The sequence below is a fragment of the Mesorhizobium sp. M1D.F.Ca.ET.231.01.1.1 genome, assembly GCF_003999155.2.
Classification (GTDB): Bacteria; Pseudomonadota; Alphaproteobacteria; order Rhizobiales; family Rhizobiaceae; genus Mesorhizobium.
This window is the reverse complement of record NZ_RZOZ02000010.1, coordinates 172,441-230,111: the sequence shown is the minus strand read 5'-3', so window position 1 is coordinate 230,111 and position 57,671 is coordinate 172,441. Positions and strand designations below refer to the sequence as shown.

The following is a 57,671-nucleotide window of genomic DNA, read 5'->3' as shown; positions in this document are numbered from 1 at the left end:
AGTGAGCTGGGCCACCTCCTTATAGTGATCGATTGCCCATCGACGCTCTTCTGGTATCGGCGAGGCTACGTTGTTGCCCGGGCCGCCGCCATGGGCCGGCAGCATTGCAGCCAGGGCCATGTCGTAATCCTTAAGCATCTGTGCGATATCTTCCCGGCGCTGCTTGCTCAGTGTCGGGGGAAACACGTGCGGGCTGGCCGCGCCGATCTCGATTGCGTCATAGCCGATCTTCTTGACACGCTTTATGGTCTCTTCGAGCGTGTAGGCTGGCAGCCAGGTGGGATTGCTCGCATAGGGCCATGTATGCATGGCGAGCTTGATCGTCATTTGATGTCCTCCATCTCGGAGCCGCCCGCGCGTACCGTGCAGGCCGATGCTTCGCTTATTCTTGAATGCTAGGCCGCCTGCCGCGGCACCTTTTCCCAGGCGCCGCTTTCACCCGAGGCGAGGATTGCCTCTGCTATGCGCTCGATCTGCACGCCATCTTCGAAGTTCGGCGCGGCCGGCTTCTTTTCTGCGATGGCCTTGAGAAAGTTGTACCACTCGATCGACTTGATATCGATGTAGCCCTGGCCCATGCCGGCGACCGGCCAAAGCAGATCGCCATAAGGCTGGTTGGGTCCCGAATAGATAGTGCGGAAACCAAAGGCATCCTTGGGGTCATCGGCAAACGCAACCCGCAACTCATTGAGACGCTGGTAGTCGAACGCGATCGTGCCGCGCGTGCCAGCGATTTCGAAGCCGAGCTGGTTATGGTGGCCATAGGCATTACGGGTGACTTCGATCGTGCCGAAGACGCCGTTGGTGAACTTGATCATCGTCAGCGCATGATCATCGACATCCACCTTGCCCATTTCCTTGGAAGCCTCGCCCCGCTGGCCGAAGAAATGACCCGCCGGCAGGGGGCGCTCCTGCACAAAGGTCTTCACGATCGAGTTGACCTCGTCAACTTCGCCAACAAGCAGCCTGGCCGCGTCGATGACATGAGTGCCAATGTCACCAAGCGTACCTGACCCCGCCTTTGCCTTGTTGAATCGCCAGGAGAGCGGTGCCTTGGGATCCGCGCCCCAGTCCTGAAGATAATAGCCGCGGAACGTCAGCAATTTGCCGATGCGGCCCTCGTCAATCAGCCGCTTGGCCATCTGGAGGGCGGGAGTGTGCCGGTAATTGTAGGAGACCATCGTCACAACGCCGGTCTTCTTGGCAGCCGCCAACATTTCTTCTGCCTCGGCCACACTCATCGCCATCGGCTTCTCGCACATGACGTGCTTGCCGGCCTTGGCTGCCGCGATGGCGATTGCGGCATGGGTATCATTCGGCGTGCAGATATCAACGATGTCGATGTCGGGGCGCTCCACGACCGCGCGCCAGTTGGTGCTGTACTCGGAAAATCCGTAATTTTTGGCGGCGTCCTTGGCGAGCTTTTCCTCGACGTCGACGATCACCCGGCGCTCGATCTCCACCGGCGCTCCGAACAGCATCGGCACCACCGCCGTGGCGATGGAATGCGCCTTTCCCATGAACCCCGTGCCGATCAACGCAACGTTTAGCTTTTCCAATACCAGTCCCCTGTCTTTCCGGGCGCGATCGCCTGCAGCGATCGGATTTTTTCAGCGACACGTCCTCGGGCGATGTTGGCCAGCGAGAGCCGTGTAAACGTATACATCACACAGACAGGGCTATGTCAACGATTACATTTGCTGCAATGCACGCATGGAAGCAGGCGCTGCGCGCTTCGCAAGCGGTGAGCGGAAAGGCCCTATCCGAGGCAACCAAGCCCGGAAGATTTTTTCAAACCGTGGCGACAGGCGTGAGCGGCGAGCCGAACGAACCAGGCATCCTGAGCGGCGGAGCGGTCAGTAGGAACCGGGACCGGCCATGTGCCTTGAGCCAGGCGTTCAGCGGTGAAAGAAGCCACAGCTCGCCCAGGTGAATGCCAAGTTCGACGATGCAACGACGATGAAGCGGCAATGCCGGGAACCGCTCGCTGCCATCTGCGCTGCTCGTCTGGAAGCCTTCGACGGCAAAGTTGTCGGCAATCAGCGCTGAAATCCCACTTGCGTCTATCCACTTGAGCAGGCGCTCGTCCGAGCCATCCAGCACACAGTGGGATTCGTGGAGCAGTTGAACGTCCAGATTGTCCTTGCGATCGACCACCGCCGTGCTCCATCCGGTGTGAATGCAAAGCATGTCACCCTTCTCAACCGTGACCTTGTCCTGGTCCAGGATCTGCATCAGATCATCATAGCCGACGAATTTGCGATCTGCTCCGAACCGGGAAAAGAGGTCCACCATCACACCGCGGCCCTGCACGCAGGTTTCGGCCATGTTCTCGATGCCGAGTCGACGGGCCCCAGCACCGCCTTTGGCATCCGGCCCCACGATATCGTGACCGCCTCGATATCCGTTGTAGTAAATAACCTCTGCGACACCATCGGCGTCGGCATCGAACTCGTAGCCGATATGTCCAAGCGCATCCCATTGCGTCGAATATTGCGTGTAGAGCGTTACGGCGTCATCGCTGCCGATGTCGTTCCAATCGGGATTGTCGCAGCAGAACGGGAAGTTTACGAAAGGCCGTCCGTCCTTCTTGGCGATCGTGCGCGTGGGAGGAAGCCTGTTTGAAACAAGCAGGTTCCCCCCTGGCAGATCAAGTGGAACGCTGAGGCAAAACGCCCGGCCTTCAATCACTTCCTTGGCTGCGTTGCGCCGGCACTCGGGTGTGATGAGGTTCAGCCGACCAACCTGGTCGTCTTCGCCAAAGTCACCCCAGTTGGCGTTCTGGGGGCGCACTTTCCAACGTCTTGACATAACCAGATCCTCCAAATCGCCGATCAACGACAATGACACCCGAACACCGGTCCAGTCCCTCGACCAAGCGCCGTCGGCATCAATGCTTTCTAACGTGACGCCCACCTTGGCAGTGACGGCAGGTTCCTCCGTTCCGCAAACTGGCGCGTAACGGGATGCACCAGTTGACATATCAGGCGTAGCTGACTTTGATCCGCCGCTTTTTGACCAGCGACAGCCGGGCTGCATCCAGCATTACCGCAGCGTCGTAGGCATCTTCGAGAGTCGACAGCGGCTGTCGCCCCTTTGCGAAGCACTCGTTCACGAAATAGCTCTGCACCTGCACGAAACTGTCCCAGTAGGTCGCGTCATCCCAAAAAGGCAAGACGGGCTCACCGAACTTTGTGACATCCCAAGGGACAACTCCACTGCCCTCCATGCCGATGACCTTGAAGTAGCAAGACCATGGCTCGCGACTGCGATCATCCGCAGCGAAGCTGCCCCAGAGATTTGCGATTTTACCATCCGGATACTCTGCTGTGATCATAAGCTGATCGTGTGCGGTGGGATCTTTGAAATGCACGCTTGTCCCCGTTGCATAGACGTGCTCGGGGCGGCCAAGAAAATAGAGCATGCAGTAGGCATGGTGCACCATCAGCTCGCGCATCGTCAGATCGGGCGCGCCGATGGAGGCATCATGCCGCTTGTTGTAAATCGTCCAGTAGTTGACGATCTTGCCGAGCCGGCCACTATGAATGTGGGCGTGTAGGCGGCGCATGGTCTCGGCATAGACATAGTTATGGGATGGCATGCAGACGCGGCTATTGGCGCTTGCGATCTCGGCGAGTTGGCGGATCTGTGAGGGCTTTTCGCAAAGCGGCTTTTCCAACAGGACATGCTTGCCTGCGATGAGTGCGCGCTTGGCGAACTCGAAATGGGAAGCCGTGCTTGTGGCAATAAGCACGGCGTCGATAGCCTTGTCCGCCAGCAACTCATCGAGGCTGGGGTAGACGAAGCCGCCGAAACGGCTGCAGAACTCGTTGGCCCGTGAGGACGAGCGGTTCCACCCACCGGCGAATATGTCGGGACCAATCTGCTTCAATGCCTGGACATGCAGCTCCGCGACGCGCCCGAGTCCTATGATGCCCATTTTCATCTGCGGTCCCCCCTAGCTTGGCTGGTGCTTTGTGACCGAACCTCATACCGGTCACACCGGTATTTCGATCGGGCGCCCTTCCAGCCGAGACTGCGTGGCGGCATCGGCAATCAGCTGGGCTCTCAAGCCGTCGTGCACATCCGGCCTCGGCTTTCGGCCTGCAAGGAGCGCCTCGACGAAGTGCTGGAGTTCGGCAAGGTATGCAGCATCGAATCGCTCAAGGAAGAACGCTTGCGCCTTCGCGACGGTGAAGCCCCTGCTGGTGGCGCTTTCGATCGAATTTTCCAGCAGGTTGGCCGCGCGCAGCATGCCCTTGGAGCCATGCACCTCCAGCCGTTTGTCATATCCGTAGGTCGCTCTGCGTGAATTGCTGATCTGACAGATCTTGCCAGAAGCCGTTGTGAGTATGACCGCGGCCGTATCGACGTCGCCGACGTCTTTTATCGCAGGATCCACCAAAGTTGATCCGACAGCAAACACCTTTGTCGGTTCTTCTGCGAGCACGAACCGGGCCATGTCGAGGTCATGGATCATCATGTCGCGGAACAGACCACCTGATGCCTTCAAATAAGATACTGGCGGTGGGCCGGGATCACGAGAAATTATGGAAACTGTCTCGACATCTCCGATTTCGCCGTCGGCAACGCGGCGTTGGAGCGCGCCAAAATGCGGGTCGAAGCGCTGGTTGAAGGCGGTCATGAACGGAACGCCGGCATCTTCGACCATCTTGATGCAGATGCGAACCTTCCCCGAGGAAAGATCTACTGCTTTTTCGCAGAAGATTGCCTTACGACCGCCAACTGCCGAGCGGATCATATCGTAATGCGTGTCGGTTGATGTCGCTATGACAACGGCATCGATGTCGGAAGCGGAAACAATGTCCGCTACCTTCCTCACCTCTGCCCCAAAACGTTCGCCGCTGGAGCGCGCTGCTTCGGGCGAAACATCCGCGACTGCGACAAGCCTGGCGTCCGCTATGCGCTGAATGGATTTTGCATGGACCTGGCCAATTCTTCCGCAGCCCAGAATTCCAAACCGCACCATTGAGCAAGCCTCCCATGCCCGCAGGCCGCCGAGCCAGGGTGTCGACTCCCAAGCGCTGGCGATCGTCGCGACCGGGCCGCCCCATGTCGCCCGCTTCTGCAATGTTAACGTTTGCGTCCATTATGTCAACGTTATCATTTCGGTAACCCGCAAGACTCTGGATGGGTCGTTGACGTCATCCCTCGACCGCATTCAAATACGTGCCGCTAAGGAGATTCCCGCCGTGGCGCAAACGCGCGTCGTCGCTATCAACGTATTTGGATGTCGCCAATTTGCGGGCGTCATTTAAGAATCCACAAATAGGCCGGAAATGTCGAAACCACCTACAGTTCACGATGTCGCGCGGCTTTCGGGCGTTTCTACCGCAACGGTATCTCGGTACTTTGGAGGCAAAGCCAGCGCCTTGGCTCCAGAAACACTCGAAAACGTCCGCAAGGCTGCGGAAACGCTCGGGTACACGCCATCCGAGATTGGACGATCGCTCAGGCTTGCGCGAAGTCGCGTTGTCGTCATGGTGGTTCCAGATGCCACCAACACGTTCACGACTGACGTTGCTGCATCCGTAGAGCAGGCGTTGAAGAAATTCGAACTGTCCATGGTACTGGCCAACTCCGCTGAAGATCCCGATCAGCAGGATCGCCTGCTGACGGACGCCCATGGGCTTCGGGCCAGGGCCATTATCTTGCAAGGCGCGATAGACACGCCTCAGCTTCGTACAATGGCTGCGCGTCAGGAAAACATTATTTTTGTAAACCGCCGTCCACCCCTGGGCATGGTTGCGCCTTACGTTGGGGTCGACAACTACGCTGCTGGCCTCTCGGTTGGCCGATACTTCATCGAGCAAGGCTATGCAAACTGCGGGGTTATCTCTGGACCCCAGCACTATTCCGGCAGCAGCGAGCGCCTGGACGGTTTCCTGGCCGGCCTGGGGAAGAGGAAGCCGGCGTTCCAGCTTGAAAGCCCGTTCACGATGGAGGGTGGTTACCAATGTGGCCAGAAGCTCCTCAGCGGCCGCCGCCGGCGTTATGCAGTATTTTGCGGTAACGACATGATCGCCTACGGCTTACACCGCGCGGCGCTGGAGCACGGCCTCGATATACCGCGAGATCTCGTCATTTTTGGTTTTGACGACAACAGGATGAACGACTGGCTGGCTCCTTGGTTGTCCACCGTGCAAGTGTCGGCCGCCGACTTTGGACCGGCGATCGCCAATCTGATCGGCTCGCCCTCGCCGCAGGATAAAGGCGCAAGTCTCATTTTGCCATTTCAGCTGAAGCTTCGAGCATCGGCTTGAGGCACGGATACCCCTCCGCCACGAGGACCGCTAGCTCGTTGGAACCCGTCTTGGGCGCAGGCCTCACCGACGCCGTGCATCAAGCTACTGTTTGCGCGACAGGTCCGGCGACCTCAAAGCCATGCAACTCAGTGCCGTGGCGACGTCGCGCGCAGCCCGCGAAAGGCGGCGCGCGACGTCACTACCGATCAGGTTGGCTAGCCGCAGACGTCCCATTAGACGCAACGGGATCGGCTGCCGCGTTCCTTCATTCCAAGTTTTAGTTCTTGCTCAGGTACTTCTCTACGTTGGCGGGGTTCACGAGCTCGAAAGGAATCCACACCGGCGATGGGACCTTCTCGCCCTTGGCAAGTTTGATAGCCGCATCCACCGAACCCGCACCCTGGCCGATAGCATCCTGGAAGACGCTGACGTCGAGATCACCACTTTGCATATAGTGCATGGCTTCCTGGGTGGCATCGATGCCGCCGACAACGACGTCCTTCATATCCCAGCCGGCAGCCTTCATGGAATTGATCGCGCCGAGAGCCATTTCGTCGTTGTTGGCGATAACTGCCGCCGGCTTGTAGCCAGCCGTAATCCAATTGCTCATCAAGTCCTGAGCCTTGACCGGATCCCAGTTCGCGGTCTGCTCGTCGATGACCTTCATGAAGTTGCAATCGGGCGTGGCAATAACATCGTGAATGGCCTTGGTGCGCATAACTGCGGCGTGCTGGGCCAAAAGACCTTGAATGATAAGAATTCCTGCGTCCTGCGTCTTTCCCTGTTCCTTCAGGGTACGGCAAATCTCTTTTGTCTCAATCGTTCCTGCCTCGATCTCGGCAGATCCGATAAACGCCGCCTTGGGACCAAGGACCTGAAGATCATCGGGGGTGTTGTTGACATAGACCAGAGGAATGCCCGCATCGGCTGCCATCTTTGTAATCGTCGGCGAAACGGAACTCTCAACCACGTTCACAATAATGGCGTCCACCTTCGCCGCGATGAAATTCTGAATTTGCGACAGCTGCTTGTTCACATCCGCTTCGGCAAACTCGATCTGCAGCGACTGATTGGTCTTGGCTGCCTCGCTCTTCATTCCCTCTACCATCACGGCCAGAAACGAGTCCGTGTGAGAAATGGCCACGCCAATGTCGCCAGCCAATGCGGGCGTCGCGCCGAGGACCATCGCCGCAGCTCCGATAATCAATTTCTTCATGTTTCTCTCTCCCCTTCGCGGGGTGTCCGGTGGCACCCAAGGTAAATCCGGATGTCCCCAAAATGGGGACGTTACATGCCGTGAGGACCAGGGTCCGCCGAGGCCAGCGGCCACCGAGGTGCCCATAAGGAGACATGTTAACGTATACAACACGGAGATGTGATCGATGTCAACGATTACATATCGCCAAACGAACACCCGCCTTTTGGATCCTCCCAGAGGATCGTCCCGTCAGGCTGTGAAAGAATTCTGCGGGGTGACGGCGCCACCCGGCGGAGGCCCGCCACGCACGCAAGGCACCTCCTACAGGGAAACGGCTAGGCAGGCGTATTTCAATTCCAGGAATTCCGCCATGCCGTGATGCGAGCCCTCGCGGGAATTGCCGCTTTCCTTGATTCCACCGAAAGGAGCCAGTTCGGTCGAGATCAAGCCGGTGTTGACGCCGACCATGCCATATTCCAGTCGCTCCATCACTCGGAAGATTCGAGACGCGTCGCGTGAATAGAAATAGGCGGCAAGACCGGTTTCGGCAGCGTTGGCAGCTTCAATCACTTCATCTTCGTGCTCGAAGCTGAACACCGCTGCCACTGGCCCGAAGGTCTCTTCTCGAGCCACTGCCATCACATCGGTCATACCGGTCAGCACGGTCGGCTCAAAGAATGTCCGGCCGCGCGCATGTCGCTTGCCGCCAAGCTTCACCACTGCACCCTGGGCCACAGCATCGGCAATGTGGCACTCAACCTTCAGTACAGCCTCCTCGGTGATGAGAGGCCCTTGAGTGACGCCCTTGTCGAAGCCATCGCCGACGATGAGTTCTTTGACCCCGTCGACAAGTCGTTCCACGAACGCATCGTGTATGCCCGACTGTACATAGATCCGATTTGTGCAGACACAGGTCTGACCCATGTTGCGGAATTTCGACTGGATTGCGCCGGTGACCGCCGCATCGAGGTCGGCGTCGTCGAAGACGATGAAGGGAGCATTCCCGCCAAGCTCCAAGGCAACTTTCTTCAACGTCCCTGTCGACTGACGAGCCAACAGCTTGCCGATCTCGGTCGAGCCGGTGAAACCGACCACGCGCACTTTGGGATGCGAGGTAAGGACGCCACCTATGGCGACGGCGTCACCAGTGATGACATTGAAGACGCCGGCCGGAAACCCGGCACGGCTGGCAAGCTCGGCAAGCGCAAGGGCTGTCAGCGGCGTTTCGGGCGCTGGCTTCACCACCACCGGACAGCCAGCGGCCAGAGCTGGCGCGACCTTTCGGGTGATCATGGCCGCCGGGAAGTTCCACGGGGTTATTGCGGCGACCACACCGATCGGCTGGCGCAACACGAACAGCCTCGCATCGACACGATGAGACGACAATATCTCGCCTGCGACGCGTTTAGCTTCTTCGGCGTAGAATTCGACATAAGATGCCGCATAGTCGATCTCACCCAGAGCTTCGTCCAAGGGCTTGCCCTGCTCACCGGTAAGGATGGCGGCAAGATCGGCGCGGTTGGCAATGATGAGGTCGTACCAGCGGTTCAGGATTTTGCCACGCTCCTTGCCTGTGAGCCCGGCCCAAGGGCGAAATGCGGCTGCCGCCGCCTCAACGGCAGCGGCTGCTTCCTCCGCGCCGAAATTCGGCACCAGGCCAATCATTTCCCCCGTTGCCGGGTTGAAGACTGGAAGTTCTCCGGTACCGACAAACTGTCCGTTCAAAAACGCCTGGGACTTCAGCAGGTCCTTATTCAATCGGTCCAACATAGGCGTCCTACACGTTGGCTACAGCCAGCGCTCGCTCCAGCCTGGCAAGCCCCTCCTCCAGTACGGCGTCGGAGACGTTGAGCGGCACCAGGATGCGGATGGTGTTGCCGTGCACGCCGCAGGAAAGCAAAACCAGCCCATCAGCAATCGCTGCCTGGACCACTCGCTTGGTGGCATCCGCGTTCGGCTCGCTGCCGCCTCGCGACTTGACGATATCGAAGGCCACCATCGCGCCCGGCCCGCGCAGACCGGCGATCGCCACTGTGTCATTGCGCTGGGCGGCGCGGCTTACAGCCGCCTTGATCTTTGCCCCGACCACATTGGCGCGCTCGACCAGCTTCTCCTCAAAGATCACGTCGAGGACGGCGAGCGCTGCCGCGCAGGCAACGGGGCTACCAGCATAGGTGCCCCCCAACCCACCGGCCTCGGCTGCGTCCATGATAGCAGCCTTGCCCACCACGGCCGACAGCGGAAAGCCTCCGGCCAGCGACTTCGCCACGGTGATCAGGTCCGGTTCGATGGTGGTGTTTTCGATGCCGAACATCTTGCCCGTGCGCGCAAAGCCTGTCTGAACCTCATCGGCTATCAGCACGATGCCGTGCTGATCGCAAATCCTGCGCAGCTCTTCGAGAAGCTCGTTCGGGGCAGGATGGAAACCGCCTTCGCCCTGTACCGGCTCGATGATAATGGCGGCAACCTCACTGGGTTCGATATCGGCGCGGAAGAGAAACTCCAAAGCACGCAACGTCTCTGCAACAGACACGCCGTGCTCTGGTGCTGGAAAGGGCACATGGTAAACGCCTGCGACACCGGGCCCGAACTTTTTGCGATAGGGCGCCACCTTGCCGGTCAGCGACATCGCAAGCATCGTGCGGCCGTGGAATGCTCCCGTGAAGGCAATGACACCTGAACGGCCGGTATGCGCCTTGGCGATCTTGATGGCGTTCTCGACCGCCTCTGCCCCGGTGGAGAACAGGATGGTCTTGGCATCGCCATGGAAAGGCGCAAGCTCATTGAGCCGCTCAGCAAGTTCGATATAGGGTTCGTAGGGCAGCACCTGAAAAGCGGTATGGGTATATTTGTCGAGTTGCTCGCGAACCGCGGCAAGAACTTTGGGGTGCCGGTGGCCGGTATTTAGGACAGCGATGCCCCCGGCGAAATCGATATAGCGCCTGCCTTCAACGTCCCAAACCTCTGAGCCCTCGGCGCGATCGGCAAAAATTGGAAATGCGTTTCCAACACCGCGTGGCACGGCTGACAATCGCCTTTGCTGCAGCGAAGTGTTGCTCGTCATCTGGCACTCCTGGGAATGAAAATCTCGGCGAAGATTACGACGCCGCGCAGGTTGCCAGGTATCTGATTATCTTGCCCAGAGCGGTGCTATTTTGTACCCATGTGGGTGCCAAGATTGCCGGCCGAACGTCAATCGAATTAAGGTTTGGATCTGATTGCCATGCGCCCCATCCATCGACCAGCAACGCGCCTTCCGCCGCTTGCAATGGTAAGGGCCTTCGAGGCGGCGGCGCGCACCGGCAGCATGCGCAAGGCAGGGCAGGACATCGGATTGAGCCACACCGTGATCAGCCGGCACGTCAAGAACCTTGAGGCATGGCTCGGGACGAAACTCGTTCTGGCTGGCCCACGAGGGATTTCGCTTACTCACGACGGGCAACAATTCGAAAGCGCCGTATCGCAGGCTTTCAATCTGATCTGTGGTGCAGCGGATAATCTGCGCGCCGCCACTCGGAAAGGCACTCTGCGTATCTGGTGCATGCCGGGCCTCGCCACCAGATGGCTTACGCCGCGGCTCTCACAGATAGAGAGCTTGATGCCACAGGTCGAAATCGTGCTGCGCGCCTCGGACAAGGCGCCGAACCTTGAACAATCGGAGGCGGATGTCATGATCGGTTTTGGCGATCTCGACGAGCTTCCCTCAGATGCTGTCGCGATTGCCCATCCCAGGATGTTCCCGGTAGCCAGCCCTATCTGGGTGGCAGACAATCCGGGCGTGCGCTCGCCGGGAGATCTTTCCCGCGTACCCTTGATCCATGAGGAAGACCGGCAGCAATGGCTGGCATGGTTCAAGGCAATCGGGCACGATCCCGGCCATCTCCTTGCAGGTCCCAGGCTCTGGAACGCCAATCTTGGACTTGACGCTGCCCTCGCTGGTCAGGGCGTTGCCTTGGCGACGCCATTGAACGCCGGCGCTGACATTGCTGCCGGGCGCCTGGTGGAACTTTTCGCAACCGATGTCAGGCTCGGCGGCTATTACATTCGAGCGTTGCCTAAGCGCTGGCGCGAGCGAAACTTATCTGCCTTCCGGACTTGGATCGAGACCAACCTGAAGGAGAGCTTGCCCGAGGTCTGATTGCGCCTCCTAGGCGGTGTTGCTGGTCAGGTCGGGATGCTGCGCCCCATCATCGTCGCCCGAAGTCTGCTCGGCAGCGTGCGGAAATGGTCCTTGAAGCTCTTGGTGAAATGCGACGAGGAGAGGTATCCACAGGCCACGGCGATATCGAGGATCGGCATATTGGTTGTTTCGAGAAGCTGCTTTGCTTTCTCTAGCCGGATCGACATGTAGTATCTACGTGGCGTGGTGTTCAGGTGCTTTTCGAAGAGGCGCTCGACTTGGCGTCGCGACAGCGATGCCCTGCGGGCCATTTCGTCGAGCGGGAGCGGATCTTCGGTGTTTTTCTCCATCAGATTGACCACTTGGAGCAGCTTGACCGCTGCCCCCGTGAACCTCAGGCCTAAAGGTATCGACTGGCAACTTTCTCCGCTTCGCCATCTGTCGGCGATCAAGCGCTCGCAGATCCGGTGTGCGAGATCGCTTCCGAACCGATTCTCCACGATCTCTGCTGCAAGATCGAACGCAGCGAACTCGCCCGCGCACGTTGTGATGTTCCCATCACGTACAAACAAGGCGTCCTCCGCGGTCTCGTCCTGGAACGTCTCCGACAGCGCAGCCAGCTTGGTCCAGTGGATGGTGCGTCGGACTCCGTCGCGAAGAACCCCCGCTTCCGCCAACAGCCAAGCCGCCGTACCTATGGCATAGATTGCCACGTTGCTGCGGGCTTGCCTGCGCAAGAATGCGATCAGTCGCCGCGAAGATTGACCTTCGATGTGATCGCCGCCAAAAAGCACAAGGGCGGATTTCCGCTCATCTTCGCAGCTGTCAAGGTTCGCGCCTACTTCGACGGCTATCCCGCTCGAGCTCGCAACGGGGCTGCCTCTGAGGCCAAAGGTTTGCCATTCGAAAAGCCTGTCGTGCGTCACCGCATTGGCGCAGCGCAGGGGGTCGACGAAGGAAGACAGACTAAGATGCGAGAAGCCGGGCAGTAGAAGCAGACGCAACCTTATCGTGTCTTTGCAGGTTGCGCCGACCTCACCTGTTCCGCGAGAGCGAAAGCGCGCGGCGACTGGAGCATGAGGTGCTTGGTCCGCGCGCGCCTCGCAATCGTCAAGAACGTTCATCGCCGGAAGACCATGTTATGCCAGACCGCTGCGCTTATGTCTGCTGATGGTGATTGTAACGCTTCTTCAGCGATGCAGCTGCGGAGAATAACGCTCGAAGCGGGTTGCCTACAGGCGAAGGCGCGTGTTGTCGGGATCGTAAAAAGGCCGCGCCTGGCAGATGGCTCTGTGGCGAATGCCCGCGAGCTCGACTTCGAAGCACCCCTCAGAAAGCCACGGCTTCCAGTCGGGGCCAGGCAAGTCCACATAACCTTGAGCCACCGAGCTGCCGAGTGAATACCCATAGGCGGCGGAGGTTGTCCTTCCCACGATCTTGCCATCACGCAAGATTGGCTCGTCATGCAAAAGAATGGGTCCGGCATCTTCCAGGCGCAGGAACACCACGCGCCGCTTGACCCCTTTGGCCTTCTGCCTTTCCAGCGCGGCACGACCGATGAAGTCGCTGTCCTTCCTGAAAGACACCGCGAAACCAAGACCTGCTTCCAATGGCGTGTCGCCGGGCGTCACGTCATGGCCGAAATGGCGATAGCCTTTCTCACTGCGCAGCGAATCCAGCGCATGATAGCCAGCCAGGCGAAGACCCACATGCTCCCCCTCCTTGACCAGTAAGTCGAAGACTGGCCCAGCAAACTCCGTTGGCAGGTAGATCTCCCACCCGAGCTCGCCGACGTAAGTCACCCGCAGGGCGTATGCTTTCGCATAGCCGATTTCGATTTCCTGCGCGGTGCCGAACGGGAACGCCTCATTAGAGAAATCGGCGCTTGACACCGCCTCAAGAAGCTGGCGCGAACGTGGGCCCATGACTGACAGAACTGCAAAGCCTGATGTCACATCGGTAACTGTAACACGAGCTTCTTCCCGCAGATTGCGCTTCACCCAGTTCATGTCCTGGGCCTGGCTCGCGGCAGCTGTCACCATCATGTACCGATCTTTGGAAAGCCGGGTGAATGTGACGTCTGCAACGATGCCGCCGCGCGAATTCAGCATTTGCGTATAGACGATCTTGTTGGTGGCGACCGCCATGTCGTTGGCGCAGATCCGCTGGAGCTCGCCTTCCGCATCTGGTCCTTCTATGAAGGTCTTGCCGAATGAAGACAGATCAAACAGTGCCACCGCTTCGCGCGCCGCGCGGTGTTCTTCGCCGACGACTTCAAACCAATTCTGCCTTCCATAGGAATAAACGTATTCGGCAGGGCTGCCCTCAGGGGCAAACCAGTTGGCCCTCTCCCAGCCTGCCGCCGTCCCAAACACCGCGTTCCGAGCCTTGAGCCGCGCAAACAGCGGCGTCTCACGAACCGGCCGCGCCGTCTCGAACTGACGGTGCGGCCAGTGCATGGCATACAAGAGCCCAAGGCTTTCGGAAATGCGCTCGTGCAGATACTTGCGGTTGCCCTGGAAGGTGTGAAAGCGCGCGATGTCTACCTCGGACAGGTCGATTGTAGGCTCGCCGGCGACGATCCATTCCGAGAGCGCTTTGCCGACGCCGGCTGCGCTGAGAATACCTTGCGAGTTGAAGCCTGCGGCGACATAAAACCCCCTGACTTCCGGCGCTTCACCGAGGATGAACTTGTTGTCGGGAGTGAAGCTCTCGGGTCCATTCATGAAGTGACGGATGCCGACGGATTGCAGGAGTGGAACCACTTCCATTGCCTTTGACATGGGCAATTCGAACTGTGCCCAATCCTCGGGCAGCTCACCGAACTCGAACCTGTCGGGCAGGCTCGCCATCGGCAGCGATTTCGCGAGCGGCTCGAAGGCGCCGACCAAGAGCTTTCCGGCGTCCTCCTTGATGTAGAGATAGCCATCGGTATCGCGCAAAACGGGCAGATCCCTTGGTATCGCCGCATCAGCTTGCGTGGTCACGTACATATGCTCGGCCGCGTAGAGCGGCACGTTGACCCCCGCCAGCCTGCCAAGGTCACGCGACCAGGCGCCTGCGCACAGGACAGCCACCTGGCATCTGACCGTGCCCTGGTCTGTAACGACGCCCTTGATCCTATCCTTTTCGATCTCGAAGCCGGTAACGGAGACGTTTTCGAAGATCTGGGCTCCGCCGTTGCGGGCGCCCTTCGCCAGCGCCTGGGTCGAATCGACGGGATTGGTTTGACCGTCACCTGGAATGAAGGCGCCTCCGACGATGTGACTCTCGTCAAGCAGTGGGTAGCGTTGCTTGACCTCTCGCGGCGACAACATATGCGCTTCCACGCCGAAGCTCTTCCCAAGCGACACGAGGCGGGAGATCTCAATCAAGCGATCTGCCGTTCGGGCGATTGGCAGACTGCCTGTGCGGCGAAAGCCGGTGTCCTGACCTGTCTCGCTTTTCAACTCGTCGAACAGGCGTGTTCCGTAGCGGCAGAGTTCGGTCATGGTGTGAGTGGTGCGCAGTTGCATGACCAATCCAGCTGCATGCCACGTCGTGCCGCAGGTCAGTTGGCCTCGCTCGAGCAGCACCACATCACGCCATCCGAGCTTGGTCAGGTGATACGCGATGCTGACCCCAATGATACCGCCACCGACGATGACGACCTGAGCCTGATCGGGAAGAGTCATTTGTGCCACCTCGCAACGGCGTCATCAACGGCGCCTAGGGTCCGGGATCGACCAACCGAAAGTATCGCATCCCGCATAAACTCGTCAATAGAGTTATAGACTTTTTAAACTCGGCGCTATGCCTTCGATGGGACGCGCCGGCATCCAGACGCTCCCAACCCGGCAAGCTGGCGAACCTGCCCGCGCATTCACCGTGACGTTTTAAGGTTCAACGTAAGGACCGCCGAAACAGCGCAGGCGGCCATACCCACCAGGATGGCTACCCGATAGCCGCCGAAAGCGTCGTAGAGAACCCCTGACCCCCAAGGCGCGACCAGCCCGGCAATTCCATAGGAAACTATCAGCCTGCCGTAGATTTCTCCAATTTTTTCAGCGCCATATAGCTCACCAACCAGTGTCGGCATCAGCGACGCGGAAGAGCCGAATGCGACACCAACGCAGGCGGCGCCCAGCATCCCAAACGATGGCGTTCCCCCATAAAGGAATGCGAGCCCGGCAGCCGTCATGGCATTCGCGAGAAGGAGCGCATTTCTGCCGCCCAGCCGTCGCACCGCCTGGCCTCCGAACAGCGAACCGGCGAGGTAGCCAGATGTCAGAATCGAGAGGCCGTAGCTGACAATGCCATCCATGCCGAGAGACGACAGTATCCCAGCCAATTGCGAAACCGTCATCAACCCTACAAGGCAGATACAGAGAAAAATTAGTGCCAGCTTGAGAAAGGTGCAATCTGAGGCGATGGCAGAAGCTGGTGATTTGCGACTGCTTTCAAAGCCTGATCGGTTCGCGTGTCCCTCGCCAAGAAGAGCGGTGGCGCTTATTCCGGTCGCCAGTATCGCCATGGCCAGGCAGCCGAAGACGAAGGCCACGTTGCGAGGCTCGACCCTGTTGGCCAATGCAAACGGCATCACAATGCCGCTCGATGCAAATGCCGCCATCGCAACGCCGATGGCTAGCGGTCGTTTCTGCGGCGAAAAGGTCGACACGAGCGCAAGGGCCAGCCCATACCCCAAGCCCGAACCCACGCCAAAGAGACCGCCATAGCCAACAAGCAGTGACCAGTAGCAAGGCATTGCCGCAAACAAGAAAAACCCGCCTCCCGCGAGCGCAAATGCGACGACGGAGAGGTTCATGCCACCCAGTGCCTGAAGCAGGCGATCATGCCAGGCCATGCCTGCCGTGAAGCAGATCAAGGCAACCGTTGGAACGGAACTCAACTCCGTCCGGGAAATTTCGAGGTAACCCTGCAGGGGCAGCAGGAAGACGCCCCAAGCATAGATCGCGCCCATGGCAATATTGATCAGGACTGCCGCGGACAGTCGGCGCATGGCGTGATTTCGTTGCGTGACAGCGCTCAATTGATCGGCCATTGAAATCCTCCCTCCGGGTCTCGCAAGATGCCGAATTGCGGCGCTGGGTCCGCTGTTCACGAGCCGCTCAGACTCCCAAATAAGTCTCCATCAACTCCCGCCGACTGCTCAGTTCGCCAGGGTCGCCGCTCCAGACGATATGCCCGTGGCTCATCATGCTTAGACAGTCGGCCACCGAGGCGATGCGGTTCACATTCTCTTCTACGATGAGGATCGACAGTCCCATTTGGCGCAATCTGTGGATTGCCTCGTAGATGGCCTCGATGATGATCGGCGCGAGGCCAAGCGACGGCTCGTCCAGCATGAGCAATTTCGCCTCGGCCATCATCAGACCGCGCCCGATGCCTAGCATGCGCCGCTCCCCGCCCGACAGCGAATTGGCCGTCTGCCCCGATCGTTCCTTCAGCTTGGGAAACAGTTCGTAGACGAGATCCAGCCGCGACCTGGTCTGTCCCGGCAAGGGGTTGGTGTAGCCCCCAACGAGTAGGTTCTCAAAAACCGACATGTCCTTGTAAACCAGATCACCCTGCGGCACATGCACGATGCCGCGCAGGGCAATTTTCTCGGCAGCCAGCCCGTCGATTGCGTGTCCGTCGAAACGGACTATTCCACGCTGTCGCGGCAAAAGCCCCGAGATCGCTCGCAGAAGGGTGGTTTTGCCGTGGCCATTCGGTCCCACCAAGCCAAAGACTTCTCCTTGGGGAATGCGCAGCGAAACGTCTTCGATTACGTCGCCGCCGCCATAGGAGGCCGACAGTCTTTCTATCTCGAGAACCGCCATCTCAAAGCTTCTCCGTCGGCTGCCCTGACAGCTCGCGCGCCTGCGGATCCGAGATAGACCTCGACCACCTGCTCGTCCTCGGCGAGCCCGCTCGCGGGGCCCTGATAGAGCTTGCGGCCGTGATGCAGGATTAGCACATTGTCAGCGATCGCGGTCATGAAGCTCATGACGTGCTCGATCAGGACGATCGTGATTCCATGGAAGTCGCGCAAACGGCAAAAAACGGCGGCACAAAGGTCAATTTCCCGCGCGTTCAGACCACCGACAGGCTCGTCGAGCAGCAACAGCTTGGGGCGGCTGGCGATGGCACAGGCGGTCATCAGAAGTTTTCTCTGCAAGACCGACAGAGCCGAGGCGGTCGTATTGGCCGCTTCCTGGAGACCGGTGACCTCCATCGCCTCGTCGGCTTGCACCTTGGAAGCTCTATCGAACCGGATTGATGGAATGATCCGGTTTCGCGTGCCGAAATATGCGCAGCTCTCCAGATTCTCGCGGACCGTCATGGTGTCGAAGACAGCGTTGAGCTGAAACGTTCGGGCAATGCCGAGATGACAGATTTCCGGCGCCGATCGGTCAGAAATTTCGTGCCCGTCAAATACGATCCGGCCGTTTGTCGGCTTTGAAACGCCGGAGATGGTGTCAAAAAGGGTGGTCTTGCCAGCGCCGTTCGGGCCACCGATGCCAAGAACCTCGCCCTGCCGTACATGGAAGGTCAGATCGCTTACGGCGGCCATGGCGCCGTAGCGCTTGGTCAAACCTTCCACTCGCAGTATAGGCGCCTCGTTGATTGATTGTGTCATGATCGTACTGACCTGCGATTGCGCATACCCGTCAGACTGTCGACCAGGGGCGTCCAAACCCTCGAGAACCGGCCAAGGCGACCGGCCAGCCCCTCTGGCGCGAAAACCAACACGACCATCAAGACCACGGCAAAGGCCGTGTTTCGCCACTGCGCAAGATCGCGGAACGATTCATCGATGGTCGCCAATGCGATGGTCCCCAGGATCGGACCCCAGATACGTCCGCGCCCTCCGACGATCATCATTGACAATAAAAAGAGCAGTGTCGGCAATTCCAGCACCTGTGGCCCGAAGGTCTTCATCGTGCCTGCGTAAACGCCGCCTGCGAGGCCGGTGAAAAAGCCGGCGACCGCGAATACGACCAGCTGATATTTTGCAACGTCGATGCCGCGCGCGGCCGCACACACTTCGTTGTCGCGCATCGCCTGAAAGGCCCTACCGTAAGGGCTGCGGACAATCACGATGGCGACGAGCGTCCCCAGGGCGAGACAGGCAAGTGCGAGCATATACTCGGCGGTCGCCACATGTTTGTAACCGACCAGCTTGGTAAAGCCGAAATCGCCAAACCGCGACAGTCCCCTCGCGCCACCGGTCAGCGAATAGCAGGCGATCTCGACTTTGCGGAAACAGGCAACATCTGTGACGATGAGTTGATATATGACCATCGCGACGGCCAGCGTCACGACGACGACATACGCGCCTCTGAGCCTCAGCGTTGCTCCTCCCATCAGAAGGCTGACTGCCGTTCCTGCCAGGCCGGCAATTGGCAGCGACCACCAAGGCGAGATCGAAAAGTAAAGCCCCAGCAGCGCGACCGCATACCCACCTGCTGCAAACAGAGCCATTTGTCCTATCGACAGGATCCCGGCGACACCGAGGACCAAATTCCACTGCGTCACGACCGCCGCCCATATCGCGAATAGGGTGGCCTGCCCGAGCACATAGCTGCCGGGGGCGACAAGCGGAAGCAATGCCAGCCCTGCAAAGACTGCTATCGCGATCAGAATGTCCGTTTGGAGCCGATCTCGAGACATTTGGTCAGTTCCTGACCTGGATGCGGTGCCCGAAAAGGCCATCGGGACGAATGATCAGAGCAAAAACGACGGAGACCAAAAGTGCCGGAAAACCCCATTTCGTTCCTACGGCGTATTGGACGACCACCTCCACGAGGGCCAGCAGGAACGCGGCGCTCAGTGCTCCCGGGATGCTGCCCAACCCACCGACCACACAGATGATCAGCGCCTTGAGAAGCGGGTCGAAGCCGACCGTGGGATAGACTGTGGTGAACGCCGTCAAAAGCACACCGGACGCCCCTGCGACCAGCCCGGCAAGCAGCATTACTTTGAGGACCACCAGCTGAAGCGGAATTCCATTCAGCCGCGCCGCCGTCGGCTCCTGTGAAACTGCCCGGATCGCCCTGCCGAGCTCGGTTTTCTTGATCACCAGTTGCAGTCCGAAGATCATGACGGCGCAGCCGCCAATGATCAGCAGGGTCTGATAGGCTATGCCTGACCCTCCTATGTCTATGCGGCCATCCAGGTTGAAAGGCTGGCGGGCGGAGGTTGGGCCGATCAGGTTGTTGATCAGGTCGATGACGATGGTCGAAAGGGCCATCGTCAAGATGATGATGTTGATCTCGAAATTTGGTTTCGCGAAAACCCACCGCACCAGGAAAAGGTGCGTGACGAGCCCCATGAGCATTCCGCCCGCCACTCCGCCAAGAATGCCAGCCCACCACGGAAATCCGAGCGCGTTCACCAATAGCAAGGACCCGTAGGCGCCTACCGCAAGGTAGGCGCCGTGGGCAAGGTTGAGCATCCCGATGCTGCCCCAGATCAACGACAAGGCGACCGAGCTGGCAGCATAAAGTGCACCCAAGGTGAGTGCGCTGAGCAGTACGTCCCTCAAGACATCCATGGCTGTCTACCTTCCGGCGGCGCGTTCAACTTCTAGGACGACGAGCGCCTACTTGAACCACGGCGGAAGTTCGAAATTGGCCTCGTTGTATGGTTGCGGATAGATCAGCTTTTTCGGCACCTCAGCTTTCGGATCCTTGATCTGGTAAAGCAGATGCGGCATGGCGATTGACGGATCGGAGGAAACGGTCGGATATGGAATCGCTGCGTTGACGCTTGGGTCGTAGCGCAGAACGCCGAACGGTGCCCGGTATACGAAGCGCTGCAGGTTCGTTGCGATCTTACGGTTCTGGTCGGCATTTCCCGGCTCACCGGTTCCGCCGGCAAGCGCTGCCGCGACAGCGTAGTGGTAAGTCTCGGAGTAGGTCGAAGCACCCGGGTCCGCCTCGGCCTTTTCTCCGAATTTAGCCCAGTATCCTTTGCGGAACGAGTTGCCGATGTCGTCCGGCAGGATGCCGATGACAGTCGAGGTCAACACGCCTCGCGCCGCTTCGCCGGCGATGTCGGAGAACGCCTTCAGCAACGGGCCATACTGGTAATAGAACAAACTGTTTGTCGGCTGCTGCAGGAACTGAACCTGGCACTGGGCGAGATCGCCCGGGAAGAAATGCGTGTTGGCAATGACGGCTGGCGGATCGGCGCGGACCTTGTTCAGCACCGAGCCCCATTCGGTCGTTGGAACGGGGACCACCTCCTCGAACGAAACTTCGAACCCGTATTTGGGTGCGGTCTCGCGAATTGCGTTCGAGATGACGATTGAATAGGGCAGCGAGCCCGTGACCAGAGCGATCTTGTTGTTTTGGGGCTTCCACACACCCGCCTTGCGGATCTGGTCGAGCATCACCGGGAGGCCAACGCCATAGTAGTATTCTGCCGGGTCAGCCATGAAGATGCCGAAGTAGCGCTGAGGGTCGCTCTTGAACGTCTCGTGATGGCCGATGGATGTGTTGTAGTGGATGTATATGATGCCGGCATCGGCCACCGGGTCATATTCTGCCTGGTTGGCGCCTACGTTGTAGCCGTTGATGATGGCATGAACGCCGTGGCGATCGATGAGCAAGCGAGCGGCCGCTGTGACCTCTTCGGCCGTCTGATTTTTGCTGTCGACGGTCACCGGCGCCAGCTTCTTACCGAGGATGCCTCCGGCGGCATTGATCTCTTCGCAGGCCATCTCGAGCCCATGCTTGTGTTCTATGCCGTCGACCGCCAAGGGCCCGGTCAGTGAAGCCATTTGTCCGATCGGAATGACATCGTCCGACTGCGCTCGCCCCTCGTTCAAGCTCGCCAGCAGACCGCTTCCGAAAGCGGCGCTGGCTACCGAGGCACTCAGGAATCGGCGACGATTTGTGTTCACCATTGGAAAGTTGGTCTGCTGCCTGGTCATTGTCAGCTCCTCTCTAATCGGCACATTGGCCGTGTTCCCAATTTTGAAATGTTGGACTGCGGTCATCTGAGCCTAGCAGGCACGGCAAAGCCGCTCCGGCGCAGCGCGACCGGCAGAACCCATGCGATCGGTAAAAAAGGGCTGCCGGGCGCGCACTGGTCGCCCGGCAGCCCGTCAGTCAGGCACTACGCAGTCGTGCCGTTGCCGCCTTGTCGACGGTCATCGTCTTGGGATCGATCGCGACGCGATACGTCTCTTTTGCCGCGGCAATGGAGATGTAGTCGTCGAGGACATCCGAAAGCACTTTTTCCGCCGGCCGTTCTTCTGGTCTGCCCCAACCACCACCGCCGGTGCTCTCGAATTTGAATGCCTCGTCATAGGAGAACTGGTGGCCAGACAAGAGCGGGCTCGTCCAGGCGCCATTCGGCGAATAGCCGCCAATCACCAGTTCCTTGCCGTCGGCATAGAGATGGGTAGAGCGCTGTACCGCGCTGCGGCCGCCACCATTGACGCCGGGGCTGCCCTCCCGGGTGCGTGAAGTTTCCATGTTCAACTCGCCGTCGCACAGATAGCGAACCTTGAAAACGGCCCCTAGGCCGCCGCGGAATTTTCCAGCACCGGCCGAGTCCTTGCGTAGTTCGAAAGCCTCGTACTCAATGGGGAAGAACAGCTCCGCCGTTTCAGCGGCCATGTTCATGCAGTTTCCAAGCGGATCCATGGTCACGCTCATGCCGTCGTTAAACGGCGTGCCGCCCCAGCCGCCGGCCGGCAGATCGGAAAAGACGTCGGCGCGGCCCGTTTCCTTGTTCACAGCTGTCGACACGAACCAGTTGCACTCCGAACAAGTGGACCCCGTCACTCGCTCAGGGATCGCCTTCGCCAGGGCTTGCCAGATGGCGCTCGTGATTTTCGATGAGGCGAGCGTCGTGCAGCCGATGGTGGGCGCCGGCCATTTGGCATTGAGCCAGCAGTTGTCGGGAAGCACGATCTTTATCGGCGCGAACATGCCCGCATTGGACGGCGCATGCGGTGCGAGGAAGAACTGCAGCGAGTAGTAGGCGGCCGATGCGGTGTTGGCGAAGGGCGAATTGATCGAGCCCTTACAAATCGGGTCGCTGCCGGCGAAATCGACGGTGATATCTGAACCGGCAATGGTGAGCGTCACCTTGACCTTGATCGGATCGGGCGAGAACCCGTCCGTGTCCGCGAAGTCTTCAGCCGAGTAGACGCCGTCGGGGATTGCCTCGATGCTCTTGCGAACGATGCGCTCCGTGTAGCCGATAAGTTCGTTCATGGCCGCCTTGACGGTCTCGATGCCGTATCGGGCAGCCGCGCGTTGCAATTCGCTCTCGGCGCTTTTCAAGGCACCCAGATGCGCCTGCAGGTCGCCGCGGATGTAGTGCGGGGTGCGCGTGTTGTTCATGATGATCGCGAGATAGTCGCGATTGATCTCGTAGTTCTCGTAGAGCTTGATCGGCGGAAGACGCAGACCCTCGGCGGCGATGTGCGTCGAGAACGACATGCCCCCGGCGGCGCCGCCGCCAAGATCCATCCAGTGGCCGCGGCTGACGGCGAAACCCAGGAGTTCGCCCTCATAGAAAATGGGCATCGTGAAGGTGATGTCGTTGATGTGCGTGCCGCCCTGGTATGGATCGTTCAACGCGATCACATCGCCCGGCTTAAGCGTCTCGATCGGGAAGCGGCCAATTGCAGCGTCCGCGCTGTACTGCATCGCTGCCAGATGAACGGGGCAGTTCGCGGCCTGCGCCAGCAAGCGCACCTTCGGATCATAGATTGCGTTCGAGAAGTCGAGAATATCCGCCAGGATCGGCGAGAACGATGTCCTCTGCATGATCGTGGTCATGCGGTTGCAGGCATATTCGAAGCTGTTGCGAAGAACCTCGAACGTGACCGGGTCCATACGCTCGGGAAGGTCGATCTTTTGCGCCGCGGCGCTTGAAGAAGCCATGGTCTTTCCCCTGTCGCTTTTAGTTTGCGATTGTCACGATGAGATTGCCACTGTCGTCTACGGCACCGCTGGTGCCGGGCGGGAGCACGGCTATCGAGTCCATATATTCGACGATGCTCGGGCCCGTTACCGTAAAGCCGGGCTTGAGATCGCTGTTGCTGTAAAGCGACGACCTGATCCAGTGGCCGTCGAAGTAGACGTCACGACTGGCGCCGTTGGCGCGGCCTACCTGAGCTCCGAAGTTGAAGTGCGGGGGCTCCTTCAAGGCGCCGACAGCAGTCACACCAAGAGCCACGAAAGCAATCGGGAAATCGTCCGAGCTCACTCCATATTCCAGCCGATGGGCGTTGTGGAACGCATCAGCGATCGACGCGATCTGCCCCTTCGCGATAGTTCCGTTCGGAATATCCGTGTCGACTTCGTAAGTCTGGCCGACATAGCGCATTTGCGCGGTGCGGGTGATCTTGGTTTCCGAGGCTCCGATACCGTCAGCCTGGAGACGGTGACGGGCCTTTTCCTCCAACTCGGCGTAGAGACGGTTCAGATCCGAAACGTCGACATCGTCAAGGGATGCGTAGTGAAAGGCCTCCACATCATGGCGAATGTTCATCGCAGTGGCGCCGAAGGCAGAGGCGACGCCTGCCTGGCCTGGAATGATGACCTTTGGGATGTTCATCGCCTGAGCAACAAAGCACGCATGCATCGGACCGGCGCCGCCAAAACTTGCCAGCACGAAGTCGCGCGGGTCGCGAGCCCTGGCCACGACCACACCCTTGACCGCCTGCGCCATCGTTTCACACGATATGCGGATCATGCCTTCAGCGGTTTCGAGGCGCGACAGGCCGATCTTGGCGGCCAGCTTATCAATCGCCATTTCGGCGGCCGCAACGTCTAGCTCGAATTTGTCCGAGAGCGAGGGGTTCAGCCTGCCCAGGATCAGATTGGCATCCGTGATCGTCGGCTCGGTTCCGCCGCGGCGGTAGCATGCCGGGCCGGGCTCCGAGCCAGCGCTGCGTGGCCCAACTCGCAAGGATCCGCCCTCATCGACCCAACCGATCGAGCCCCCTCCGGCACCGACCGAGTGGATATCGAGCATCGGGACGCTTACCGGCACCTCCCATTCCAGCTCATAGCTGCGCGTGATGAGCCCCTTGCCGTGCTCGACGATCGAGGCATCGAAGCTGGTGCCGCCGACATCGGTATGAATGATGTTGTCGAAGTGGGTCGTACGGCTGAGATAAGACGCATAGGCGACACCGCCGGCCGGACCGGACTCGATGAGCTCCTCTGGCCGATCCTTGGCGTTCTTGGCACCCATGACACCGCCATTGCTCTTCAAGATCAGCAGCGAGCCGCGAAAACCCTTGGACTTCAGGGCATCCTCCAAGCGGTCGAAGTAGGACGTCATTACAGGCATCATGCATGCCCGGATCGCTGTCGTTGTGAAGCGTCCATGCTCGCGGAAAATTGGCCTCGTCTCAGCCGAGATGACGATATGCACATCCGGATTGGCCTCGCGGACGATCTCGCGCATCCGCTGTTCGTGGGCTGGATTTGCGTAGGAATTGATGAACCCGATCCCCACTGACTGGATGCCGCGCTGAGCGATCGTTTCCGCCACCTGCTGGGCGATCTTCTCATCGAGGGGACGGCGGGTCTCCCCCTTCACCGACATGCGCTCCGGGATCGCAAAGCGATTGCGGCGGCGGATCAGCGGTTCCGGCTTCGTTTGATATGGATCATAGAGAGCCTTGCGGTGCTGGCGGCCGATCTCGATGGTGTCACGAAACCCTTCCGTCGTGATGAAGGCAGCGTCCGGATAATTCCGCTCGATCAAGGAATTGGTGGCGGTGGTGGTGCCGTGCATCAAGAAGGAAATCTGATCGAAGGGAATGCCGGCGGCCTCGATCGATTGGACGACGCCCTTTGAGCGGTCATCTTTCGTCGTCAAGACTTTAGCTGTCTTGTAGGATTTGTCTGATTCATCCCATGCGAAAAGATCGGTGAACGTGCCACCAACGTCAATGCCGACGCGCCACATCTGCAGTGTTCTCCTATGTTCCCAGGCGATATTTTAGTTTTTTGGAGGCGCCTTGGGCGCGCTCGATCGCTTCTGAAAACTCTACATCTGAGTTGTAGATTGTCAAGCACCGTATGTAGAGTTATTTTTGCAACCTCAGTGCTGAAAGACCGTCTGCAAAACGCGACAAGGACCCCCTTGGCGGTGGCAGCCCCCGCGACGAAGCAGACCCGGAGATGAAAATGCGGCATGAACCGAATGCGGGCACCGAATTGAAAATATCCGATCTCAGTCGCCTCACGGGCGTGCCCGTTTCCACATTGCGGGTCTGGGGCGAACGAGGCCTGCTCACCCCGCGCGTCACGCCGGCGGGATATCGAATCTACAACCAGGACCACGTTAAACAGGCTGCGGACATCAAGCGCCTGCGCACGCTACAAGGCTTGAGCATCGCGGCAATAAAGGCTGCTCTTCCGGGCAACGATGCTTCCGGCCATGCCAACGCTGTGACGTCTGGAAATGAGCCTGATGCCAATGCGACCAATTCTGTCGGGGCAAGGCTCAGGTCGCTTCGCCAAGCCCGTAAGTTGACCATACGCGAAGTTGCCAATCAGACTGGCATTCCGCAATCGGTCCTGGCCTCCATAGAGCGTACTTCGCTGGGCGTGCAGATTCCCGAAGGCAAGACGCTTGCATCATTCTACGGCGTCACGCTGACTTCCCTCATGGCCACGCCCTTGACGGAACATAACAAGGAAGTGATTTCCGCTTCCGATGGGGGTCAGGTTCTGCCGACGCTCGGCAAGGGTCTGAGGATCGAACAGTTGGCCACTGGCAGAGATATGATGGATTGCCAACGCTGGTTTATTGAGCCGGGCGTGAACAGTCACGGCGCCTACAGCCATGATGGCGAGGAATTCGTGTACGTTCTTTTTGGGGAGTTCAAGATCACCGTCGAGGAGACCCGCGTCCATCATTTGCGGCAGGGCGAAAGCATCTACTTCAAGAGCAATTGGAAGCATTCCTGGTCCAACCCAGGCCAGACGACGACGGTCCTGATCTGGGTAAATACGCCACCAAGTTTCTAGCGCAGCACCCTCCTCGACAGGACAGCGCCCAGGTATTGCGCTGTTGGACCATTGTAGGCTGCCGCCTATTCTCGCGGCCTAATGGCGGGTTACCAACGGGCGACGACTGTTAACGATTGCATCGGTACGACTGAAGTAGCGCATAGCCAATGGCCGACAAGACACAATTCGGACTGACTGCCCTCGACACGGTGCCCCTGCATGAGAAAGTCTATCTGGAACTCGTGCGCGCACTGATGTCGGGTCAGCTCCAGCCCGGCCAGAAGCTGACCTCGCGCAAGCTCGCCAGGGAGCTCGGCACCAGCGACATGCCGGTGCGCAGCGCCTTCACCCGGCTGCAGGCGCTGCGGGCGCTGAGCCCGATGCCGAACGGCAGTGTCGAGGTGCCGCTGATCTCCGCCGAGCGCTTCCAGCAACTGACCGCCGTGCGCACGATCCTGGAAGGTACGGCCACCGGGCTCGCCACCAACCGCATCAACGGCAACAACCTGCGCGCCATCCGCCGCCATTGCACCGAGCTCACCCAGGCCGCCCGCAGCGGTGACATCGACGACTATTTGCGCAAGAACCACGACTTCAAATTCTCGATCTACCGCCACTGCGGCAACGAGCAGATGATCTTCCTGATCGAGACGGTGTGGATGCAGGTCGGCCCGTTTCTCAGGAACCTGGCGATCGGCTTCGAGGACGACCTCGCCGGCATTCTCGAAATCGACTACCACGAGGAGGTCGTGGCGGCGATCGAGTCCGGCGACGGCAAGCGGGCGCGCGCGGCCATCGTGCGCGAGATCGACCAAGCCGTCACGCAAATCCTGCGCAGGCCGGCGGGTGTGACAGAAGCCTGCCGTTCAGGCGAATGAACAGGTCGGGGAATTGAGTGCATCAGAAGAAGCACTTCGCACCAGGGTGCGAAGCTTGCCTGGGAGTGTGTGCCAAGCTGGCAGAGCTCGACGCGAGCGGCCCGCCAGCCTGGCGCCAATCGCTCAAAGTGCCGGCACGACCTCAGGAGTTGGCTTGCGAGCCTCGCCATAGCCGCCGATGCCTGACGGAATAACGATTGCGCGCATTGCGACATAGTAGACGATCGCAGCCAGGACCATGGTCGGAATACCGGCACCCAGATAGCCTGCGTAGGCGTTCATCGAGGCGGCCACCGGGTCATACATCCAAAGATAGAGCGCGATAGACCCCAGCGAGATGACAATCGCCACCCAGTTCACGCCGCCCCAGAACCAATAGATGTTACGGGAGTCACGCGAAAACAGATGCTCCGGTTCGAGCCGCTCCTTACGCAGAAGGAAGTAGTCGACAAGGGTGATCCCCGTGATGCCGACGAACATCACACCGTTGATCGACAGCCAACTCATCACCGAGGCAATGACCCACTCCGTGCGAAACGCGACATAGATGCCAGGCAGCAGGATCAAGCCAAGAAGAAGGTCCCAGCGCAACCTTGTCAGGGGCCGGATCTGTTGGATGGAGACGCCGGAAAGATAGATCATGATGATCATGGTAGCGACATTGGCAAGCAGAACGAACGACATGATGGCCGTTCCAAACACCGGGCCGCCAAGCTTGATCATCCAAATGGTCGGATCGGGGGTTCCAGCCGACACGGCCGCCAGAGCCGCGACCATCGAAATCACGGCAGCGCCCAACACGCCGACGCCGACGACGGAAGGACCCATGATGTGGCGCCGCTTGCCGACAAGACGTGTCAGCCCGCCCATGACGGGCCACCAAGTCAACGAGTTCGATACGCCGAACTCGACGGCGAGCGCGAAGCCTTGGGTCTTCGTCTTGACCAAGGCCTGATCGACCGGAACGTCAATGGCGAAAACGGCCGGACCAAACTGGTACAGAAGGATGCCCAGCATGATGGCGGTCACAACCATGTGGCCGGGCGCTATGTAATTGCTCAGACGCTCGAAAAGCCAAGGGCCGCGGCTTGCAATGAGCCAAACCAGAAAGAGCGACGCCAGCGCCAGTACTATCACCATGCCCTCGACAGGTCGATCGGTGGACTGCTCAAGCGTCTGAACAACATTGGCCGCACCGCGCGCCGTGAGGGCAACGACGACGTAAGTCCAACCGATGAGCGTGGCCAGAAGGCCGAACAGGGGCAGCAGCACACCGTATGTGCCGAACGACGACTTGGCGGCGTCGATTGTGTCCACGCCATATTTGTACGAAGGAACGGCGGAAGCCAGCGTCACCGCGGCCATCCCGATCAGCAACCCGGCCAGATAGCCGAGGATACCGATGCGCGTGTCCCCGACGTAAGGCAAATAGCCTCCGATCAGGAACGCCCAAGTGGCGGCGCTGAAAGCGCAGCACGTCCACGTGAATGACGAATAGCTGTTGTAGATTCGTTCATGGCTGCGAAGCGGCAGCCTGCCCGCCAGGGCCTCGCTCACAACGCGGGCCTGCACTCCCTTGACATCGCCGCTCATAGCGCACCTCTGCCAATGACGACCAGCGTGCCAATCCAGATCGCCGCTCCGACGGCAGCCCACAACAGTCCTTCGATGATGATAGGCCTTGATGTGGCGAAGCAGTCCGACGAGGCATGCGGGTCCATGCGGAGGCTCTGAAGCCGTAACGCCAGTTCCTTGTCGAGTTCGCGGGAGAGGTCCCCCGACGCTCCGCCGGCACCAGCGCCGGCGAGACCTGATAGCTCGGTCATTGTTGTGTTTCCCCTTGCTGCACCAATTTGATTTTCCGCGGAGCGCTGGGTGCCTGGCTCCGCAACTTACCAAAAAGCTAACACCATGATCTCACTTTTGTCCACATAATTTACCGTCATTTGCCACAAAACTTCACATTTCGGACTGGTATGGTCGCCAGCTTGCCACAGTAATCCGCGCTGGACGCCTCGCATGTGATGGAGTTGATGACCTTGGGGAGAGCGAGGCCGAGGGCTGGTCTGCCCTACTCGAGGAGATTAGGCTTGTGATTTGCCCGGATGGAAAAGGCTCGACGCGATCCGGCGGCCCTTGCGGCTCCAGCAAGGCTCGATGCCGGCAAATCTCGCAGCCGCAAATCGTCGGGGTGCCTATGTTATTTTGGTCGACCGGCCGCGAAATTGGCCTCGCAAGGTCAGGGAAGGCTGCTGCCTTCCACCACAATCGAGGCATTCAGATCCGCAATCGTGCCTCTTGTCCACGCGAGCAAGTGCCTTCGGGCATGACGGTCGGTCCACTCGAAGTTCATCGGGGTGACGGAGGCGCACCCCTCGGACAATGCTCGCACGTCGGTTCCAGGGCTCCCCTCGAAAACCGGGTCCTGCTCGGGATGGGTGGCAAACAGCAACCATCCGCGCCCGCCGTCGGTTTCAACGACGGGTATCTTCGAACTTTGCCACACCCTTCGATCGAGCGAGGCCAGGACAACCGACCTCGCCGGTCTTGCGGGCGCGTTGAAATTAAGGACTGAGCGTCCTGGCAGACGGTGGCGATCTTCCACCATTCGCTTGACAAGGCGAGCCATCAGGGCAGCGCCAGGTTCGAAATCATAACCATCGAGATCAACCAGCCGGAAACGGCCGTCACGCGATTGCTGCGAGGCGGCAAGCGACGGAAAGCCCAGCATGGCCCCCTCAATTGCAGAGCCTAACGTGCTCGAATATGTCGCGTCGTCACCAAGGTTTGCCCCCTCGTTTATCCCCGAGACCACGGCATCCACGTCGACGGTCAGCCCAGCAAAAACGGCCACCCGAACGCAGTCCGTCGGTGTTCCGTTGGTTGAATAGACGGGATTTCCATCGTCGCCACCGACGCGGTTCAAAACGATAGGCTTGCGAAATGAAGCAGATCTGGCTGTGCCGCTGCGCGGTCCGTCTGGCGCCACCGTGACCACGGACATGCCCGCAGCAACAAGTGCGTCGCGCGCGGCGGCAACTCCCGGGGAAAGATAGCCGTCATCGTTCGTGAGCAGGATTTTCACGTCAAGTTTCCTTTGCTGGCAGAAGGACGTCAGGCTGCCTCGGGCAGCAGGGACGGGCGATCCGGCAGACATACTTCGGCTTGGGGCACGGTGACCGGCTTCCCAAGCAGCGCCCATTCAGCCGCAAGAGCGCCCAGGACAACACCGCTAGTGATGCCGACACCGCCAAGGCCCGCCACGACAAGCACGGAAGGGTCGGCTTTATAGGGTCCGACCTGGAACAGCCCATCCGCGCTCAAAGGATAAAGCCCGCACCATCCGGCGCGAAAGCCTAGGTCATCGACCTTCAGGCGCTCACTGACCATCTGGGCAACCTTGAGAAAATTGTCGTCGCCGTCCGGGGGGCTGAAATTGTCGGGATCAGTGACCGCCAGACCTGGAACGGAGTCATATGTATGCAGGCCGGCGATCAGCGAGTCCGGGCCGTCCTGCCGAAAATAGATTCCTTCGGCCGCCTGTCCTGGCACATAGAAATTGCACATCGGCACCGTGTAGCCGAGATCGCGCGAAAGCTTGACCCGTACCACCTCATGAACCTCTGGGTTCACGGCCACGGGATGACCCAATGTCTTGCCGACCTGTGGCGCCCAGGCTCCCGCGGCGTTGATGACAATGTCGGCTTCGACCTCGCCTCCGCCGGTCGACAGCACATGCACAGAGCCGTCCTTGCGATAGGCGTTGAGTTGGGTGTTCAGCAGAAAGCGAACGCCTTTTTCGCGCGCCTCCTCGACCATGACCGAGCATAGCAGATGGCCATCGAGATGGCCGTCATTGGGGCCGTAAAGTGCCGCGGTGACGTCATCGATCGCGAGATCCGGCACCAGCTTTTTTATCTCTGCGCGCGAAAGAATCTGCGCATCCGTTGCGCCCAAACTCCTTTGGAAGGCCAACGAGTGTTCGAAGGCGCCGACGTCCGCATCCTGTGTTGCAAACCGCAGGTTTCCGATGCGGGCGAGCGGCAGTCCTCGCTCGCGCTCGAAACGGAACAGCAATTCGCGCTCGCGAACTCTGATCTCGATGTCCAGCGGACGAAGGGTCTGGGCGTTGTAGACGCCCGCCGACAGTCCCGAGGAGCCGGATGCGGGCGTAGCCTTGTCGATGACGACGATATCTTTCGCGCCCAGTTCGGCTGCGCGCCGCGCAGCCCCGCAGCCGGAAACTCCAGCGCCAATAATTGCAATGCGCGGGCTCATGCTGGCTCTCCTCCAGTTTCCAGATTTGCAGTTTGCCTCGCCCGCCAGTCGACTGGCGCAATGGATATGAACACCATCGCGTCGTCGCCCTGATATTCGAGCTCGGTACCTTCAGGGATCCACAGAACGTCGCCCGGCCCCAACTCGTGCACTTCGCCGTCAGATTTCAGGCGGAACTTGCCCGAGATGCCCGCAATCAACTCATCGTATCGGACAGTCCAGGCCACCGAACGTCCATCGAAACGGGCAAGGTAGGCTCCCATGGTGGTCGAGTCGCCTGGCCCCACCAGCCGGCTGATGGACGCCGCGCCCGGCCCATCGCCGTATGGCGAAAAGGCGACCTTGCCTGCCTCGAATTTACGAATCCCGCTTGGCGTCATTTTTTTCTCATCTGCATGCACTGCACGATCGGCAAGTCGCGATAGCTGCATTTGGCCGGCCCACCAGCCTTCATTTTCAATACAATCGGCCAATCGAAGCTCTCGGCGGCGAATTGGTATCGCCACCGCGTAACGGGCTTCTCCAGGCCGTCACCAGTGAGATTGCAGGGCCAAACGTGGAGCATCAGCTCCCTGGATTTGGCAGGCCGCACATCTGTCGTTTTACTCGTTATATTTGCTACGAACTAAGTTCACGCCTGCTCCCGCACTTTCGAGGAGTTCGCACGATCAATGCGAGATTGCGACTTCTCGGCCGTTCCCGATCCATCCGCATTGATGAATTCGATTTTGTGGGCGGCAAAACTGGCGGCCAAGGCCGGATCGGGGGACCTGTCGGCGACAATCGTATCGATCTCCTCGAACGAAGCGCATTTGAAAAGGCAACGCTGCCCGAACTTACTGGAATCGATAAGCGCGATCGCCTGGCTACCCGCTTCGATCATGGCCTGCCAACAAGCCACTTCGTCGGCCGTGTCGCTTGTCAGTCCAATCGAAGCGTCGACGGCGCCAACCGAGAAGAAGGTCTTTTCGGCTGAGTAGCGTCTGATATTTTCAACGGCGACGACGCCGACCGTCGACCCTAGATAATCGTCCAGTCTGCCACCCACGGCATGGACCTCGTTCTCTCCTCGCGACCCTAAAATCCGTGCTGCATCCACGGAATTGGTGATGATCCTGAGGTTACGGTGATCCCGCAGGGCCAAGGCGAGGTAGCATGTGGTGCTTCCCCCTCCGATCATGATCGTATCGCCGTTTTCGACGAGGGCAGCAGCAGCGGCCGCTATCTTCCGCTTCAGGTCTGCGTTGAGATTCAGGCAGTGCTGGAACGCCGCCTCGCGCAGAACGTCAGGAAGCGTCGCACCGCCGCGTACGATCTCGACCACGCCCTCGTCAGCCATTCGCTTGAGATCACGTCGAACGGTCTCGCTGGATATCTGGAGCTCGTTTGCCAGGTCGAGCAAATTGACCCGCCCGGAAACCCGCAGGATGTCGAAAATGCGGTTTCGTCTAAGTTCGCTCATAACTTCGTCTCTGTAGCTGAGGTGCTTGAAAACATCGCTCAAATTAACAACAAGAGGCACCTTTCGCCACATCATTTATCAATTGTCGAGGAATCGGCGCGCTACCTTCATACGATACCTCAATCAGGCTGCGCTCCGAGACCATCCGGAAACGGCCTTGATTTCGAGATACTCTTCGATGCCCCAGCGTCCGCCCTCGCGACCGACTCCCGAATGTTTGTATCCGCCGAACGGACTGCCGGGCCCTCGGGAGGCGCCGTTCAATCTGACCACCCCGGCGCGGATTTTGCGGGCAACTCGTTGCGCGCGCAGGGGATCCCCGCTCTGAACATAGGAGCTCAGACCATATACGGTGTCGTTGGCGATGCGGATTGCCTCCTCCTCACTATCGAAGGGCATGATTGAAAGAACTGGTCCGAAGACCTCTTCGCGAGCAATTCGCATGTCGTTTGTGACGCCGGCGAAGATTGTCGGCCGCGCGAAGTAACCCTTGTCGAAACCTGCCGGTCTGCCCGGCCCGCCCGCGACCAGGCGCGCGCCTTCGCCAAGTGCAGCAAAGATCAGCTCTTGAACTTTATCGAATTGGGCCTTGGAGACGAGCGGTCCGATATGGCTGCCTTCTTTTCGTGGGTCGTCAGGCTGCATTTCAGCTGCGACGGCGCGCGCTGCGTCGATAGCCTGCTCGTAGGCGGACCGCTCGACCAACATGCGGGTCGGCGCATCGCAAGACTGGCCGGTGTTGGTGAAGCAACTGCGCGCGCAGCGCGCCGCGGCGGCGGCGACATCGAGGTCGTCGAAAATGATGTAGGGACTCTTGCCTCCGAGCTCGAGCGCAACACGCTTGAAGTTGTCGGCAGCAGCACGAGAAACGGCGGCACCAGCCCGGGATGAACCGGTGAACGAAATCATGTCGACATCACCATGCCGCGCCAGCGCCTCACCCGCTGTTGGGCCATCTCCATTGACGAGATTGAAGACTCCCGCCGGATATCCCGCCCGATCGACAAATTCAGCAAACAGCATCGAGGATAGCGGGGCTATTTCCGACGGCTTCAGGATCACTGTACATCCGACAGTCATGGCAGGAGCTGCTTTGAGACATACCTGGTTCATAGGCCAGTTCCAAGGCGTGATCAGGCCGCAAACCCCAATAGGTTCGCGGATGATACGATCATCTGGCGCCTGGCTGCTGAGCACGTGCTCGAACTGAAAATTCTCGAACTCGGCCAGAAATATCTTCAAGTGTGACAAGCCTGAAGCCGCCTGTGCCGTTCTTGCAAGTGTGCGGGGCGCGCCCATCTCCGAGGAGATAGCCGTGGCCATTTCATCGATCCTGGCAGTGTAGATTTCTATCAACCGCTTGAGCAGTTCGACGCGGTCTTGAAGTGCGACGTCGCTCCACAGAGGAAAGGCGCGGCGGGCGGCGGCAACGGCCCGATCTATATCTGCCACACCGCCGAGCGAAATCTGCGCCACCGCGAGTTCGCTGGAAGGATCAATAACATCGAGCAGTCGCTTCTCCTGCGGCTTCGCCCAACGGCCATCGATATAAAACTGTGTGCTTTGCATGATCTAATCCGGTTGCGGAGCTAAAGCATCTTTCCAAAAGTCGTATTGCGGCCTCAGGCGGGCAGCGATTCATACAAGTGCAATGTCGCCAGCGTCCCGCAGTCGACGGGCACGTCGATGCCGGTAATGCCCGACGCCCGGGTTGAAGCGAGAAAGCCTACGGCTTCCGCGACTTCCTTGACCCTGACAAGACGCCGCATCGGCACTCGCTCGAAGCGGGTGAGCATGTAGTTCAGCGCCTCGGCGGAGACGAAATCTTCGATCATTTTTGTGTGGGTCCAGCCGGGGCTGACCGAGTTGACCCGAATGTTGTGCGCAGCAAGATCCTTCGCGGCATTCTTGGTGAACCCCACCACCCCGGCCTTGGCGGCAACGTAGGATGACTGCGGACCATCCCAGCCATTGGCATCTATCGAGGCGATGTTGATGACGGCCCCACCGCCAGTGTCCTTCATTCGACGCGCGGCGCGCTGCGTCATCAGAAACGTGCCGTTGAGATCGGTCCCGATTACCTCCAGCCATCTTTCGTATCGCACGTCGAGAAACTCCGCCTGATCGACGATACCGGCGTTGTTTACGAGGACATCGATCTTGCCGTGTCGCGTTACGATTTCGTCTATCACCCGCTCGACATCGGCCTCGTCGGAGACACTGCCGACATGGACTGAAACCGTTGAAGCTCCAGCAGCCTCGGCCTTCGCAACTGTCTCCTTCAGGGATTTTTCGGTACGCCCCATGAGGGCAAGCGATGCACCTTCGCCCGCCAGGTGCTCAGCGATTCCTTGACCAATTCCCTGCCCCGCGCCAGTGACGACCGCCAGCAATCCATTCAGCATTCCCATCGTGCAAATCCTTCGTGCTGGAACAATCGCGATTTAGAACAGTGCGCCATGCCTCACGCCCGCGGCGCGAGCCGCCACCTCGTCCAGTGGCGTGGCGGCGAGAAATTCTCTGGCCAAGACCATGTTTACGTCGCTGTGGTGCTTGTAGCTCCAACCGGTAAGCAGCGTCGCTCGCTCGCACATTCGCGGTTCGGCCATTGCAGCCCAGGACACTTCGCGCAGCGCATTCACGAAGCGCAGGATGCCGACACGGGCCCGCTGGCCGTCGTCGAGCTCGGGATCGTAAAGCTGGAGAAAGTTTTCGGTTTCCTCCGCCGTCATTTCGGCCTGGGACGTCGCCCCGGCCAGATCGAGCGCCGTCAGAGAGTAGCCGCAGTAGTCGAAATCAACGAACTTGATCCCCTGCTCGCACATCAGAAAGTTTTGCGGAACCAGATCGCCGTGGATGAAACCCATCGGTGGATTTGAGCGCGCAAGCACGGCTTCCAGTGCCTGAGCAGCCATCCAACATTCATCAAAACCTTCAGGAAGCGATCCGTTGACGGCTTCGGTGCCGCGCAGGAACACGCGAACATCCTCAAAGACGTCAAACCGCCGGCGACCAGGGTCAGCTTTGTGCAATTTGCGCATAGCCTCGACCATTTGTGCCGCGTAAGCCTTTTCGCGGATTGCGGCAGGCCTCAGCGTTTCGCCGACGATGAATTCGGAAATGAAATCGCCAGCCGGGGAATAGGCATAGATCGAAGGAGCGACGCCCAAGCGTGACGCCTCGACCTGGCCGTGAATAGCATCCACCAGCGCAGCATTGTTGAAGTGCTCAGCGCCAGCATCACGAAGTTTGACGGCCCATTGCTTTTGACCGTCGGCAACCACCAGATTTACGTTATTTGCGCCACCGGCAAGCGGGTAGACGTCAAGCACCTTGTCGTTGCCGATGCAGCCCCACTCCTCCAGGCAAGCGATAGCCTTTTGTCGGATCGCATCGGGCACATCATCCGAGAACTTGTAGCTGTTCACCTAAAAACTCCCTTTAGCGACCGGTTCCCTCGGTCGCCATCCACAACCTGCTCGTTGGCCGAGACAGCGATGCGGCGCCGTTAGCCTTAGCGGCTTTTGCTGGTAACGCCTATTTTGCATGTGATATTTTGACTGTCAATTCCCGTGTTTTTGACAACTCTTGCCATTTTGTTTTTTTCGGTGGCGGCAAGCAGCGCGCGCTTGATGCGTATCCGAGCGCCAAAACCTCAATTTATACAAATGCATAAACAGTCCCGTGTGTTTTCGTCGCAAGCTGTTGCAATTGCGCGAGCGTTCGTCGGGGACGTTCCGTGCGAATAAACGCAACGGATATCTCGTCGACCTAGTCAAACCTGGGAGAGCACCGGGAAAGGCGACGACGAATTGCTCGCCGCCGAGATCGCCGGGTTGGCGTAGCTGGAAAACGCCCCTGACTTTCGAAGCAATCCGGATCGATGAAAGAGGCGGCCCGTTACGGCTCATTGTTCCCGACCCTCGGGTTTTTGCGGCTTACAAATTCTGGGTCTCGAAACGAGTTGACCGCGAACCCGTCAGGCGCCGCCGTGACTTGGCCCAAGCCGAGACGGTTGCAGAACTCACGACGCACTATCTTGAGCATCTCCCGGATGAATCAAGTGAGCTTCCGGGTTCTGCCCGGAAGGTTTTCGAGGACGCGTGTGGTCTGCTCGTGTGACCGCTTTGAGCGAGCCGCAACGCCTGGGAGTGGTTCGATGCAGCTACACTAATAGCCGCGGAGCGGGTCGACGACGTTCACAAGCGGCTCGTTGCGACGCCATCTCGCCAAATTGTCCGAAAACATCCGAGCCGCGTTCAATTCCCAGCCGTGGAAGGTCGATGCGCAATGAGGTGTCACTATCACGTTGTCGAACGACCAAAGCGCATGATCGGCGGGCAATGGTTCGACCGTAAAGACGTCAAGAGCCGCACCGCGTATCAGGCCGTCCCTCAGTGCCACTAGAAGTGCTGTCTCATCGACAATCCCACCGCGCGATATGTCGATCAGGACCACCGACGGCTTCATGGCGGCGAAAGCCTTCGCATTCAGGAATCCCCGGGTTGCCGACGTGAGCGGCATGCAGCACACGACATAGTCTGCGCGTCCCAGCAATATCTGCGACGACTCCGGGCCATGGACCTCATCGACGCAAGACAGCGGCTCCGGCCGGGAACGAATGCCCAAAGTTGTCATACCGAACTCTCGAGCAAGACGGGCGACGGCCTGTCCCGTTTTGCCCAGTCCGAATAGCAGGACTGTCTTGCCTTCAAGGGGCTCCACGGTCGCTGCCGCCCATCGGCGCTGCTGCTGATCTTTCTGAAAGCTACGAAGCCCCAGCGCGAAAGAAAGCATCATTCCGAACGTATATTCGGCGAGCATACCGGCGGCCACACCTGCGGCGTTGGTAACCGCGACGGTCTGCGGATCCCAAGTACCAAGGTGGTCAACACCCGATCCTCCGACCGAAACCCATCTCACGGTCTCGCTCTTCAGCAGGACATCGCGTGGAAATGTTGGCTTTCCCTCGAACATGACCGAGTAAACGACATCGGCACGCGTCGCGTCGATGGTGCCGGAAAGTGCCCTGTAAGTATCGCAGCAATGAAGCTCCAGATCAGGATGGTTCTCCAGCACGACATTTTCTACCGTCTCGGGACGGTTCGAATGGATGACAACGACGGGGGGGCGCATCTGGCGAGACCTTGTGCAAATGACAGGCAGTGGTTAGAGGCACGCACATGCACGCAACGTGGTCATGCGGGTCGGCAGACCTCGAAAAGGCCGGCTGCCCCCATGCCGCCGCCAACGCACATAGTCACGACGACGTATTTCACATTACGCCGCCGGCCCTCAATCAGCGCGTGGCCGACGAGCCGCGCGCCCGACATGCCATAGGGATGTCCGATGGAGATCGCCCCACCATTGACGTTGAGCCTTTCGTTGGGAATGCCCAGGCGATCGCGGCAATAGATCACCTGGACCGCGAATGCCTCATTGAGCTCCCACAGTCCGATATCCTCCATGGCCAGGCCGTGAGCCTCAAGAAGCTTCGGCACCGCGAAAACCGGGCCGATGCCCATGATGTCCGGATCGCATCCGGCGACAGCAATCCCCCGATAGATACCCAAAGGTTCAAGCCCGCGACGCTCTGCCTCCGAGGAGGCCATCAGCACGCACGCTGAGGCGCCATCGGACAGTTGCGAGGCATTTCCTGCGGTGATCGCGCCGCCGGGCTGCTTTAGGCGGCGTCCTCCCGGGAACGCCGGCTTGAGCGCATTGAGGTTGGCAAGGGTTGTGTCGGCTCTATTACCCTCATCCTTTTGCAGCGTGACGGTGACGGCACGTGTTGCGCCCGTCTCCTTGTCAGCTTCGATTTTGACCGTAGTCAGAGGCGCGATTTCGTCGTCAAATTTGCCGGCGGCTTGCGCGGCCGCGGTGCGCTGCTGGCTCTGCAGCGCGTATTCGTCCTGGGCCTCGCGCGAAACCCCGTAGCGCGCAGCCACGATCTCAGCGGTCTCAAGCATCCCCATGTAGATGTCGTCGCGGTTGGCGACCAGCCAAGGATCCTCCCAGCGCGAGAAATTCATGCTCTTGTTTTGGACCAGCGAAATGGACTCAAGTCCGCCCCCAACCGCAATCCGCATGCCATCCGACACGATCTGCTTTGCCGCGGCTGCGATCGCCATCAAGCCGGAAGCACATTGCCGGTCAATCGTCATACCCGGAACACTGGCCGGCAGTCCTCCCCTAAGGAGGGATGAGCGCGCGACATTCATGTAGGTCGAACCCTGTTGCAGGGCAGCACCCATGACGACGTCGTCCACTTCCGTGGCATCGAGCCCCGCCCGTTTGACCGCCTCAGCGATCACATGGCCGCCAAGCGCCTGGGCCTGGGTGTCGTTGAAAGCCCCCCGGTAGGCGCGTCCGATCGGGGTACGCGCGGTCGAAACGATAACGGCTTCACGCATTTGCCAGACCCCCAACCGGGCTCTTCAGCAAGGCAGCTGGAGTACCTTGTGTACCATCACGCATCTATGGTTCTCCCGTATTTGTGTCCAAGTCGCTGGCTGCCATTTTCGTCGATCCGGCCGGCGCTCCGGTCAGCTCACCATCATCCCGCCGTCGATGGTGAATGTCTGACCCGTCGTGTAGGACCCGGCTGGCGCCGCCAGGAACACCGCGCAGCCCGCAATCTCGTCAGGTTCGCCAAGACGGCCGACGGCGGTCATGGCCTCATATCTTGCCTTGGTGGCAGGGTCCTCCCAGAGGGCCTTCGCAAAATCGGTCTGGATAAGGCCAGGCGCGATGCAGTTGACGCGGATGTTGTGCGGGCCGAGTTCCACGGCGAGATTGCGGGCAAGTTGCATGTCCGCGGCCTTTGAGATGCTGTAGGCACCGATGGTTGACGAGCCCCGGAAGCCCTCCACCGACGACACGATGATGATTGATCCGCCTCCGGCGCGTTGCAGTTCCGGGGTCGAAAACTGCACCAGCCAGTTGATCGACAGGACGTTGTTGTCGAGCGTCTTGCGGAACAGCTCATCGCTGATTCCGGCAAGCGGGCCGAAGTAGGGGCTGCTCGCTGCATTGCAGACCACGCAGTCGAGCCGGCCAAATGCGCCTATGGCGGCCTGGACAAGGAGGCTGAGATCATTTTTTGAAGAGATGTTGGCTTCCACGGCGAGTGCGCGTTGCCCACCGAAGCGGGCATTGATCTCGTCAGCAACTGCTTGGCAGGCGGTCAGCTTACGCGAAGAGATCACGACGTTGGCGCCCGCTTCTACCATTGCCGTCGCGATGGCTTTTCCTATTCCGCGTGAGGCGCCCGTGATGACAACGACTTTGGCCGAAAGATCAAACAGCATCGCAGAGTTTCCGATCCATGTTCAGGCCGTAAGCCGGCGCGCGATATTCCAGCCGATCTCGGCCAGAGGCCTGGCCTTGGCTCCCATGACCACGGCATCGGGGCTCGATGCCGAACCGTCGAGGGCGCGCTTGGCGATGCCCTGACAGATGGCCGCGATGCGAAAAACCGCGAATGCAAGGTAGTATTCCCAGTGTTCGATATCAGCCCGGCCAGTCGCTCGCGTGTACAAGCGCCGATACGCAGGCTCGTTCGGGATTCCGAGTGCATGGAGATCTTCGCCTTCAAGACCCCGCAGCAACGCCGGGGACAACCGCCAAGCGGTCATGTGGTAGGCAAAGTCAGCCGCGGGGCTTCCAAGGGTGGATAGTTCCCAGTCCAAAACCGCTATGACCCGCGGCTCGGATGGGTGAACTATGATATTGTCGAGCCTGAAGTCCCCATGCACGACCCGGGACTGCTCCTCCGGCGGGAAATTGTCATTGAGAAACGCAATCAGATTCTCCATGGCGGCGATGTGTTCGGTCTCGGAGGCCCGGTATTGTTTTGACCAACGTGCAACCTGGCGTCTGAGAAAATTCTCTGGCCGGCCGTAATCACCAAGACCCAGTTCCTCCGGATCGAGCGTGTGAAGGCGAGCGATGGTCTCATTCACGGACCGAAACAGAGCGGTGCGCTCTTGCTGTAGGAAGCCCGGCAGTCGCGGGTCCCAGAATATTCGACCTCGAACCAATTCCATCACGTAGAAGGCGCTGCCGATAACCTCTGTATTCTCACAGTAGGCAATAACCTGCGGCACCGGAAAATCCGCACCGGCCAGTGCAGCCATGACCTTGTATTCTCGATCGATGGCATGCGCGCTTGCCAGTACCGCACCCCGCGGCCTTCGCCGTAGGACGACGGATCCCGACGCGGCGTCGAGGCGGAATGTCGGATTGGATTGGCCGCCTTCAAACCTGGTGATCGTCGCTGGGCCCTTATAGCCAGGAACGTTCGCGGCAAGCCATGCCTCGAGAGTGTCTTGCGCTGGCAGCCCCGCGCTACTGGATTGCATGGCGTTTCAACTCCATGCGCGCGATCTGATTACGATGGACTTCGTCGGGGCCGTCGGCAAGGCGCAGCACCCGCGAGATCGCATAGGCGATGGCGAGGCCAAAATCATCGCCCGTCCCTCCGCCCCCATGCGCCTGGATAGCCCAGTCGATCACACGGCAGGCCATGTTCGGCACCGCGACCTTTATCATCGCAATCTCAGCGCGGGCCGCCTTGTTGCCTACGGTGTCCATGGCATGCGCGGCGTTCAAGGTAAGCAGGCGCGCCTGGTCAATGAGGATCCGCGACTCGGCGATACGTTCCTGGGTCACGGTCTGTTCCGAGATCAGGCGCCCAAACGTCACGCGCGAGGATGTCCTCAAGCACATCCGCTCCAGCGCCCGCTCCGCAAGTCCAATCTGGCGCATGCAATGATGGATGCGGCCCGGTCCCAAGCGGCCCTGTGCGATTTCGAAGCCGCGGCCCTCGCCCAGAAGCATGTTGGCAACCGGCACCCGAACGTCAGTAAACGTGACCTCGGACGCGCGGTCGGGAACGCCTTCGTAGCCGAAGATCGGAAGCGCCCGTACGACCTCGACACCAGGGGCATCGATCGGGATAAGGATCATCGAATGTTGCCGATGCCGATCGGCTCCGGCTGCGGCTGAACGCCCCATGAAGATAATGATCTTGCATCTCGGATCGGTAGCACCGGTGGTGTACCATTTCCGCCCGTTGATGACGTAGTGGTCCCCGTCCCGCACGATGGTGCTCTCGATGTTTGTGGCATCAGACGAGGCCACCGCCGGTTCGGTCATGGCGAAACAGGATCGCATCTCGCCTGCAAGCAGCGGTGTCAGCCACCTTTCCTGTTGTTCGGCGGTGCCATATCGGACGAGCACCTCCATGTTTCCGGTGTCGGGAGCGCTACAGTTGAAAATTTCAGGCGCAAGCAGTGAGCGCCCCATGATCTCGCACAAAGGCGCATAGTCGAGATTGGTCAGACCGGCCCCTCCCGCATGCTCCGGCAAAAACAGGTTCCAAAGGCCATGCTGGCGGGCCAGGCTTTTGAGCTCTTCTACTATGTCGTATGTTTTCCAGGCCCCCTTGGACTTGGCCTCCTCGAAATACTTCGCTTCATTGGGATAAATATGATCCCGCATGAAGTCCTCTAATTCTATCCGAAGCGCGGACGACCGCTCCGAGAACGAAAAGAGCATCTGGGGGTTGCGCTTCTCCATCGTCCTTTTTTCCTCAATCGAGCTTCGGGATCGTCTCAAGGATGTAAAGGTTCGTCAGCAGCCCACCATCCACGGTCAGCCCGGTACCTGTAATGCCGGAGGCAGCATCCGAAGACAGGAAAAACGCTGCATTTGCCACTTCCTCGCCAGTGACCACCCGGCGCATCGGAACCCGGTCAAAGTTTTGCTCAAGATGGGCATGCAATTTTGGCGGCTTCGGAGCCATCTCGGTATGGACGTAGCCGGGGTTGACGGCGTTGACGCGGATGTTGTGAGGCGCAAGCTCAAGGGCCGCGCTCCGCACAAGCCCCATCAGGCCGGATTTCGAGACGTGGTAGACGCTGTAGCCGGCCTCCGCCCCGTAGGAATCGATCGACGCAATGTGAACGATCACGCCGCCACCATGGCTCGCTTGATGGAGGGCCACGTGTCTGGTGACAAGAAAGGCTCCCCTCAGGTTGATATCTAGCGTCTCGTCCCAGATTTGCGCCGTCATATCGAGGAAGGACACTTTTCGGGCTACGCCAGCGCTGTTGACAAGAACGTTTATTCGCCTGCCGTCCGTCGCGGCAGTGTCGACAAGGCGTCTTACGTCCGCTTCGTCGTTTACGTCGCCCTGGCAAACACGTGCCTTGCCTCCTTTGGCCTCGATACGTGTGGCCTGCTCGTGGAGACGGTCAAGACGCCGACCGAATAGAACAACGTCGAAACCCGCGCTGGCGAACCGCTCGCTGATAGCGGCCCCTATCCCAGTAGCGCCTCCGGTCACGATCGCTACTGGGGATCTGCTGGATGTCACTGGCTCACTCCTTCCTCCCGGCGGGATCGCGATAGGCTCGCTCGCGCGCGATCAATCCACCTTCTATGTCGTCAAAAAGGCTGCTGCGGATCAGTCGCGAACCCGAGCCATCCCTCGCCTCGAGCGAGAGTTCGATCTCCGCGGCAAGCCGCGACCCTTGGCTGACAAGATTGGTGATGGTGAGCCCGGCAACACGCCAGGCCTTGAAGTAGGCCACCAGGAATGTCCTCAGTCCCTCACGCCCCACGAATGGGTGCATTGGCCTTGCCATGTCGAACAGCCTGCAGTCCGGCGTGAAATGAGCAACGACGGCGTCTATGTCGTTGGCAAGCAGCGCGGCCATTTGGCTTCTGAAAACCTTCTCTGGTTCCATGGTTTTCTCGTCTGTCGGACGTTACGACGGGCGGTCAGTGGTTGAAATATTGCGCGTTTTGCGACGCAAAGGTCGAAAATGAGATTGGTTTTCGACCGGTCAGACGCTCGACCGTGTCGGTAACGATGGCGTTGCGACCTTCAGCGATGTTCCTGCTCAGACCGACGATGAAGTCGGCCATGGCTTCGCTGCCGCCCCTCGCCAATACTCTGGTGCGAATGTCGTCCAATGGAACTTCGCTGACGCTGATCGGCCGGCCGGCGGCAGCGCCGATGATGTTGGCGAGGTCACGACTTGTAAGGGCCTCGCCACCGGTCAGAAGCAGATGATGTGAGCGCGCATCGTCGTTCAAGAGTTCAAAAGCCGCGACCGCCGCGACGTCGCGGACGTCGATATAGCTTACCGGCTGGCTCGCGGATGCTGTTTCAAGGATGGATTGCTGCCTGATCTTGGGGGCGTAGGAACCGGTCGTGTAGTTTTGGAAGAACCAGTTTGGCCGCAGGATACAAAAGGAGTGTCCCGACCGTTCCACGGCCACCTCTGCAGCCCTCTGCGGCTCGGTGTCGTTCTGCACCTGGCAGTGAATCTCCGACATCATGACAATGCGTTCCAACCGGGAAGCCGAGGCCAGCAATTCCCTGATTGCGGGAGCCGGCTCATCGTGTGGCGGCTTGATCAGGTAGATTGCCTGGATGCCGTCCAGAGCGCTGCTCCAGGTAGTGCGATCATCCCAATCGAAGCGGCGCCGTTCGACCGAGCCTTCCTGTGTCGCACAGTTCAGGCTTCGAACGCCCAAGACATGGGGTTGGCCGCCGCTTTTCTGCAACGCCTGTGACAGGGACGTGCCAACCTTACCGGTTGAGCCGGTAACGAGTATCTTCCGCTGCATCTGATTGTGCCTGTGTCGAATTTGGGTGGCCCGGAGGAGCCGTTGCGCCACCTCCGGGTCGGATCAAATGATCATTCAATGAGGTAGATCGGGTCAGGCAACTTCCGAAGCGCCTCTGGAAACCCGTACTTGTCGAAAATTGCTTTCAACTCACCCGAATCGCGCATCTCCTTGATGCCATCGTTGATCGCCGTAACTAGTTCATCGTTCCCTTTCTTGATGGGAAACGTATTCAGCGCGGGCTTCATGCTTTGGCCAACACGTTTGTCGGGAGGAGGGACCGTTACCTCAGCCTTGATGTCCAACAGCTTGAGCTGGGCCGGAGACGATGCAGCCGCGTCGATAACGGCGTCGAGGCGCCCATTCTTGAGGTCGGTATAGACGCTCTGTTGGGACTGATAGAGCGTGAAGGTGGACCCGATCAGTTTCTGCAGATCGTCGTTCCACATGTTCCCTTGAAGGGTTCCAACACGCTTCCCGACCAAGGCATCGAGGGTCTTGAACCCGCTTGGTGAGACAATCGACAGATTGTCCCTGTAGATGGGCTCCGTGACACCCATCACCTTGGCGCGTGACTTCGACAGGTACCAATCACCAGAAGCCACGTCGGCGCGTCCGCTTTGGACGGCCTGGATGACGGCGGCGATATCGAGCGTCATCGGCTTTGCCTTAAGGCAATTCAATTCCGCAATACGGGCTAGGACCTCGCCATCCACACCGACGAGCTTGTTGTCCTCGATGCCGATGTAAGGTGGCGCCTGATAGGCTGCAACGGTGAGCACACCGTCTTCGACAGTCTTGAGATCATGCTTTGGCTTGCAATCGCTACTAGCGGCGAATGAGAAGCCGCCCGCCATTTGCGTCAAGGCGAGCACTAGGCTGAACAGGCCTATCTTCTTTATTATCATCATTTCTCTCCCATTATTGTTGCTTGTGCAGGGCCACCTCTACGCGTGCGGGTCGAGCCTGCGTTCGATCACCGCGACACCGGCCGACGCCGGGATGGCTATGGCGGCGTAGAAGATCCCCGCCAGGACAAACACCGCCATATACTGGAAGGTCTTGCTGCCGTAGCCATAGGCCTGGCTCATGATCTCGGGGACAGTGACCACGAAGGCCAGAGAGGTCGCCACGAAGATCGCGATTCCAATGCTGAGCAAGGGTGGGATGGCTATGCGGACCGCCTGTGGAAGGATGACATCCCGGAAACTGCTCCACCGCGATAGCCCGCATGCGTCGGCGGCTTCCTGCTGCCCCTTCGGCACGGCCTGGATGCTGGCGCGCACGACCTCGCTGCCATAGGCCCCGGTCTGGAAGGCCAACGCCGCGGCGGCCGCGACGAACCCACCCATGGTTATACCCACATCCGGCAGGCCATAGTAGAGGAGCTGAAGCATTACCAGCAGCGGAAGACCTCGCCCGACTTCAATCACGCACAGGGCAACCGCGCGCATGTGCCTGTTGCGGGTCATCACCCAAATGGCAAGCAGCAAGGCCAGCGCATAGCCGAACAGCAACGCAACGAAGGTCAACTCCAGGCTCGCAACCAGGCCCGAAAGCAGACTGCTGCTGGCATCGCGGACAGTCTCTGTGAACGCCTCCCAGTTCATCCCAGTGAAAACCTCGCTCTGAGCCGGCTGTCGATGTTGCGTGACAGGTAGGCGAGCGGCAGACTGAGCAGCAGATACGTCAGGCCGCTCAAGGTCAGTACCTGGATGGCATGACCAGTGCGTTGTGCTTCCTGCAGAGCGTTGAAAGCAACCTCCGATACCCCGATCGTCGAGGCCACGGCGGTGTCCTTAAGCAGGCCAATTCCGTATGTTCCCGCTGGCGGCACAGCCACGCGCAGCGCCTGCGGGGTGACAATGTAGAAGGCGGTGTCGAATGGCCTGAACCCCAGAGCCTTGCAGGCGTCCCATTGGCCGGGTGCTATGGCAAGGATGCCAGCCCGGTATGTTTCGGAAAGATATGCCCCTGAAATGAGCGACAGTCCGATGAGCGCCGATGTGAAAGCACCCAAGGTCACTCCAAGATCGGGAAGCCCGAAGTAAATGAGGAAAAGCCACGTGATCGGAGGCACCGAACGAAGCACATCGACAAACAAGCGGGCCAAGTGCCTGGCCCCGGCGTTCGGCGCCATGCGTATCACGGTGATAGGAACCGCCAGCAGGGCCCCAATCATGAAGCTCACCAGCGTCAACGCGATCGTGTAGGGAATCCCACTGACAATGGCGTTGAAACTTGCCTCGATCATCTGTGCAACACCGCCCGCAGAAACTGACGTGTCCGTTCTTCGCGCGGATGGCTCATGATCTGGTCAGGCGGTCCCTGCTCTAGGATCTTGCCGTCCACCATCACGACGACCTCATCGGAGACATCGCGCGCAAAGTGCATTTCGTGGGTCACCACCATCATGGTCATGCCCTCGTCCGCGAGCTTTCGCATGACGGACAGCACCTCGAGACCAAGTTCGGGATCCAAAGCTGAGGTCGGCTCGTCAAAGAGGATGACCTTGGGATTGAGGGCGAGCGAACGGGCGATGGCGACACGCTGCTGCTGGCCACCCGAGCACTGAGCTGGGAGGTCATTGAGCTTTCGACCGACACCAAGCCGTTCAAGGAGCTGGCGCGAAATGTCGTCGGCCTCCGCCCGCGACCGTCCCAGCACGCGCTCCTGCGGTAATGACACATTTCTCAGCACGGTCAGGTGGGGGAACAAATTGATGGACTGGAAGACCATGCCTACATGGCCCCGGTAGCGAGATAGCTGCGAGGCCTTGGGTTGGACTTTGCCCGCCGAGAAGATGGTGTCTCCGGCAAAGACGATCTCGCCTTGCGTAGGCACTTCCAGCAGATTGACGCACCGAAGCAGCGTGCTCTTGCCTGCTCCGCTCGGCCCGATCAGCGACACCACCGCGCCGCGCTGTATGGTAAGAGAGACGTTATGAATCGCGGCAAAGGCACCGAACGATTTGGAGATGTTTCGGAGCTCAATGGCAGGACCTTCGAAACCTGGCCCCGCCACATCTACCTGGCGCGATTTGACGCTTGCTAGGTTCACTCTCCACCTACTTCATGCCGGCCAGCTTCGGTTTGGCAAACGCCTCCAGCCACCACGGCAAGGAGCGTTCGCTCTTGAAGTCTTGGCCTGTCAGTTCCCCATCGGCCGAGTTCGGCCTGCTTGTCTTGTCTGGCGCACTTAATCCGCGGGCGGCTTGACCCTCCCGCTCTTGCCCGCCTTTCCTTTCTGCTGGTCGACCGTCTTATTCATTGCGGACGCGGCGCCGCCGCCGCGCAGCATGTCCAGGACGAACCCGGCATACGTCTGCGAGATCTCCTCCGGGGTCAGAGGGCCCTGTGGCGAATACCATCTCGACACGGAGGTGCACATTTCTATGGCGGCAAAGCTTGCAAGCTTGACGTCGGCGACACCGAAAATGCCTTGGGCCACACCATCCGATATGGCTGCTCGCCAGAGCGCGGCATACTCGTCGCGCAACGCCGTAATTTCTTGCTTGTTTTCGCCCGTCAGAGATCGAACTTCGTTTTCGGTAACAAGGGTCTCAAGCCTGCGCGACGCGGTCAAAAGCACGTGGCTTCGGGCTAAGGCCGTGACTCGGCCTTGCGGGTCCTGCGCGCTCTCAAGGGCGGCCCGGGCAACGCTGAACTGGTCCTGCATCGAATCGTACATCAACTCGAATAGCAGATCCTGTTTGGAGCGGAGGTAATGGTACATCGCGGCGCTGGACAGGCCGGTGCGACGAGCAATCTCGCGAATACCGGTGGCCGCGTAGCCAAACTCGGCAAACAGCGCGATCGCGGCATCCCTCAGTTCCGCAGGAAGCGGAGGCGGAGCCTTTTTGGCAGTCTGGAACCGTGCCATTTCATCTCCGCTCTTATCGAACGATCGATTGAAAATTTGTAATCGAACGGTCGATAACTTGTCAATCGATATCGTTGCCCCGAGCGCCTTCACGGATGTTTTTCGGGAGAAACCCATTGGCGCAAAATCGAGCAAGGCGCGGCTGTGTCGCCAAAAAACGCCACCGCTGCGGTACCTCGCAACGAGATGGGTGGCGCACCGCTACCGACTAGTTGGCATAGTCAGGATCGAGCACGTCCAGCCGCCTCTTCATCTCGTCGAAATGCGCGATGGCGTAGTCGCGGACGCCTTCCTGCCATTCCATCGCGGTTTTTTCCGCGACGTTGTCGGAAAGAACACTGAGTGGCTGCCCAGTCGATAAGGCCAAGACCATGGTCTGGCAAGCACGTTCCAGGTAGTACATGCAGTCGAAGGCTTCGGCTACCGTCTCTGCTGCCACCAGAACACCATGGTTGCCCATCATTAGAACCGAACGGTTGCCGAGAACGGACGCCAGGCGTTCACCTTCGGCTTCGCTGTTTGCAAGGCCCTGGTAGCCGAGATCGATGGCCACACGGTTGAAGAACCGCGCGGTGTTTTGGTCGATGGGCTTGATCTCAGGGTTCGCAAGGCTCGCCATAACTGTGGCGTAGACCGGATGGAGATGCAGCACGCAGCGCGCCTGCGGCGCCAGGGCGTGCAGCCTGCCGTGGATGCACCAAGCAGTGACGTCCGGGGCATCGGGGCGGTCCATAGTCGACGGGTCATCGCTGTCCAGCAGCAGCAGATCGCTGGCTCGGACGGCCGAAAAGTGCTTCCAGCGGGGATTCATCAAGAACCGTTTTCCGTCCACCGAAACGGCGAGTGAAAAGTGGTTGCCGACGGCCTCATGCCAGTCGTTGATCGCCGCCAGGCGAAAAGCGGCGGCAAGGTCGACGCGCCGCTCCCATTCGCCTTCATGGAGGGCTGTTGGCCGTTGTCGTGCGGCTGTTTTTGCCATAGCTGTCCTCCTCAATTGATAAGTCCCTTCAGTTGAACCGCCCGTCCACGCCGAAAGCCCGGGCGCAAGCCGCACCGCCGTTGCAGTGCCTGCTTAACCAATGGTCCCGGAATCGTAGGTATCGGCGGTCAGGCCGATGCTTTTGACGCGATGGCGCTCAACCCTCTGGCTGGCGGTGCGCGGCAATGTCCCGATACGAACGTAGCGCGGATGCATGAACTTGGGCAGTTTTTCGATACCCCAGCTGTGGAGTTCCTTCGGCGTCATCGTTGCGCCGTCGACCAATTCGACGGCCAACAAGATTTCTTCGTCGCCAAGGGCAGCGGGGACGCCAACCGCTGCAGCGAGCTGCACCATCGGGTGGCTGGCGAAAACCCCTTCCACCTGGAAGCAGCTGACGTTTTCTCCGCGCCGCCTAACGACATGCCCGAGGCGTTCGATGAAATAGAAATATCCGTCCGTGTCCCGGGTCACCAGGTCTCGGGTTGCAAACCATTTGCCCTTGAATGCGGCTTTGGTTTGCTCCGGGTCGCGCCAGTATCGCCGGAACAAGCCATGTGGCGTGCGGGACCGCAGCAGCAACTGCCCGGGCGTTCCGGGCGAGACATCCCGATCGTGTTCATCGACCACTCTGGCATCGAAATAGATCGACGTCCGGCCGACAGAGCCGTGCTTTCGGTCGCGTTCTGTCTGGTAAATGGGCTGGCAGCATTCGGTTAGCCCGTAGCCTTCGAGAACTTTGCAATGGAAGCGCTTTTCGAACTGCGCCAGATCTTCGGTGCGCACACCTCCGCCAAGGCACGCCCGCAGCCGGTTGCCGGACGTGCGCTCTCCCGCGGAGCGAAGAAGAATGGCAAGGATCGCACCCACATAGTCAAAGACCGTTGCCTCGACTTCGCTGGACCGCTGCCAGAAGGTCGAAGCAGAGAACCTCTTCTCGAACGCGTGGGGCGTGCCGTTGACCACGCTTCCCGCAAACGCCCAGAATGCATTCACGTGATACAACGCAGTCACGCAGAACACTCTGTCATCCTCGTCCAGCTCAGCCATGGCCGAGAATTCCCGACCGAAGAAGGCCAGGTAGCCGTGGGACAAAACACATCCCTTGGATTTGCCAGTGGTTCCCGAGCTGAAGATGATCAAGGCATCCGTGCCGGGCCCTGGTGGGCTGGCAGGAGGGTTCGGGCGGCCGTCGAGCTTGAGCAGGTCGGCTATTTCGATCGCACTGGCAATTTTTGTTGAGCCACCGTCGACTACGAGTAAGGTGGGCTCGGCTGTCGCGATCATCTCGCCAAGAAGGTCGCTTCCGAGGCCGGGATTCAACGGAACCAGTGTTGCGCCGATCCGCCAGGCCGCCACGATTATGACGAACAGCTCGATGCTGTTCTCGCAGATTGTAACGACGCGTTCGCCGGCTTTCACCCCTTGGGCAAGCATTGCCGTAGCCGCGGTTCCGGCTGCCGCCCAGAACCCGCCATAAGTCGCCTGCTCGTTGCAAGGGCCAATCAGGAACAGGCAGTCGGGCCGCTCGCTGGCGTAGCGCTCCAGGCAGGAAAGAAGCGTCCGGTCAGCTCTTGCTTGCGCCATTGTTGGTCCGTGGCTGAGCATAATTTGGCGCGCGGCCGGCACGAAAAGCCGTCATTGCTTCGCGCGGATCGTGTGTCGAAGCCAGAAGATATGCCGTCATGATCTCCATTTCGCGGCTGTCGTCGAGCGACATCGAAGGCAAAATATCCAACAATTTCTTCTGGAACTGCAGCGCCATCGGTGAAGATTTGCGCAGTTGATTTATGAGCTTCAGGGACTCGGCCCTGATGTCGTTGTCGGCGGCAATCCGGCTTACAAGACCCAACTGCTCGGCACGTGCAGCCGGAAGCTTCTCATTGAGCAACAGCATGCGGCGAGCCCATCCGAGGCCCAGCGTGTGCGTAAGCAGGTATGTGGCGCCCATGCCGACGTTCCAGCCATGTTGGGTTTCCGGCAGCCAGAAAATCGCATCTGGGGCGGCGACTACATAATCACACGCCAAGGCAATTTCCAAAGCCTGGCCGATGACCCAGCCATGCACGGCTGCGATTGAGTTGATGTGGGGGTGCCTCAAGATGCGCGCCAGGTCCGTGAGGCCGCGCTCGGAAGCAATCAACTCGTACATGCCGGAATCCGGGCCTGAGCTGACCGACTCCACGAGATCCTGGTAACCATCAAGGGAAGCACCAGAGGAGAAGTTCTCGCCCTTGCCGTGAAGGACAATCCACCGGTAGCCCGATCGCGCGGCATCCTCGGTGGCCTCCACAATGCCAGAGACCATGACGGGATCCATGGCATTGAGCGACCGAGGCGAATTTAGCCCTATGAAGACGGTCTCGTCTTCGATTTCGCAGATGACTTGCCCGGCACCATATGATTCCTGCATCACATACTCCATTAGCCCAAGGAATAACTGAAATCGTTGGTAAGCGTTGAGCGATCAATTCCGAGCTTGGCGATCAGCGCCGATTTCGGCCGCCCCATCGCCAGGTCGGCCAGTCCCTCAGCTGCGACCAGGGCCGAGCTGTTGCCGAAAGAGAATCCCGACGCCACGAGAAGCCCGGTCGCTGCTGGATGACGGTCAATGATGGGAAGGTTGTCCGAAGTATAGGGAATGCGGCCGGCCCAGCTTTCCTTGAATCCGCTCGCGGAAAGACCTGGAAAAAGGCGCACGAAGCGCCTGAGGATCCTGCCGACGCCGTCGACGTCAGGCTCCCAGCTGAAACCGGCATCATCGACCGGTCCGCCGAAGACGTATGAGCCGTCGCTGCGCTGCGAGATCGCGTCCATCATGCACTCGCCGACCTTGGTTTCACGTCGGTCGAACAGATCAGGCGAGAAGCTGGGCAGGTCCTTGACGAGCGGTGTGTAGGCCGCCAAGCAAATGGCACCGTAGAGAACACATTTGAGGCGTGGCAGCTGTGGCGTTGTGGCGATGAGCTGATTCCTCATGCTCTTGACCGGAAGCTCAAGCGGCCCGCTGCTCGTGGCCATCCTGTGCCACGGCCCGGTCGCCCATACCACGATAGGCGCCTCGAACCGGCCAGCATGTGTGCTTATCCCGGTGACACGACCGCCAGCCGTCAATATCTCCAGAACCTCATGACCTTCGAGAACGGTCGCCCCTGATCTCACGGCCGACCCCGCCAACGCTCTCACCACAGTAGCCGTGCCGATCTGGGCGTCCTCGCTGCAAAAGCTCGCGCCGACGACGTTTTCATGAACGTCGGGGGCGAGCTCGAGGAGCGACTGCCGGTCGATGAATTCAATGTTCAGGCCGTCGCGGCGGCGCGCGTCGACGAACTCCTTGATCAGTGACAGCTGCCCCTGGCTCTCGCATAGGACGAGGCCGCCGTTCCTGCGGTATTCAAAGTCGCCGCCCATCTCATCATGAAAGTTGTCCAGGAGAAGGCGGTTGCGCCGCGCAATATCCAAAGACACCCCTTTGCGGCCGTGCAGAAATACAAAGCCGATGTTGCGCGAGGAAGCACCGAAGCCAAGCCGGTTGCGTTCAAACAAGGCCACGTCGAGGCCTTCCCTGGCCAACGCGCGTGCTGCCGCCGCGCCGACAATGCCCCCGCCGACAATGATTGCATCGAAAGTCCTGCGATCCGATCCGCTCGTCACTTTTCAGATCCCAATGTCGTGGCAGGGCCAACAGGGCCGGCTAAATTCCTGAGAACACCCCATCGGAAGATCCGTCATAAGGCCACCTCAACGAAATTATCGAACGATCGATAGACAAAAACTTATCGACTGTTCGATAAGTAGTCAATGCGTTGCGGAGCCTCCCCTGCCGTTTTTCACGGCATCGAATTTCGACGGCTTACGCCTGGCCCCGCGACACTCGGTACCGAGGACCCATCAGGCACCACATCGGAGATCGGCAGCTCGTAGGCGTGCGGTCGCTTAAGAGGAATGGGAAAGGTTGACGCCAGACAACCTTGCGGCTCGGCAGCCATCACGCATCCCTTTCGGGACAGCGTCAGCCTAGCTGATTGTGGGGGCTGCCGACGATTTCGAGAGTGCCGGAGCCGGCACCCGATGCAGCAAAGGTCACAATGCCATCTAGGCGACTCGGTGGACTGTATGCATCGCGATCACAGCACAACCATAGCTCTCGAGTTGCAGAGTGTTTCCCACACCCTCACCGGTCAGGAGATCCGTGCCCACCGGCACGCCCGGCACCGCCACGGGAGCGTCCGTGGTGTTTTGGATGAACATCAACTGGCGATCTTGGGTCTCGCGAACTGATACCTCCACCCCGGTTGGCAACTCTGGAAGCAAGGGCGCGACGCCCGCCCGAGCAAGGACTGTATCTGCGACAGCTTCGGCAAGTGCCGCAGTAAGATAGGTGCCAACATAGACGACGCGGCCCTTGCCGAGCTGCCGGCTGGTGATCGCCGGCTGTCCGGCGCAAAAGCGGTTCGACCAACAACCCAGCACCTCGGTGTCCGGCGCGACCTCGAGCAGTTCGTAGAGATGCGCCGCCTCAAGCTGCCGGTTACCGAAGGTGAAGTGGTATTTGCGTTCCGCCGACGAGGCGGGCAGCGGCGATGGCGGCACATGGGCGCCCATGGCAGGCTGTCTGAACAGGGGGAACAAACCATTGCCACCTTCCGGTACGATTCGGCCGAATTCGGTGACTTTGACGCCGCTCAGAGCTGACAGGGCGGCGCCCGGTGCCTGCTCACGGACGATGTGGTTGTTCCCATCCCTTGTTCCGGTCAGGGCAGATAGGATCAATGTGCCGCCGTTGCGGACAAAGGTCTCGACGCCTTCGTTCCAATCGTCCTTCCACATCACCCAGTGCGGGATGTAGAGCGCCTTCAGCCGCGACAGGTCGTCTTCGGGGTGGATGAAGCCGCAGGCTATGCCCTTGTGGTAGCAGTATCGGTGCAGAAGCGTTGCGTCGTCGAGCGGACTCGGAAGCCCGATCGGATAGGTCTTGTGCGCTTCCTGGTTGTCGAAGTCGGCGCCGGCGATGCCAAGATCCATCCGTACCGCGGTGCCGAGGATCTGATCCTTGATGCCGGCGATCTCGTGAAAAAATCGGCTGGCCTCGTCATAGCGGCGGCGCGGGACGTCGTCGTGGTCTATGACGCCCATCCAGTAAATCTCGGCGCCGAAATGGGCGGGGCGCCAGCGAAAAAACAAGATGCCGTCTGCGCCGCGCGCCACCGACGTCATGGCCATGCGGCGCATCTCGCCGGGCTCCGGCGTCATGGTCGAGAAGCCCGGCTGGCTGCCGAGCCCGGAAGCCTGTTCCGGCACGATATAGTTGCCGCTATATGCGCGGCAGATATCGAGATGCAGCGCTTGCGTGGCCGCGTGACCGCCGCTGCGGCGCATCTCGTCGTAGAGCATGGGATAAATGTCGAAGCCGATGAAATCGAGGTCCTGTCCGAACGGGCCGCGGAAATCGATGTCGGCGAGCTGGCCAAGATTGTGGAAGATGAACCAGTCCTGATTAGCGGCGCGCAGGATCTCGACCTGGTCGTGCTGGAAAGCCGCCGTCGCCGCGGCCAGGAAGCGATGGTAGTCCTGCACCTGCCCGGGGCTCGGATACGATGGCATCAGCGGCCGCGGCAGGTCGATTTGCGAGAAATCGTCGTAGGCCGTCGCCCAGAAATGGCCGCCCCAGGCGAAATTCAGCGCGCCGATCGCGCCGTATTTGTGCTGCAGGAATTTCTGGAATTCCAGCCGCGTCGAAGGCGCGAACGACTCCGAAACCGTCGTGTTGAGCTCGTTGTCGGTCTGCCAGCCGATGACGCGAGGATTGTTGTTGTAGTGCTCGGCCATGGCGCGCGTGATGCGGCGGCTGTGAGCGCGAAACACGGGGCTGGTGGTGTCGGCGTGCTGACGCGATCCATGGCTCGCGCGGTGGCCGTTGACGTCGACGCGCAACACCTCGGGATAGTTGACGGTCAGCCAGCGCGGCGGCGTCGCTGTCGGCGTGCACATGATCGTGTCGATTCCGACAGCACCGAGAACCTCGATTGCCCGGTCGAACAGATCGAAGTCGAACTTGCCTTCATAGGGCTCGAAAATATGCCAGGCGAACTCCCCCATCCGGACCGTGTTGACGCCGGCGGCAAGCATGCGCTCGGCATCGCGTCGCCAGCAGCTCTCGTCGACATGTTCGGGATAGTGCGGTGCTCCCAGAAGGAAGCGGTCGAGATTGAGCGGTCGCCAAACCGAAAGCGGGGCGGGCTTCTTGCAGTGCATGCGGATGATACTCTTGGATGCGAGGGTCAGGTTGCGGGAACGGGTTTTCGCGACGTCAGCGTGCGGCCATCGGGTCCGAACAGATAGGCGTCGGCGATCTCGAAGCCGGCCGTCAGCCGGGCGCCGACACTGATGGGCGACACCTTGTTGAGCTGCACCGTGAAATTGCCGGTGCCGCTGTCCGAATTGGTTGCTTGGAGGGGGGAAGCGTCGAGGTAGAGAACCGTTTCCCGTCCCAGATGTTCGACCAGCCGCACCTGGCCAGGGAACGATGCCTGGCCTGCGTCTGCCCGCTCGAGCACATGCAGGTTTTCCGGTCGGATTCCGACGGTCACCGCGTCGCCAGCCGAAATGCCGACCGGATCAATGTCGCCGAAGGCAAATGCCGGCATTCCCGCCGCCGTCAGCGTCAGGCTGGCCGCGCCGACGGTTTCCACCCGCGCTTCGATGAAGTTCATGCGCGGCGCGCCGAGAAAGCCGGCGACGAAGATGTTGGCCGGGTTGGCGTAGAGCTCGAGAGGGGAGCCGACCTGCTCGACCTGCCCTTTGTTCAGCACCACGATCCGGTCCGCCATGGTCATGGCTTCGATCTGGTCGTGGGTGACGTAGACCATGGTGGAGCCGAGCTGGGCATGCAGGCTCGAAAGCTCCACCCGCATCTGCGTACGCAGCGCTGCGTCGAGGTTCGACAGCGGTTCGTCGAACAGAAACACCTCCGGCGAGCGGGTGATGGCGCGGCCGATCGCGACACGCTGGCGCTGCCCGCCGGACAATTGCTTGGGTCGTTTGTCGAGCTGCTCCTCAAGGCGAAGGATTTTGGCGGCGCGCTTGACGGCGGCATCGATCTCAGCCTTTGGCCGCTTCGCCATCCGCAAGCCGAAGCCCATGTTTTCCGCCACGGTCATGTGCGGGTAAAGCGCGTAGGATTGGAACACCATGGCGATGCCGCGATCGCCGGGTTCTTCCCGGGTGACATCGTGGCCGTTGATCACGACCTGGCCGGAATTGATGGTCTCAAGCCCGGCGATTGTCTTCAGCAAGGTCGACTTTCCGCAGCCCGAAGGCCCGACCATGACGACGAATTCCCCCTTTTCGATCTTCAGGTCGATCGCCTTCAGGGCATGATAGCCGGCGTAGTGCTTGTCGACCTTGCGCAATTCCACGCTGCTCATCGCGAGGCGCCTTTCCGTGTCTGCCGGTTGCGTCCGTATGGTCCGACCTGAAATCCTGAAGCGGAGATCATCCCTTGACCGCCCCCATGGTGAGGCCGCTGATGAAATGCTTCTGCATCAGGAAGAACATGACGACCGGCGGCAGGGCGACGAAGATCGTTGCCGCCGAAATGATGTTCCAGGCCGACGTCCATTCGCCGCGCAGATTGTTGAGCCCGGCGGTTACGGGTTTGACCGCGTCGCTCTGGGTCAGCACGATCGCCCAGAAATAGTCGTTCCAGATGAAGGTGAAGGTGAGGATGGCGAGCGCCGCCAGTGCGGGCCGCACCAGCGGAACCACCACATGACGCAGCACCTGGAAGGGCGAAGCCCCTTCGGCGCGCGCGGCCTGGAACAATTCGCCGGGCAAGGCGGCGATGAAGTTGCGCATGAAAAGCGTCGCAAAGCCGGTCTGGAAGGCGATGTGGAAGACGATCAGGGCGTAGACGGTGTCGTAGAGGCCGAGCCTCACCATCAGATCACGCACCGGGATCATCATGATCTGGGCCGGCAGAAAA

At 59.8% G+C, this 57,671-nt stretch carries 51 protein-coding genes (2 of these 51 only partly in view); 4 read left to right on the top strand and 47 right to left on the bottom strand.

The genetic code is table 11. The features are described 5' to 3' along the window. The 5 genes from EN874_RS24695 to iolG form a co-directional block, all read right to left on the bottom strand. Positions 1 to 327, bottom strand: the beginning of a protein-coding gene (locus EN874_RS24695; protein ID WP_127426771.1) for a sugar phosphate isomerase/epimerase family protein. 564 nt of this gene lie to the left of the window's left edge; only the first 327 of its 891 coding nucleotides appear in the window; its start codon is at positions 325 to 327; its stop codon lies beyond the left edge, outside the window. A 68-nt stretch (positions 328 to 395) separates the two neighbouring features. Next, complete coding sequence (locus EN874_RS24690) at positions 396 to 1,559, bottom strand: Gfo/Idh/MocA family oxidoreductase (protein ID WP_127426770.1); 1,164 nt, start codon at positions 1,557 to 1,559, stop codon at positions 396 to 398. 232 nt (positions 1,560 to 1,791) lie between these two features. After that, positions 1,792 to 2,838, bottom strand: coding sequence for a cyclase family protein (locus EN874_RS24685; RefSeq protein WP_348631740.1), 1,047 nt, complete (start codon positions 2,836 to 2,838; stop codon positions 1,792 to 1,794). A gap of 145 nt (positions 2,839 to 2,983) precedes the next feature. After that, a complete protein-coding gene (locus EN874_RS24680; RefSeq protein WP_127426769.1) occupies positions 2,984 to 3,946 on the bottom strand; it encodes a Gfo/Idh/MocA family oxidoreductase in 963 nt (320 codons plus the stop codon). Between the two features lie 51 nt (positions 3,947 to 3,997). Beyond that, the gene (gene iolG / locus EN874_RS24675; protein WP_127426768.1) at positions 3,998 to 4,990 is read right to left on the bottom strand and encodes an inositol 2-dehydrogenase; all 993 of its coding nucleotides are present in this window, start codon (positions 4,988 to 4,990) and stop codon (positions 3,998 to 4,000) included. A 310-nt stretch (positions 4,991 to 5,300) separates the two neighbouring features. Here iolG and EN874_RS24670 point away from each other — a divergent pair, with 310 nt between their 5' ends. Beyond that, complete coding sequence (locus EN874_RS24670; protein ID WP_127426767.1) at positions 5,301 to 6,284, top strand: LacI family DNA-binding transcriptional regulator; 984 nt, start codon at positions 5,301 to 5,303, stop codon at positions 6,282 to 6,284. Positions 6,285 to 6,543: 259 nt separating this feature from the next. On the opposite strand, the gene EN874_RS24665 is transcribed toward EN874_RS24670, so the two are convergent. The 3 genes from EN874_RS24665 to gabT all read right to left on the bottom strand — a co-directional run bounded on the left by EN874_RS24665 (position 6,544) and on the right by gabT (position 10,528). Further along, complete coding sequence (locus EN874_RS24665; protein ID WP_127426766.1) at positions 6,544 to 7,482, bottom strand: substrate-binding domain-containing protein; 939 nt, start codon at positions 7,480 to 7,482, stop codon at positions 6,544 to 6,546. Between the two features lie 303 nt (positions 7,483 to 7,785). After that, entirely contained in the window at positions 7,786 to 9,234 is a 1,449-nt protein-coding gene (locus EN874_RS24660) for an NAD-dependent succinate-semialdehyde dehydrogenase (RefSeq protein ID WP_127426765.1), read from the bottom strand. 7 nt (positions 9,235 to 9,241) lie between these two features. After that, positions 9,242 to 10,528 (bottom strand): 4-aminobutyrate--2-oxoglutarate transaminase, encoded by a 1,287-nt coding sequence (gabT, locus tag EN874_RS24655; RefSeq protein ID WP_127426764.1) that lies wholly within the window; start codon positions 10,526 to 10,528, stop codon positions 9,242 to 9,244. Between the two features lie 144 nt (positions 10,529 to 10,672). On the opposite strand from gabT, the gene EN874_RS24650 reads away from it, so the two are divergent. Further along, entirely contained in the window at positions 10,673 to 11,602 is a 930-nt protein-coding gene (locus EN874_RS24650; RefSeq protein ID WP_245513659.1) for a LysR substrate-binding domain-containing protein, read from the top strand. A 26-nt stretch (positions 11,603 to 11,628) separates the two neighbouring features. Here the strand turns inward: EN874_RS24650 and EN874_RS24645 are convergent, their stop codons facing one another. The 10 genes from EN874_RS24645 to EN874_RS24600 form a co-directional block, all read right to left on the bottom strand. After that, on the bottom strand, positions 11,629 to 12,708 hold the full coding sequence (locus tag EN874_RS24645) for a GlxA family transcriptional regulator (protein WP_127426763.1): 1,080 nt from the start codon (positions 12,706 to 12,708) through the stop codon (positions 11,629 to 11,631). A 108-nt stretch (positions 12,709 to 12,816) separates the two neighbouring features. Beyond that, positions 12,817 to 15,258: an FAD-dependent oxidoreductase gene (locus EN874_RS24640; protein WP_127426762.1), complete on the bottom strand. Its 2,442-nt coding sequence runs from the start codon at positions 15,256 to 15,258 to the stop codon at positions 12,817 to 12,819. A 188-nt stretch (positions 15,259 to 15,446) separates the two neighbouring features. Then, a complete protein-coding gene (locus EN874_RS24635; RefSeq protein ID WP_127426761.1) occupies positions 15,447 to 16,625 on the bottom strand; it encodes an MFS transporter in 1,179 nt (392 codons plus the stop codon). A 67-nt stretch (positions 16,626 to 16,692) separates the two neighbouring features. Further along, entirely contained in the window at positions 16,693 to 17,406 is a 714-nt protein-coding gene (locus tag EN874_RS24630; RefSeq protein WP_127426760.1) for an ABC transporter ATP-binding protein, read from the bottom strand. Continuing rightward, positions 17,388 to 18,161: an ATP-binding cassette domain-containing protein gene (locus tag EN874_RS24625; RefSeq protein WP_210236004.1), complete on the bottom strand. Its 774-nt coding sequence runs from the start codon at positions 18,159 to 18,161 to the stop codon at positions 17,388 to 17,390. The genes EN874_RS24630 and EN874_RS24625 overlap by 19 nt, the downstream gene beginning before the upstream one ends. 41 nt (positions 18,162 to 18,202) lie before the next feature. Then, positions 18,203 to 19,240 (bottom strand): branched-chain amino acid ABC transporter permease, encoded by a 1,038-nt coding sequence (locus tag EN874_RS24620; protein ID WP_168247592.1) that lies wholly within the window; start codon positions 19,238 to 19,240, stop codon positions 18,203 to 18,205. A gap of 4 nt (positions 19,241 to 19,244) precedes the next feature. Then, entirely contained in the window at positions 19,245 to 20,123 is an 879-nt protein-coding gene (locus tag EN874_RS24615) for a branched-chain amino acid ABC transporter permease (RefSeq protein ID WP_127426757.1), read from the bottom strand. A gap of 48 nt (positions 20,124 to 20,171) precedes the next feature. Beyond that, a complete protein-coding gene (locus tag EN874_RS24610; RefSeq protein WP_245513658.1) occupies positions 20,172 to 21,506 on the bottom strand; it encodes an ABC transporter substrate-binding protein in 1,335 nt (444 codons plus the stop codon). Between the two features lie 178 nt (positions 21,507 to 21,684). Next, complete coding sequence (locus tag EN874_RS24605) at positions 21,685 to 23,427, bottom strand: hydantoinase B/oxoprolinase family protein (protein ID WP_127426984.1); 1,743 nt, start codon at positions 23,425 to 23,427, stop codon at positions 21,685 to 21,687. 67 nt (positions 23,428 to 23,494) lie between these two features. Continuing rightward, entirely contained in the window at positions 23,495 to 25,516 is a 2,022-nt protein-coding gene (locus EN874_RS24600; protein ID WP_128261476.1) for a hydantoinase/oxoprolinase family protein, read from the bottom strand. Between the two features lie 221 nt (positions 25,517 to 25,737). Here EN874_RS24600 and EN874_RS24595 point away from each other — a divergent pair, with 221 nt between their 5' ends. Together EN874_RS24595 and EN874_RS24590 are read left to right on the top strand one after the other, a co-directional pair. Next, a complete protein-coding gene (locus EN874_RS24595; RefSeq protein ID WP_168247591.1) occupies positions 25,738 to 26,583 on the top strand; it encodes a MerR family transcriptional regulator in 846 nt (281 codons plus the stop codon). Between the two features lie 149 nt (positions 26,584 to 26,732). Next, a complete protein-coding gene (locus EN874_RS24590) occupies positions 26,733 to 27,443 on the top strand; it encodes a GntR family transcriptional regulator (RefSeq protein ID WP_127426982.1) in 711 nt (236 codons plus the stop codon). A gap of 123 nt (positions 27,444 to 27,566) precedes the next feature. Here EN874_RS24590 and EN874_RS24585 read toward each other — a convergent pair whose 3' ends face one another. The 29 genes from EN874_RS24585 to EN874_RS24440 form a co-directional block, all read right to left on the bottom strand. Next, positions 27,567 to 29,036, bottom strand: coding sequence for a cytosine permease (locus EN874_RS24585; RefSeq protein WP_127426981.1), 1,470 nt, complete (start codon positions 29,034 to 29,036; stop codon positions 27,567 to 27,569). Continuing rightward, on the bottom strand, positions 29,033 to 29,269 hold the full coding sequence (locus tag EN874_RS24580; protein WP_127426980.1) for a hypothetical protein: 237 nt from the start codon (positions 29,267 to 29,269) through the stop codon (positions 29,033 to 29,035). The genes EN874_RS24585 and EN874_RS24580 overlap by 4 nt, the downstream gene beginning before the upstream one ends. Before the next feature lie 413 nt (positions 29,270 to 29,682). Next, positions 29,683 to 30,528, bottom strand: coding sequence for a 5'/3'-nucleotidase SurE (gene surE, locus EN874_RS24575; protein ID WP_168247590.1), 846 nt, complete (start codon positions 30,526 to 30,528; stop codon positions 29,683 to 29,685). A gap of 29 nt (positions 30,529 to 30,557) precedes the next feature. Further along, positions 30,558 to 31,721: an FAD-binding oxidoreductase gene (locus tag EN874_RS24570; RefSeq protein ID WP_127426978.1), complete on the bottom strand. Its 1,164-nt coding sequence runs from the start codon at positions 31,719 to 31,721 to the stop codon at positions 30,558 to 30,560. After that, positions 31,718 to 32,194, bottom strand: a complete 477-nt coding sequence (locus tag EN874_RS24565) for an AraC family ligand binding domain-containing protein (protein ID WP_245513656.1) — start codon at positions 32,192 to 32,194, stop codon at positions 31,718 to 31,720. Before EN874_RS24565 ends, EN874_RS24570 begins: the two co-directional genes overlap by 4 nt. A 158-nt stretch (positions 32,195 to 32,352) precedes the next feature. Next, the gene (locus EN874_RS24560) at positions 32,353 to 33,183 is read right to left on the bottom strand and encodes a DeoR/GlpR family DNA-binding transcription regulator (RefSeq protein ID WP_168247589.1); all 831 of its coding nucleotides are present in this window, start codon (positions 33,181 to 33,183) and stop codon (positions 32,353 to 32,355) included. A gap of 123 nt (positions 33,184 to 33,306) precedes the next feature. Next, positions 33,307 to 34,752, bottom strand: coding sequence for an aldehyde dehydrogenase family protein (locus EN874_RS24555; RefSeq protein WP_127426976.1), 1,446 nt, complete (start codon positions 34,750 to 34,752; stop codon positions 33,307 to 33,309). 53 nt (positions 34,753 to 34,805) lie between these two features. Next, a complete protein-coding gene (locus EN874_RS24550; RefSeq protein WP_127426975.1) occupies positions 34,806 to 35,594 on the bottom strand; it encodes an SDR family oxidoreductase in 789 nt (262 codons plus the stop codon). Between the two features lie 33 nt (positions 35,595 to 35,627). Continuing rightward, on the bottom strand, positions 35,628 to 36,611 hold the full coding sequence (locus EN874_RS24545) for a phosphotransferase (protein WP_127426974.1): 984 nt from the start codon (positions 36,609 to 36,611) through the stop codon (positions 35,628 to 35,630). Between the two features lie 742 nt (positions 36,612 to 37,353). Beyond that, positions 37,354 to 38,319: a D-2-hydroxyacid dehydrogenase gene (locus EN874_RS24535; RefSeq protein ID WP_127426973.1), complete on the bottom strand. Its 966-nt coding sequence runs from the start codon at positions 38,317 to 38,319 to the stop codon at positions 37,354 to 37,356. 62 nt (positions 38,320 to 38,381) lie between these two features. Further along, complete coding sequence (locus tag EN874_RS24530; protein WP_127426972.1) at positions 38,382 to 39,596, bottom strand: acetyl-CoA C-acyltransferase; 1,215 nt, start codon at positions 39,594 to 39,596, stop codon at positions 38,382 to 38,384. A 132-nt stretch (positions 39,597 to 39,728) separates the two neighbouring features. Further along, on the bottom strand, positions 39,729 to 40,493 hold the full coding sequence (locus tag EN874_RS24525) for an SDR family oxidoreductase (RefSeq protein WP_095808479.1): 765 nt from the start codon (positions 40,491 to 40,493) through the stop codon (positions 39,729 to 39,731). Positions 40,494 to 40,514: 21 nt separating this feature from the next. Then, a complete protein-coding gene (locus EN874_RS24520) occupies positions 40,515 to 41,546 on the bottom strand; it encodes a phosphotransferase family protein (RefSeq protein ID WP_127426971.1) in 1,032 nt (343 codons plus the stop codon). Next, a complete protein-coding gene (locus EN874_RS24515) occupies positions 41,533 to 42,744 on the bottom strand; it encodes an acyl-CoA dehydrogenase family protein (protein ID WP_127427018.1) in 1,212 nt (403 codons plus the stop codon). Before EN874_RS24515 ends, EN874_RS24520 begins: the two co-directional genes overlap by 14 nt. A 34-nt stretch (positions 42,745 to 42,778) precedes the next feature. Further along, positions 42,779 to 43,564 (bottom strand): SDR family NAD(P)-dependent oxidoreductase, encoded by a 786-nt coding sequence (locus tag EN874_RS24510; protein WP_168247587.1) that lies wholly within the window; start codon positions 43,562 to 43,564, stop codon positions 42,779 to 42,781. A gap of 4 nt (positions 43,565 to 43,568) precedes the next feature. Beyond that, on the bottom strand, positions 43,569 to 43,937 hold the full coding sequence (locus tag EN874_RS24505; protein ID WP_095808482.1) for a nuclear transport factor 2 family protein: 369 nt from the start codon (positions 43,935 to 43,937) through the stop codon (positions 43,569 to 43,571). Positions 43,938 to 43,971: 34 nt separating this feature from the next. Continuing rightward, on the bottom strand, positions 43,972 to 44,826 hold the full coding sequence (locus EN874_RS24500) for an NAD(P)H-binding protein (RefSeq protein WP_127426969.1): 855 nt from the start codon (positions 44,824 to 44,826) through the stop codon (positions 43,972 to 43,974). Between the two features lie 71 nt (positions 44,827 to 44,897). Further along, complete coding sequence (locus tag EN874_RS24495) at positions 44,898 to 45,734, bottom strand: transporter substrate-binding domain-containing protein (protein WP_168247586.1); 837 nt, start codon at positions 45,732 to 45,734, stop codon at positions 44,898 to 44,900. 39 nt (positions 45,735 to 45,773) lie between these two features. Beyond that, complete coding sequence (locus EN874_RS24490; RefSeq protein ID WP_127426967.1) at positions 45,774 to 46,436, bottom strand: amino acid ABC transporter permease; 663 nt, start codon at positions 46,434 to 46,436, stop codon at positions 45,774 to 45,776. Continuing rightward, entirely contained in the window at positions 46,433 to 47,080 is a 648-nt protein-coding gene (locus EN874_RS24485) for an amino acid ABC transporter permease (protein WP_127426966.1), read from the bottom strand. Before EN874_RS24485 ends, EN874_RS24490 begins: the two co-directional genes overlap by 4 nt. After that, positions 47,077 to 47,886 (bottom strand): amino acid ABC transporter ATP-binding protein, encoded by an 810-nt coding sequence (locus EN874_RS24480; protein ID WP_127426965.1) that lies wholly within the window; start codon positions 47,884 to 47,886, stop codon positions 47,077 to 47,079. The genes EN874_RS24485 and EN874_RS24480 overlap by 4 nt, the downstream gene beginning before the upstream one ends. 138 nt (positions 47,887 to 48,024) lie before the next feature. Beyond that, positions 48,025 to 48,801, bottom strand: coding sequence for a TetR/AcrR family transcriptional regulator (locus EN874_RS24475; RefSeq protein WP_168247585.1), 777 nt, complete (start codon positions 48,799 to 48,801; stop codon positions 48,025 to 48,027). 115 nt (positions 48,802 to 48,916) lie between these two features. After that, on the bottom strand, positions 48,917 to 49,687 hold the full coding sequence (locus EN874_RS24470) for a class II aldolase/adducin family protein (RefSeq protein ID WP_127426963.1): 771 nt from the start codon (positions 49,685 to 49,687) through the stop codon (positions 48,917 to 48,919). A 93-nt stretch (positions 49,688 to 49,780) separates the two neighbouring features. Then, positions 49,781 to 51,274, bottom strand: a complete 1,494-nt coding sequence (locus tag EN874_RS24465) for an AMP-binding protein (protein ID WP_168247584.1) — start codon at positions 51,272 to 51,274, stop codon at positions 49,781 to 49,783. After that, on the bottom strand, positions 51,255 to 52,100 hold the full coding sequence (locus EN874_RS24460; RefSeq protein ID WP_168247583.1) for an enoyl-CoA hydratase/isomerase family protein: 846 nt from the start codon (positions 52,098 to 52,100) through the stop codon (positions 51,255 to 51,257). The genes EN874_RS24465 and EN874_RS24460 overlap by 20 nt, the downstream gene beginning before the upstream one ends. A gap of 11 nt (positions 52,101 to 52,111) precedes the next feature. Continuing rightward, a complete protein-coding gene (locus tag EN874_RS24455) occupies positions 52,112 to 53,341 on the bottom strand; it encodes an FAD-binding oxidoreductase (protein WP_127426960.1) in 1,230 nt (409 codons plus the stop codon). 441 nt (positions 53,342 to 53,782) lie between these two features. Continuing rightward, on the bottom strand, positions 53,783 to 55,942 hold the full coding sequence (locus EN874_RS24450) for a beta-galactosidase (protein ID WP_127426959.1): 2,160 nt from the start codon (positions 55,940 to 55,942) through the stop codon (positions 53,783 to 53,785). 26 nt (positions 55,943 to 55,968) lie between these two features. Beyond that, entirely contained in the window at positions 55,969 to 57,114 is a 1,146-nt protein-coding gene (locus tag EN874_RS24445; RefSeq protein ID WP_127309401.1) for an ABC transporter ATP-binding protein, read from the bottom strand. Between the two features lie 67 nt (positions 57,115 to 57,181). Then, positions 57,182 to 57,671 carry the 3' portion of a carbohydrate ABC transporter permease gene (locus tag EN874_RS24440; protein ID WP_127426958.1) on the bottom strand. The gene runs 362 nt beyond the window's last position, so the window shows 490 of its 852 coding nt (coding positions 363-852); its start codon lies off the right edge, out of view — the gene reads right to left on this strand; the stop codon is at positions 57,182 to 57,184.

Excerpts from the sequence above, each read along its gene's own strand:
- EN874_RS24620 (WP_168247592.1), bottom strand. The coding sequence starts at position 19,240 with ATGTCTCGAGATCGGCTCCAAACGGACATTCTGATCGCGATAGCAGTC.
- EN874_RS24595 (WP_168247591.1), top strand. The coding sequence starts at position 25,738 with ATGCGGCATGAACCGAATGCGGGCACCGAATTGAAAATATCCGATCTC.
- EN874_RS24665 (WP_127426766.1), bottom strand. The coding sequence starts at position 7,482 with ATGAAGAAATTGATTATCGGAGCTGCGGCGATGGTCCTCGGCGCGACG.
- EN874_RS24590 (WP_127426982.1), top strand. The coding sequence starts at position 26,733 with ATGGCCGACAAGACACAATTCGGACTGACTGCCCTCGACACGGTGCCC.
- EN874_RS24465 (WP_168247584.1), bottom strand. The coding sequence starts at position 51,274 with ATGGCGCAAGCAAGAGCTGACCGGACGCTTCTTTCCTGCCTGGAGCGC.
- gabT (WP_127426764.1), bottom strand. The coding sequence starts at position 10,528 with ATGACGAGCAACACTTCGCTGCAGCAAAGGCGATTGTCAGCCGTGCCA.
- EN874_RS24450 (WP_127426959.1), bottom strand. The coding sequence starts at position 55,942 with ATGCACTGCAAGAAGCCCGCCCCGCTTTCGGTTTGGCGACCGCTCAAT.
- EN874_RS24520 (WP_127426971.1), bottom strand. The coding sequence starts at position 41,546 with ATGCAATCCAGTAGCGCGGGGCTGCCAGCGCAAGACACTCTCGAGGCA.
- EN874_RS24460 (WP_168247583.1), bottom strand. The coding sequence starts at position 52,100 with ATGCAGGAATCATATGGTGCCGGGCAAGTCATCTGCGAAATCGAAGAC.
- EN874_RS24535 (WP_127426973.1), bottom strand. The coding sequence starts at position 38,319 with ATGCGCCCCCCCGTCGTTGTCATCCATTCGAACCGTCCCGAGACGGTA.
- EN874_RS24525 (WP_095808479.1), bottom strand. The coding sequence starts at position 40,493 with ATGCTGTTTGATCTTTCGGCCAAAGTCGTTGTCATCACGGGCGCCTCA.
- EN874_RS24645 (WP_127426763.1), bottom strand. The coding sequence starts at position 12,708 with ATGAACGTTCTTGACGATTGCGAGGCGCGCGCGGACCAAGCACCTCAT.
- EN874_RS24610 (WP_245513658.1), bottom strand. The coding sequence starts at position 21,506 with ATGACCAGGCAGCAGACCAACTTTCCAATGGTGAACACAAATCGTCGC.
- EN874_RS24605 (WP_127426984.1), bottom strand. The coding sequence starts at position 23,427 with ATGGACCCGGTCACGTTCGAGGTTCTTCGCAACAGCTTCGAATATGCC.
- EN874_RS24490 (WP_127426967.1), bottom strand. The coding sequence starts at position 46,436 with ATGAACTGGGAGGCGTTCACAGAGACTGTCCGCGATGCCAGCAGCAGT.
- EN874_RS24445 (WP_127309401.1), bottom strand. The coding sequence starts at position 57,114 with ATGAGCAGCGTGGAATTGCGCAAGGTCGACAAGCACTACGCCGGCTAT.
- EN874_RS24580 (WP_127426980.1), bottom strand. The coding sequence starts at position 29,269 with ATGACCGAGCTATCAGGTCTCGCCGGCGCTGGTGCCGGCGGAGCGTCG.
- EN874_RS24560 (WP_168247589.1), bottom strand. The coding sequence starts at position 33,183 with ATGAGCGAACTTAGACGAAACCGCATTTTCGACATCCTGCGGGTTTCC.
- EN874_RS24600 (WP_128261476.1), bottom strand. The coding sequence starts at position 25,516 with ATGTGGCGCGTCGGCATTGACGTTGGTGGCACGTTCACCGATCTTTTC.
- EN874_RS24660 (WP_127426765.1), bottom strand. The coding sequence starts at position 9,234 with ATGTTGGACCGATTGAATAAGGACCTGCTGAAGTCCCAGGCGTTTTTG.
- EN874_RS24615 (WP_127426757.1), bottom strand. The coding sequence starts at position 20,123 with ATGGATGTCTTGAGGGACGTACTGCTCAGCGCACTCACCTTGGGTGCA.
- EN874_RS24670 (WP_127426767.1), top strand. The coding sequence starts at position 5,301 with ATGTCGAAACCACCTACAGTTCACGATGTCGCGCGGCTTTCGGGCGTT.
- EN874_RS24485 (WP_127426966.1), bottom strand. The coding sequence starts at position 47,080 with ATGATCGAGGCAAGTTTCAACGCCATTGTCAGTGGGATTCCCTACACG.
- EN874_RS24640 (WP_127426762.1), bottom strand. The coding sequence starts at position 15,258 with ATGACTCTTCCCGATCAGGCTCAGGTCGTCATCGTCGGTGGCGGTATC.
- EN874_RS24570 (WP_127426978.1), bottom strand. The coding sequence starts at position 31,721 with ATGAGCCCGCGCATTGCAATTATTGGCGCTGGAGTTTCCGGCTGCGGG.
- EN874_RS24515 (WP_127427018.1), bottom strand. The coding sequence starts at position 42,744 with ATGCTCTTTTCGTTCTCGGAGCGGTCGTCCGCGCTTCGGATAGAATTA.
- EN874_RS24495 (WP_168247586.1), bottom strand. The coding sequence starts at position 45,734 with ATGATAATAAAGAAGATAGGCCTGTTCAGCCTAGTGCTCGCCTTGACG.
- EN874_RS24530 (WP_127426972.1), bottom strand. The coding sequence starts at position 39,596 with ATGCGTGAAGCCGTTATCGTTTCGACCGCGCGTACCCCGATCGGACGC.
- EN874_RS24635 (WP_127426761.1), bottom strand. The coding sequence starts at position 16,625 with ATGGCCGATCAATTGAGCGCTGTCACGCAACGAAATCACGCCATGCGC.
- EN874_RS24585 (WP_127426981.1), bottom strand. The coding sequence starts at position 29,036 with ATGAGCGGCGATGTCAAGGGAGTGCAGGCCCGCGTTGTGAGCGAGGCC.
- EN874_RS24630 (WP_127426760.1), bottom strand. The coding sequence starts at position 17,406 with ATGGCGGTTCTCGAGATAGAAAGACTGTCGGCCTCCTATGGCGGCGGC.
- EN874_RS24505 (WP_095808482.1), bottom strand. The coding sequence starts at position 43,937 with ATGGAACCAGAGAAGGTTTTCAGAAGCCAAATGGCCGCGCTGCTTGCC.
- iolG (WP_127426768.1), bottom strand. The coding sequence starts at position 4,990 with ATGGTGCGGTTTGGAATTCTGGGCTGCGGAAGAATTGGCCAGGTCCAT.
- EN874_RS24680 (WP_127426769.1), bottom strand. The coding sequence starts at position 3,946 with ATGAAAATGGGCATCATAGGACTCGGGCGCGTCGCGGAGCTGCATGTC.
- EN874_RS24555 (WP_127426976.1), bottom strand. The coding sequence starts at position 34,752 with ATGCAAAGCACACAGTTTTATATCGATGGCCGTTGGGCGAAGCCGCAG.
- EN874_RS24470 (WP_127426963.1), bottom strand. The coding sequence starts at position 49,687 with ATGGCAAAAACAGCCGCACGACAACGGCCAACAGCCCTCCATGAAGGC.
- EN874_RS24550 (WP_127426975.1), bottom strand. The coding sequence starts at position 35,594 with ATGGGAATGCTGAATGGATTGCTGGCGGTCGTCACTGGCGCGGGGCAG.
- EN874_RS24500 (WP_127426969.1), bottom strand. The coding sequence starts at position 44,826 with ATGCAGCGGAAGATACTCGTTACCGGCTCAACCGGTAAGGTTGGCACG.